At 59.6% G+C, this 57,671-nt stretch carries 48 protein-coding genes and 1 tRNA gene (1 of these 49 running past the window's edge); 22 read left to right on the forward strand and 27 right to left on the reverse strand.

Annotated features, from left to right (window positions below):
* Positions 1 to 564 precede the first annotated feature (564 nt).
* The 3 genes from BLT26_RS13535 to BLT26_RS13545 all read right to left on the reverse strand — a co-directional run bounded on the left by BLT26_RS13535 (position 565) and on the right by BLT26_RS13545 (position 4,850).
* Positions 565 to 2,724, reverse strand: a complete 2,160-nt coding sequence (locus tag BLT26_RS13535) for a PKD domain-containing protein (protein ID WP_091515465.1) — start codon at positions 2,722 to 2,724, stop codon at positions 565 to 567.
* Between the two features lie 345 nt (positions 2,725 to 3,069).
* A complete protein-coding gene (locus BLT26_RS13540) occupies positions 3,070 to 3,705 on the reverse strand; it encodes a hypothetical protein (RefSeq protein WP_139169560.1) in 636 nt (211 codons plus the stop codon).
* A 710-nt stretch (positions 3,706 to 4,415) separates the two neighbouring features.
* Positions 4,416 to 4,850, reverse strand: a complete 435-nt coding sequence (locus tag BLT26_RS13545; protein ID WP_091515473.1) for a VOC family protein — start codon at positions 4,848 to 4,850, stop codon at positions 4,416 to 4,418.
* A gap of 220 nt (positions 4,851 to 5,070) precedes the next feature.
* On the opposite strand from BLT26_RS13545, the gene BLT26_RS13550 reads away from it, so the two are divergent.
* Positions 5,071 to 6,327 carry a PDDEXK-like family protein gene (locus BLT26_RS13550; protein ID WP_139169562.1) on the forward strand — a complete coding sequence of 419 codons (1,257 nt, stop codon included), beginning with the start codon at positions 5,071 to 5,073 and terminating at the stop codon, positions 6,325 to 6,327.
* A gap of 144 nt (positions 6,328 to 6,471) precedes the next feature.
* Here BLT26_RS13550 and BLT26_RS13555 read toward each other — a convergent pair whose 3' ends face one another.
* Positions 6,472 to 6,948: a hypothetical protein gene (locus BLT26_RS13555; protein ID WP_091515478.1), complete on the reverse strand. Its 477-nt coding sequence runs from the start codon at positions 6,946 to 6,948 to the stop codon at positions 6,472 to 6,474.
* Positions 6,949 to 7,479: 531 nt separating this feature from the next.
* Between BLT26_RS13555 and BLT26_RS13560 the strand changes: the two genes are divergently transcribed.
* The 6 genes from BLT26_RS13560 to BLT26_RS13585 all read left to right on the forward strand — a co-directional run bounded on the left by BLT26_RS13560 (position 7,480) and on the right by BLT26_RS13585 (position 24,465).
* Positions 7,480 to 10,815 (forward strand): STY4851/ECs_5259 family protein, encoded by a 3,336-nt coding sequence (locus BLT26_RS13560; RefSeq protein ID WP_139169564.1) that lies wholly within the window; start codon positions 7,480 to 7,482, stop codon positions 10,813 to 10,815.
* A 19-nt stretch (positions 10,816 to 10,834) separates the two neighbouring features.
* A complete protein-coding gene (locus tag BLT26_RS13565; protein ID WP_091515485.1) occupies positions 10,835 to 17,074 on the forward strand; it encodes a DEAD/DEAH box helicase in 6,240 nt (2,079 codons plus the stop codon).
* A gap of 188 nt (positions 17,075 to 17,262) precedes the next feature.
* Complete coding sequence (locus BLT26_RS13570; RefSeq protein WP_091515489.1) at positions 17,263 to 17,517, forward strand: helix-turn-helix domain-containing protein; 255 nt, start codon at positions 17,263 to 17,265, stop codon at positions 17,515 to 17,517.
* Positions 17,518 to 17,660: 143 nt separating this feature from the next.
* Entirely contained in the window at positions 17,661 to 20,048 is a 2,388-nt protein-coding gene (locus tag BLT26_RS13575; RefSeq protein ID WP_091515492.1) for a type I restriction-modification system subunit M, read from the forward strand.
* Positions 20,041 to 21,348: a restriction endonuclease subunit S gene (locus BLT26_RS13580; protein ID WP_091515495.1), complete on the forward strand. Its 1,308-nt coding sequence runs from the start codon at positions 20,041 to 20,043 to the stop codon at positions 21,346 to 21,348. The genes BLT26_RS13575 and BLT26_RS13580 overlap by 8 nt, the downstream gene beginning before the upstream one ends.
* An 84-nt stretch (positions 21,349 to 21,432) precedes the next feature.
* Positions 21,433 to 24,465, forward strand: coding sequence for a type I restriction endonuclease subunit R (locus BLT26_RS13585; protein WP_091515499.1), 3,033 nt, complete (start codon positions 21,433 to 21,435; stop codon positions 24,463 to 24,465).
* Between the two features lie 500 nt (positions 24,466 to 24,965).
* Here BLT26_RS13585 and BLT26_RS16700 read toward each other — a convergent pair whose 3' ends face one another.
* On the reverse strand, positions 24,966 to 25,088 hold the full coding sequence (locus tag BLT26_RS16700; protein WP_281245479.1) for a hypothetical protein: 123 nt from the start codon (positions 25,086 to 25,088) through the stop codon (positions 24,966 to 24,968).
* 16 nt (positions 25,089 to 25,104) lie between these two features.
* A complete protein-coding gene (locus tag BLT26_RS16525; protein ID WP_175453124.1) occupies positions 25,105 to 25,266 on the reverse strand; it encodes a hypothetical protein in 162 nt (53 codons plus the stop codon).
* A 105-nt stretch (positions 25,267 to 25,371) separates the two neighbouring features.
* Between BLT26_RS16525 and BLT26_RS13595 the strand changes: the two genes are divergently transcribed.
* Positions 25,372 to 25,722 (forward strand): hypothetical protein, encoded by a 351-nt coding sequence (locus BLT26_RS13595; RefSeq protein ID WP_091515507.1) that lies wholly within the window; start codon positions 25,372 to 25,374, stop codon positions 25,720 to 25,722.
* Positions 25,723 to 26,297: 575 nt separating this feature from the next.
* Here the strand turns inward: BLT26_RS13595 and BLT26_RS13600 are convergent.
* The 6 genes from BLT26_RS13600 to BLT26_RS13625 all read right to left on the reverse strand — a co-directional run bounded on the left by BLT26_RS13600 (position 26,298) and on the right by BLT26_RS13625 (position 33,410).
* Positions 26,298 to 26,373 (reverse strand) — tRNA-Phe (locus tag BLT26_RS13600).
* A 188-nt stretch (positions 26,374 to 26,561) separates the two neighbouring features.
* Positions 26,562 to 26,837, reverse strand: coding sequence for an oxidative damage protection protein (locus BLT26_RS13605; RefSeq protein ID WP_091515510.1), 276 nt, complete (start codon positions 26,835 to 26,837; stop codon positions 26,562 to 26,564).
* Between the two features lie 122 nt (positions 26,838 to 26,959).
* Positions 26,960 to 28,084, reverse strand: a complete 1,125-nt coding sequence (gene mutY / locus BLT26_RS13610; RefSeq protein WP_091515514.1) for an A/G-specific adenine glycosylase — start codon at positions 28,082 to 28,084, stop codon at positions 26,960 to 26,962.
* Between the two features lie 439 nt (positions 28,085 to 28,523).
* Positions 28,524 to 30,572, reverse strand: coding sequence for an AsmA family protein (locus BLT26_RS13615; RefSeq protein WP_091515517.1), 2,049 nt, complete (start codon positions 30,570 to 30,572; stop codon positions 28,524 to 28,526).
* A gap of 245 nt (positions 30,573 to 30,817) precedes the next feature.
* A complete protein-coding gene (locus tag BLT26_RS13620; protein WP_091515519.1) occupies positions 30,818 to 32,965 on the reverse strand; it encodes a TonB-dependent receptor in 2,148 nt (715 codons plus the stop codon).
* 157 nt (positions 32,966 to 33,122) lie between these two features.
* Positions 33,123 to 33,410, reverse strand: coding sequence for a hypothetical protein (locus tag BLT26_RS13625; RefSeq protein WP_091515522.1), 288 nt, complete (start codon positions 33,408 to 33,410; stop codon positions 33,123 to 33,125).
* A 152-nt stretch (positions 33,411 to 33,562) separates the two neighbouring features.
* Between BLT26_RS13625 and hisB the strand changes: the two genes are divergently transcribed.
* The 6 genes from hisB (at position 33,563) to BLT26_RS13655 (ending at position 38,356) form a co-directional block, all read left to right on the forward strand.
* Positions 33,563 to 34,150, forward strand: coding sequence for an imidazoleglycerol-phosphate dehydratase HisB (hisB, locus tag BLT26_RS13630; RefSeq protein WP_091515526.1), 588 nt, complete (start codon positions 33,563 to 33,565; stop codon positions 34,148 to 34,150).
* 51 nt (positions 34,151 to 34,201) lie between these two features.
* Positions 34,202 to 34,864 (forward strand): imidazole glycerol phosphate synthase subunit HisH, encoded by a 663-nt coding sequence (gene hisH / locus BLT26_RS13635; RefSeq protein WP_091515529.1) that lies wholly within the window; start codon positions 34,202 to 34,204, stop codon positions 34,862 to 34,864.
* Positions 34,865 to 34,987: 123 nt separating this feature from the next.
* Entirely contained in the window at positions 34,988 to 35,719 is a 732-nt protein-coding gene (gene hisA / locus BLT26_RS13640; protein WP_091515533.1) for a 1-(5-phosphoribosyl)-5-[(5-phosphoribosylamino)methylideneamino]imidazole-4-carboxamide isomerase, read from the forward strand.
* A gap of 19 nt (positions 35,720 to 35,738) precedes the next feature.
* Positions 35,739 to 36,497, forward strand: coding sequence for an imidazole glycerol phosphate synthase subunit HisF (hisF, locus tag BLT26_RS13645; protein ID WP_091515536.1), 759 nt, complete (start codon positions 35,739 to 35,741; stop codon positions 36,495 to 36,497).
* A gap of 200 nt (positions 36,498 to 36,697) precedes the next feature.
* Positions 36,698 to 37,672, forward strand: a complete 975-nt coding sequence (locus BLT26_RS13650) for an alpha/beta hydrolase (RefSeq protein ID WP_091515540.1) — start codon at positions 36,698 to 36,700, stop codon at positions 37,670 to 37,672.
* A gap of 54 nt (positions 37,673 to 37,726) precedes the next feature.
* Positions 37,727 to 38,356 carry a hypothetical protein gene (locus BLT26_RS13655; RefSeq protein ID WP_091515543.1) on the forward strand — a complete coding sequence of 210 codons (630 nt, stop codon included), beginning with the start codon at positions 37,727 to 37,729 and terminating at the stop codon, positions 38,354 to 38,356.
* A gap of 29 nt (positions 38,357 to 38,385) precedes the next feature.
* On the opposite strand, the gene rarD is transcribed toward BLT26_RS13655, so the two are convergent.
* Together rarD and serA are read right to left on the reverse strand one after the other, a co-directional pair.
* Entirely contained in the window at positions 38,386 to 39,294 is a 909-nt protein-coding gene (rarD, locus tag BLT26_RS13660; RefSeq protein ID WP_091515547.1) for an EamA family transporter RarD, read from the reverse strand.
* A 272-nt stretch (positions 39,295 to 39,566) separates the two neighbouring features.
* Entirely contained in the window at positions 39,567 to 40,799 is a 1,233-nt protein-coding gene (serA, locus tag BLT26_RS13665; protein ID WP_091515551.1) for a phosphoglycerate dehydrogenase, read from the reverse strand.
* Positions 40,800 to 40,948: 149 nt separating this feature from the next.
* Here serA and BLT26_RS13670 point away from each other — a divergent pair, with 149 nt between their 5' ends.
* The 8 genes from BLT26_RS13670 (at position 40,949) to BLT26_RS13705 (ending at position 47,129) form a co-directional block, all read left to right on the forward strand.
* The gene (locus BLT26_RS13670; protein ID WP_091515555.1) at positions 40,949 to 41,611 is read left to right on the forward strand and encodes a fumarylacetoacetate hydrolase family protein; all 663 of its coding nucleotides are present in this window, start codon (positions 40,949 to 40,951) and stop codon (positions 41,609 to 41,611) included.
* A 327-nt stretch (positions 41,612 to 41,938) separates the two neighbouring features.
* A complete protein-coding gene (locus BLT26_RS13675; RefSeq protein WP_091515558.1) occupies positions 41,939 to 42,466 on the forward strand; it encodes an asparaginase in 528 nt (175 codons plus the stop codon).
* A 335-nt stretch (positions 42,467 to 42,801) separates the two neighbouring features.
* Positions 42,802 to 44,310 carry an aldehyde dehydrogenase gene (locus tag BLT26_RS13680; RefSeq protein WP_091515562.1) on the forward strand — a complete coding sequence of 503 codons (1,509 nt, stop codon included), beginning with the start codon at positions 42,802 to 42,804 and terminating at the stop codon, positions 44,308 to 44,310.
* A 66-nt stretch (positions 44,311 to 44,376) separates the two neighbouring features.
* Positions 44,377 to 44,679, forward strand: a complete 303-nt coding sequence (locus BLT26_RS13685) for a putative signal transducing protein (protein ID WP_091515565.1) — start codon at positions 44,377 to 44,379, stop codon at positions 44,677 to 44,679.
* Between the two features lie 44 nt (positions 44,680 to 44,723).
* Positions 44,724 to 45,122, forward strand: coding sequence for a VOC family protein (locus tag BLT26_RS13690; RefSeq protein ID WP_091515928.1), 399 nt, complete (start codon positions 44,724 to 44,726; stop codon positions 45,120 to 45,122).
* Between the two features lie 262 nt (positions 45,123 to 45,384).
* Positions 45,385 to 45,690: a hypothetical protein gene (locus BLT26_RS13695; RefSeq protein WP_091515569.1), complete on the forward strand. Its 306-nt coding sequence runs from the start codon at positions 45,385 to 45,387 to the stop codon at positions 45,688 to 45,690.
* A 168-nt stretch (positions 45,691 to 45,858) separates the two neighbouring features.
* Positions 45,859 to 46,248 (forward strand): SpoIIAA family protein, encoded by a 390-nt coding sequence (locus tag BLT26_RS13700; RefSeq protein ID WP_091515572.1) that lies wholly within the window; start codon positions 45,859 to 45,861, stop codon positions 46,246 to 46,248.
* Between the two features lie 104 nt (positions 46,249 to 46,352).
* Entirely contained in the window at positions 46,353 to 47,129 is a 777-nt protein-coding gene (locus BLT26_RS13705; protein WP_091515575.1) for a TerC family protein, read from the forward strand.
* Between the two features lie 64 nt (positions 47,130 to 47,193).
* Here the strand turns inward: BLT26_RS13705 and BLT26_RS13710 are convergent, their stop codons facing one another.
* The 13 genes from BLT26_RS13710 to BLT26_RS13770 form a co-directional block, all read right to left on the reverse strand.
* Positions 47,194 to 47,676, reverse strand: coding sequence for a hypothetical protein (locus tag BLT26_RS13710; RefSeq protein WP_091515577.1), 483 nt, complete (start codon positions 47,674 to 47,676; stop codon positions 47,194 to 47,196).
* Positions 47,673 to 48,131, reverse strand: coding sequence for a hypothetical protein (locus tag BLT26_RS13715; protein WP_091515578.1), 459 nt, complete (start codon positions 48,129 to 48,131; stop codon positions 47,673 to 47,675). Before BLT26_RS13715 ends, BLT26_RS13710 begins: the two co-directional genes overlap by 4 nt.
* A gap of 76 nt (positions 48,132 to 48,207) precedes the next feature.
* The gene (locus tag BLT26_RS13720; protein ID WP_091515579.1) at positions 48,208 to 49,038 is read right to left on the reverse strand and encodes an ATP-grasp domain-containing protein; all 831 of its coding nucleotides are present in this window, start codon (positions 49,036 to 49,038) and stop codon (positions 48,208 to 48,210) included.
* A 276-nt stretch (positions 49,039 to 49,314) separates the two neighbouring features.
* Positions 49,315 to 49,932 (reverse strand): esterase/lipase family protein, encoded by a 618-nt coding sequence (locus tag BLT26_RS13725; protein ID WP_091515587.1) that lies wholly within the window; start codon positions 49,930 to 49,932, stop codon positions 49,315 to 49,317.
* 197 nt (positions 49,933 to 50,129) lie between these two features.
* Positions 50,130 to 50,336 carry a YgaP family membrane protein gene (locus BLT26_RS13730; RefSeq protein ID WP_217631447.1) on the reverse strand — a complete coding sequence of 69 codons (207 nt, stop codon included), beginning with the start codon at positions 50,334 to 50,336 and terminating at the stop codon, positions 50,130 to 50,132.
* Positions 50,337 to 50,492: 156 nt separating this feature from the next.
* A complete protein-coding gene (locus BLT26_RS13735; protein ID WP_091515588.1) occupies positions 50,493 to 52,040 on the reverse strand; it encodes a protein kinase domain-containing protein in 1,548 nt (515 codons plus the stop codon).
* A gap of 168 nt (positions 52,041 to 52,208) precedes the next feature.
* Complete coding sequence (locus BLT26_RS13740; RefSeq protein WP_091515591.1) at positions 52,209 to 52,544, reverse strand: hypothetical protein; 336 nt, start codon at positions 52,542 to 52,544, stop codon at positions 52,209 to 52,211.
* Between the two features lie 24 nt (positions 52,545 to 52,568).
* Positions 52,569 to 53,393, reverse strand: coding sequence for a DUF5694 domain-containing protein (locus BLT26_RS13745; RefSeq protein ID WP_175453125.1), 825 nt, complete (start codon positions 53,391 to 53,393; stop codon positions 52,569 to 52,571).
* A gap of 98 nt (positions 53,394 to 53,491) precedes the next feature.
* The gene (locus BLT26_RS13750) at positions 53,492 to 53,818 is read right to left on the reverse strand and encodes a hypothetical protein (RefSeq protein WP_091515596.1); all 327 of its coding nucleotides are present in this window, start codon (positions 53,816 to 53,818) and stop codon (positions 53,492 to 53,494) included.
* Positions 53,819 to 54,087: 269 nt separating this feature from the next.
* Positions 54,088 to 54,798, reverse strand: coding sequence for a hypothetical protein (locus tag BLT26_RS13755; RefSeq protein ID WP_091515600.1), 711 nt, complete (start codon positions 54,796 to 54,798; stop codon positions 54,088 to 54,090).
* A gap of 120 nt (positions 54,799 to 54,918) precedes the next feature.
* Positions 54,919 to 56,382, reverse strand: coding sequence for a PhnE/PtxC family ABC transporter permease (locus BLT26_RS13760; RefSeq protein WP_091515604.1), 1,464 nt, complete (start codon positions 56,380 to 56,382; stop codon positions 54,919 to 54,921).
* Entirely contained in the window at positions 56,379 to 57,056 is a 678-nt protein-coding gene (locus BLT26_RS13765; protein WP_091515606.1) for an ATP-binding cassette domain-containing protein, read from the reverse strand. Before BLT26_RS13765 ends, BLT26_RS13760 begins: the two co-directional genes overlap by 4 nt.
* Positions 57,056 to 57,671 carry the 3' portion of a putative selenate ABC transporter substrate-binding protein gene (locus BLT26_RS13770; RefSeq protein ID WP_091515607.1) on the reverse strand. The gene runs 254 nt beyond the window's last position, so only the last 616 of its 870 coding nucleotides appear in the window; its start codon lies off the right edge, out of view; its stop codon occupies positions 57,056 to 57,058. The genes BLT26_RS13765 and BLT26_RS13770 overlap by 1 nt, the downstream gene beginning before the upstream one ends.

The following is a 57,671-nucleotide window of genomic DNA, read 5'->3' on the forward strand; positions in this document are numbered from 1 at the left end:
TAAAGTTTCATTAAAAGAATAATCGCTGGGAAATTATCGCACCGACAACAGGCTTACCGACGCCCCCCTGTAGGAGCGGCCCATGGCCGCGAACACCCGGGGGTGAACGACGCCGCGAAGCCCCAGCCGCCAACCATACGCCGACACGAGGATATGCAGGAGCCTGCCTGCAGGCGACAACCACGGAGGCAAATTCCCCCACCATCGTCACCCCGCTGGGCCGGCACACCGGCGCAGGCCGGGGCCCAGCAACCCTGGGTGAGCGAAACCCCGAAGTTCTATTCGCCTACCAGGCGCCGGTACGGAGAGAGCGCCCCGCGTAGGAGCCTGCTTGCAGGCGAACAACCGCAGCGTCACAGTGCGTCCATGTAGGAGCGGCCCATGGCCGCGACCGCTGTGGGTGGACCCGCGATGGCACCACCAATAATTCCTCTTTCCCCCCCAAATAAAAAAAAGCCCTGCCCCGGCAACACCGGAGGCAGGGCCTGCACAGTACATCCTGTGGTACTGGAAACTATTGTTTTAAAGCAGGCGGGCACAGGGCCTGCCCACATCGGTCAGCCGTTACTGGCACAGCCCCGCACTGGCACCGGTGTCGTGGCTCAGGTTGCCACCGGCCAGGTCGGAGACACAGAAGCCCACCTGCACATTGCCACTGGCGGTACCGGAGCTCACCACCGTCGCAATGCCACTGGCATCGGTCACTGCGGTGGCGCCGGTCTCGGTGATGGTGCCGCTGAAATTACCGGTTACCGTCACGCCGCCCACACCGCGGCCCAGGTCATCCAGCACCGTCACGGTGGCGGTGGCGTACTTCTGGCCACGACCGGCAGACTGGGTGCCGGTCACCACGCTGGATACATACATGGTGGTGGCCGCCGCGCCGTCGCTGGCGGTGACATCGAAGCTGTCCTGGGCGGTAGCGCCCTGGTCGTCGGTCACGGTCAGGGTGACGGTATAGGTGCCGCCCGCCGCATAGGTATGCGAGGGCGCTACACCGGTACCGCTGCTGCCGTCACCGAAGTCCCAGGCATAGCTGGCGATGGAACCGTCGGCATCCGAACTGGCGCTGCCATCGAAGCTGCAGGCCAGCCCGTCACAGCTGCCGGTGCCGCTGGCGATGGGCGCCTGATTGGTGCTGCCGTCCAGGCCATAGATATCGAAGTTGTCCCAGTAATAGGTGTCACCGTTGAAGGTGTTCGGGTCGAACAGGATCACCAGGCTGTCCACCGCGTTTGCCGGTGTACCGCCGTCGATGCGATCGTCCAGCTCGAACTTCAGCCGCTGCCAGCCGCTGCCCTCGCCCACATAGGCGGCATACTTGGAGTGCCGGCCAGTGGGGTAGTTGGTGGCGGTGGCCGTGGAGCTGTCCTCCAGCTGTACCAGGATCTGCGTGCCCGCGGCGGCGGAGGTGTACACGTCCATATAGAACGCCTTGTTGCCGGCCAGGAACGGGTCCGCATCCGGGATGGCGTTGGTGTCGGCGATGATCACGTCGTACTGCGCCGAGGCGTTGCGGGTGTACATGGCCACGGTGCTGGAGCCGTTGGTGGCATCCGGGGCCGGGTTGGCCGCGTCCTGCACGAAGGTACCGTCGATGGTGGTGTAGGCCAGCTGGCGGTTCGCCTCGAAGTCATCCAGCACCTGCTCCTGTACCAGCTTCGGTGCCACGTACACGGGCAGGGTCAGGTCGGCGTTGCCGCAGCTGTCGCTCACGCTGACGGACACATTGCCGCCGCTGCTGCCCCACTGCACGGTGATGGTGTCCTTGCCCGCGCCGGATACCAGGGTGGCACCGGCGGGCAGGCTCCAGCTGAAACCGGGGTTGCCGCCTACGGTGCCGGCCACGGAATAGGTGGTGGTGGAGCCGTTCTCCACAATGCGGTCGCCGGTGATGGCCGCTTGGCCGTAATCGTACACGCGCACGTAATCCACCTGCATGGTCTGCGGCAGCGCCTGGTCATCCACCGGGCCGCCCAGGTTGCCGCCCACCGCCATGTTCAGCAGGAAGTGGTAGCGGTAGTCCTCGAAGGTCCAGTAAGAAGAGTTGGTCAGGTCCTGGGGCGTGAGCGTGGCATAAAGCTGGTCGTCCACATACCAGCGCATCTCGTTCGGCTCCCACTCCAGCGCATAGGTGTGGAAGTCGGCCGACCAGGGCTCGGGCTGGGTCAGCAGCCGGTTGCCGGTCCAGGAGTTGTCCGGGTAGGGCTCGCCGTAGTGCAGGGTGCCGGATACATACTCGTCCGCCTGGCCGGTGGACTCCATGATGTCGATCTCGCCACTGGTGGGCCAGCCCACGTCCGGATCGGTGGGCAGCATCCAGAAGGCCGGCCACATGCCGGCGCCGTCCGGCAGTTTGATGCGCGCCTCGAAGCGGCCGTTGGTCCACTCGCCGCCGTTGGGCATGTTCGCGGTGCGCAGGCGTGCGGAGGTATAGCCCTTGCTCTTCACGCGTTCCTTGCGCGCGGTAATGGTGAGAATGCCATTTTCCACCACGGCATTCTCGGCCTGGTAATACTGCAACTCGTTGTTGCCCCAGCCGCAGATCCCGTAAGTGCAGCCGTCGCCGATCATCGGCTCCCACTTGGTGGTGTCCAGGGCGGTACCGTCGAAATTGTCTTCCCATACGGGAGTGGGACTCTGGCATTGCTGCCCGAAAGCCAGGGACGATGCCAGCATCGCCGCGCCGAACAGCACGCATTTATCTCTCTTATCGCTGTGCATACTCGATTTCCTCGATTTTGTTATAAAGGCTCCGCCTCCATTTGGTGCGGTGCGAGCACCAAGTTAGCAACCGGGAAAGCGTGTAACTGTTGAAGCACTGTGCAATTCGCTGGGGCGGATCAAAAGCGCGGCGACAGGGAAGGCAAAAAGATAGACAAATTAACGAAAGTGGATATGTGTGCCAGGGAGTGTGAAATAGTTAAAGTTTTTTGCGGGCACCAGAAAAGGGCGGTGAAAGTGGGCGATTAAATAAAGTGCCGAATTCGAACGGCAACCGGTATAGACCCAAAAGAAAATAAAAAAGCCCCACCCTTACAGGTGGGGCTCTTTATCCTCAGAGGCGAGTTACTCTGAGTCGTGCAGAGAGGCGCTGTTGTGAATCCGTACGCCGGCAACATACTGGGTGAAGAAATATCCTGCATCGGCATTGTCATCCAGTACGCCTGACATAAGCACCGTGCCGTTATGGGACACCTGGTACCAGAAGCGCTGGTCCTCGCCCGGAGTATACATTCCGTCGTCACCGTGGAAATTCAGCGCGAGGGAGGAGCTACTCTCATCTACCACCCACTCGCCCTGAACCGACAGGTCCCAGGCGCTGAAGGAGCGTACTTCGCTCAGGTCCGTGCCATTGTTCTGCATGGCCTTCAAAAACCGCGGATAGGCAAAGGTGCCATCGGAGTTCAAGACGATATACCCGGTCCCCATGCCAACGGTAGTCCAGCCCGCGCCGACCTCACTGTCTCGCCAGTACATGCGGAAGGTGCTGCCGGACATCATATCGTTGAGCGACTCGCTGGTGCCGCTCTCGGCCTCAAGCTTCGCCACGCGCGTGGAAAGCGCGTCGATGGTCGCATACAGTTCTGCCATGCGGCCATTGCCGTCGGCACCCCGGTTAGCCGCGTCGGGAAGTGCAGACGCCGCCCCGCTGAAAAGAATTGCCGCTGACAATAGTGCAGTATTGATACCTTTCAAAAGCATATTCGATTCCCCAGATTATTATCGTAGTGAGATTGCAGATCCGCGCCGATCGCACACGCCAGCCAAAAGGGTGGGGCGCGGGCTACAGGAAAGAGCGCGGCGGTTTAACGGAAAGGGGGCCGGTCAGAAAGGGAATGGATCGAATAAGAGAAAGCCTGCAGAGTCGTATATAACCCTACAGGCTCGCCGCGTTACGCCACGGGGAAGATAATCCATTACCTCAAAAAAGCCCGGAACCTCCGTGTCCCGAAAAACCAATGTCCGTTCACGGTTACGGTGAACGAATAAGAAACTGACGGGTGGTGGTAAAAGCGTAAATAGCCCCAAAGGGCTATTTGGGGGTGTTTGGCGGCAGGTTTGCCCTATAGGCGTACCAACTAGCGGGTAAAAGAAGTAAACCGGTGTCACGATCGTGACTTGATGCACGGGGATTTATTGAACTTGAACAAATATCTAGGAGGCCAAGCTTCGGATCGGGCAGAACGGCCCTAATGCGGAAAGGAAGGGGCGGCAGGAGATTGGCAGCGAGCTGCTACGAAAGATACGGAGCTATCCAGCAACAGCGACCAGGGCAAGCTCCTCCTCTGTCGTCATCCCGCTGGGCCGGCACACCGGCGAAGGCCGGGATCCAGCAACCACAGAGCTAGCAGTGAACACGAGAGCGAATGGGAGGCCAGTGTGCGACCAGCGAAACCCCTCATCCGATCAAATCAAGTCGCAAACAACTCCCCCTCAATATCCCGAAACCCCTTAAACTCCAGCGCATTCCCACTGGGGTCCATAAAGAACATTGTCCCCTGCTCCCCCGGTTGCCCCGCAAAGCGGATATAGGGCTCGATCACAAACTCCTCTACAAACCCCCGCGCCCGCTCGGCAAACGCCTGCCACTCGTCAAACGGCAACACCACGCCGAAGTGCGGCACCGGCACCCCGTGCCCGTCCACCCGGTTGGCAATGGCCGGCACCTGGCCGTCGCGGCCGATGGCCGGGTTAAGGTGGGTCACGAGCTGGTGACCAAAGAAGTTCCAGTCCACCCACTGGTCGGAACTGCGGCCCTCGGCAAAGCCCATCTTGCGGCCGTAGAAATCCCGGGCCTCGGCAATATCGCGGACCTGGATGGCTAGGTGAAAGGGAGTCAGTTGCATAGCTTATCCTTGTAGATAATCGCTAAAACCTTGCCAGTCGCTCGGTTTCACGCATCACTCAAAAGAGCTGACCTCGTTGTGAATGGCGAGGTGGCCAATACACAGTAGGCTTAGCTGGAACGTGGAAAATTGTAAAGGATAACCAGCTAGATTAACTTATATCCAAAAGTCGCATGAGCCTCGATTTAAACACAACATGCTCATCTAAATTGAACAAATAATGCGCAATATATTTGACCAATACAGTCAGCCGGAAAACCGGCTTACCCACGCGGTATTAACCGCGTTGGATCAGGACCATATTCTGCTGAAGTCCTTTTTCTCCCTGATAGGAATAAACCCGCCCTGCCGTGTATCTCAGCTCGAAATTGAAGAGCAAACGATCGTTGGGCAACCTGAGGAAGCAGAATCAGAGTCCGACCGCAAGGGCATCCCTGATGGCTGGATACATAACGGAGAAGACTGGTGTTTGCTGATTGAGAGCAAGATCACCAGCAGGCTGGCCAGTGATCAGTTAAAAAGACACCGAAGAACGGCGGAGCGTTGCGGGTTTGAAAAGATATACGTGCTTGCAATCGAATCTGTCCCGGTAGAAACATTTAGTTCCGAAAATATATATCGTTTACGCTGGAGCGATATTTACCAGCTATTGATTCGCCGCAACGACTCGCCTTGGGCGAGCATGGCTGCGGAGTATTTCGTGATTGCAGAGCAGAAGTTTTCGGAGATGGGCTATTTGAAAGAGGGGAACCTTACCGTGTTTACCGGCATTCCATTTGATGAAGACCGGCCCTTTAACTACCTTGAGGCTAAGCGAATTCTTAAACTCATTATGGATGAGCTGCGTGAAGACCTCGCGTTTTGCCGGGATGCCCGAATTAACCCCGACCTGCCAGGGAGAGGAGCGATTACTGGCTCTAAGGGAAGTGCAGTATGGGACTTCCTGGCGCACGAAGATGCAGTTGAAGGCGAAAATTTCACCAAAACTCCGCATTTCACCGTTGGAATCAACCACCAGCGCTTGAATGTGAGTATTACTATCCCCCACAGGATAAAAGCCCAATACAAGAGTGCTTTAAAGAGTCTTACTTACGATGAGTTCTACGACATTGTCGCTGAGGTCGCTGGCAATATGGTGCCACTTGCCACTGGCGATCCCGGCTTTAGCCCCTGGTGCATTGCTGTACAGCGGCGCTACCCGAGCCAGAGATCGGTACCGATACATGATGCCGTTCTGGAATTCGACCTTAGGACGGCAATACCCAACAAATCCGCCAAAGTTAAGCCCCAGGAGCAATGGTTAAATGCCGTTTACGAGGCATATATCAATAAACGCTCAAACTATCAGATTCAGATTGGCGCGGGGATATACTTCAGCCGTTCCAATAAGGTAAAAAGCAAAGCCGTACTCGCGACAATTAAAGAGACCTTTGTCGCATGCAGACCATTCCTCGACGCGCTCGAAGACTGGATTTAAGACCGGGAGCTTGAATTATTCGGCTGTATAATCGCGCTTACGCCAGGTGATCAAAGGCGAAGGGATATCTGGCAGGTTAGAGCGATGAAGGATGTGCTAACGATAGAGGGCCGCCAGTACGGCGGCCCCGGGGTTAGGTGGCGCTTACTTCCAGAACTGCCACCACTTCTTGCTGTTCTCCTCTCGGGCCGCCTGGCCCTGCTCGGAGCCCTTGCTCAGCTCCTTGCGCTCCTGCTCGGCCTTCTTCTCGGCCTGCTTGGTCATGCCCTTGTTGTCCTTGGCCTCCTCCATGTGTTCCTCGTGCATCATTTCGGCCTTCTTACCGGCCATCATGTGCTTGTCTTCCGCCATGGCGCGTTTCTCCTCCGCCATAGCGCGTTTCTCTTCCGAGATCTCGCCTTTCCCCATGGCGTCCATGCGCTTCTGTTCGGCTTTGAGGCGCTTCTGCTCCGCCATCAACCGCTTCTGTTCGGCCATGGTGCGCTTCTCGTCCATGCGGGCCTGGGCTTCTGTCGGGATCTTGGTTTCCTTCATCTCTCTGCCGGCAGCTTCGGGCTGCTGGGCCAGGGCCGGGGCGGAGAGAACCAGGCTTGTTACCAGATACGGGAGTGCCTTCTTCATAGTCAGGCTCCTTATGGTTGAGTGAACAATGAATTTGGTGTGGCTATTTCCTATACAGTCTAAAAGCTGCTTGTGCAGCTGCCGTGAGAAAGACTGTTGTGGTGGAGGATGCAGAATTCAAGCTTAATCGAGGCTGAATAGCGATGGGTTATGTATTTTTTGCCCTTGGCACGTATCGCTTTTGTGGGGTCATGCGGCAGCAAATAAATGGGGGCCAGAGTCCCGATCAGCTACGACTAATAATTTGACCAGTGGTGTGACTTTTGTCACAGCTTGCATGACTGGAGCGCCAGTATTAACCTCGATCGACTGTTTTGCGGCTCAGTATAAGGGGCCGAACATTGGCAATCGGTGTGTAAAAAATAGACACATTGTGCGCACTGTGATCGGGCTGAGTTGCTGATAACAATAATAACGATTATAGGGCAGGTATAGCTGGCAGATATGAGCCGGGCTTACCGACCGGCCCAGGTCTATAAGCGTGACGAACACGCCTTATGGGCAGAAAAAAGAATGGGGAATTCGAGCACAATGACCGTAATTACCACGGTTACGGCCCGCGAGTGGCTAGCTAAGTTTCGCCTTGAGCGGGTAGTGACGCGTCAAGTGGAAGGTTCCAAGATTCCTGATGGGCGCCCGTTATTTGGATATCACGTTTCCAGCGGTGAATACGCGGAACTTGAGGAGGTGCTGAAGTCGGGAGCCGCGGATCGGGACAATCCTACCCGCAGGTCCTACTGGGCGGCCTGTTATTGCCTGTATATTGCCGAGTCTTTCCGCCGAAACTACGACGCCAGCGAGGGTGGCTGGTCATGGAAAGGTTTTGATAGTGCTCTGGGGATACATCTCAACCCCATTCAGCGTTCTGAAATTGTGGATATGGGCTTAGCCAAATATTGGAATCGCCCTATCCGGATGCGGACTAATGGTCGGGATATCCTCGGTTCTCTAGCTGCTGAGGGTGGGTTGCCATGGAAGATGGTCCAGCATGAGAGCCATGGCTTCGGTCGAGCGGTCCGCGCTGGCCTGAACAAATTTTACGAAAACCGCGATGCCGGACGGAGCACCGCCGAATTCCTTGAAGACTACCTCTCATACTTACCTCAAACCTTTCGCAATGTAGAAACCCGGCAATTGCTCGCAGGCATCGTCGAGCAGCTCGTATTCTTAGTAGAGCAATACCCCATCACTAAGCAGGAGGACCCTGCCAGTTACCTCGATCAGCATCTCGAGGGCTGGCGCCAGGGATTCCCAATACCTCTGGGGGAAGAAAACGGTAGAGCATTAGTTAACGAGTGGCTACGTAGGGCAGATCGCAGTCGCGGTGAGCGCGCGAGAAAAGTGGAAGAGCTGGCCATCAATCGATGTACACATTGGCTGGACAGCGAACGTTTTCAAGAGCGTGCACTGATCACAGAAGTAACCTTGCCAAAGGAGATTCGGTTCGTTGTTGACCCGCTTCTTTTGCGCAGCACACGACTTGAGCTCGGCTTCTATGAGGGCAGTAGCTTGCTCGCAAAAGCTGGAGCGGTTTACGGCCAACTCGGTGGGGACGAAGGAGCGGGAGTAGAGATGGTGGTCCGCCTGCCCCGTCAGCACTTCCGTCTCGAGCGACGGCAAAAAGAACAGCCCCTAAAGGTTACTTTCCTTGCCAGCGGCCAGGAAGTCTATGCCGAATCCCTGGATGATAGCAGTGTAACCTTTGCTGAAGCCCCCTTGTTATTTGAGCAGGGCGACCAGGGATGGATTCTAGCAGGCGATGGCTCACGGAAATTCAGTACAAGCGAAGCTCTGCTCTGGGCACCCAAAGAGGCCATAGTCGAGAGTGAAGAGATTGTTTGCTGTCACGAAGATATTGATGGCCGATGGCTGGGGGTGGCGACCGATGTCACGCTTCGCCTCGGTGAAGAAACATATCGATTTACTCCCGGAGCTCCAGAGACTGCCGGCCCAAAATTGCTGATGAAAGGGCGGGCTATGCTCGAGAACTCGCTTCCGGGAACAGTTTACCGCGGCTGGCCTCAATTGACGACAGAGGCGGGAGGCTTAGGAGGCGAACAGTATGTGAGCTATATCAATGGCAAGCCAGGCCCGTCTGATGCCGGCCCGGACCGCTACGGCGCCTTTCGGTATAAGGTTGCTAACCGGCAGGGTGAGACACTGCTGCTACGCAAGATTGGTGTATTGCCCGATGATCTGATGCTCAGCATATTGCCGGCCTCCGCTCGAGCGGAGGCCCGGGTACGGGTGACAACGACGAGTGCGCTCATTGCTCGCGTGGAAGGCGAAACCATTGAGCCCTGCGCCGGTCAGCTGGCCGATGGAGTGATTACGGTCCCGCTGAAATATAACGGGGGAAGGCCTCCAGCTGCTTTCCGTCTACTCTTATCCTCCCCAGGCGAGCAGCCGGTAGAGTTACGATTGGACTTTCCCTTTGACGGGATCCGATACCTGGATGCGACGGGTGAAGAAGTTATTCCTGAAGACATCTTGGCAGATCAGCTACTAGGCAGCCAATTGGTGCTGAGCAGTGGTGTCCCCGGCCGCCAAGTATTCAATATCCAAATGCTTCTCATGGGCGGTACAGCAGCGCAGATTCGCCGCCATTACTCAGTGGTCGTTAGCGACAGACCGGTTTCACTGTCGCTCTTTGCTTTCAGTGACGACATCCGACAGATGTTGAGTGCCACAGATGATCAGGACAATTTTATTCGTTTTAGTGTCGATTCGCTGCGGCCCCTCATGCGGTTTAATATCCGGCGCTATAACACCAATCTAAAGCGTGAGAATGCAACAACCTTCCGATTACTGGGCGCGCGCGCAACTAGCCTTGGTGAGATACGAAAAGTAGAGGTTATGCTGCTGTCTGACCCCGCCATGAAACCGCGTGAATTGGATGAGGTGTCAACAGCCGGTGTGGGCATGGGAGCCTTCGAGCTCCCGCTATCAATGATGGCTAGTGGCCCTTGGTTGCTGTATCCGAAGCCTGGTGCTGAAGACCAGTTCCGCCCGGAGCTGGTGCCTACTGGTCGTATCGAAGGTGGAGAGCAGGAGATTCAGTCCCTGCATGCGGCAACCCGGGCTTACCATCCGACTCAAAACCCTACGGTTATCGACGCCCAGATCTCACGGATGGCGGATGATCTATCACATAGTGGATGGGGTTATCTGCAGGAACTTTGGGACAATTTTAGGCATCTGCCGCTGTCCACATTCGAGGCCTGGAAGGCCCTAGCGCGAAATCCTCGAGCGTTGTCTCTGGCAGTTTTCCGTCTGGAATTCGATGAACATAAAGCATTGCGGTTCCAGGAAGAGTTGTCAGTCATTTGGGAGTTTATAACGCTGACTGGCTGGCATGAAGCTTACGCGGGGTATGCGGCCTGGCTGGAAAAAAGTGGTGTTCCACAGATCCTTGTAGGCAATATTTTGACGCAGCGGAGCTATATTCTTGAGCGGCTGATATCTGGCTTTGCAGATATGGAGTCGTTCGTCAAAGCTGGCGACTGCGCTGACCTTAAACAGATCCCTCCTGGAGGAATTCTGGCGTTCTTTTTTCAGGAGCTGCGCCGGAATTACCCTGATTTCGATAGCTGGCCCAGCTATCTTGGCTCAACCCTGCGGCAGTGGACGATGGAGCAGGGAGTCGAGCGAGAACTGGCTAGCCACTCGAATACGCATGAAACCAACGCAGTGGCCTATCTCCCAGTATTCCTGGGTTATGTGACAGCCGGAAAGGCCAAGCCAGAGGATCTCGGTGTTAACTCCGACTTCTTAAAATTCGCAATTCGTGTCGTAGCTGACTTCGATCGGCAAGGCTGGTTTGTGCCCGCTCACGCCGTCGTGACGAACTACCTAATGACAAAATAATAATTGAGATTGTATTGAGATGAAGTATTTCCAGGGCCTAGTCGAACAATCCATAAGTCGCGCAAAACAGTCCACACTGAGCATACTCGGCATTAGTGATCCACACCTTCGGGCGCACCTAGCGCAGCAGATGTCGGAAGAGCTTGGAGCAGAAGGCTGTTTTCTCGCCCCGCCGGTATTCGAGCACACATTCGGCTGGCAGCCGAGTCAATCCAGCCTTGCAAGCCTCGCCGGCGCTTTGCTGGAACCTGAGCTGGTTAAAACACTGGGCGATGCTTCTGGAGGCTATGCTTTGCCTGGTCATATTCATCCCTACACCCACCAGCTCAACGCATGGCGCACACTGCTGGACGAGGAGCCGAAGTCAGCCGTAGTCACTAGTGGTACCGGCTCAGGTAAGACCGAATGCTTTATGATCCCGATACTTAATGACCTAATTCGGGAGAGCAAGCAAGCTACGGGCCCCTTGGTTGGAGTGCGGGCACTATTTCTCTACCCGCTGAACGCGTTAATCAACTCGCAGCAAGAGCGCCTCGACGCCTGGACCCGTGACTACGGCGAACAAATACGGTTTTGTCTGTATAACGGCAATACGGAGCAATCGGAATCGAAAGTGCGCAGGGAGCAGCGTGAGCACCCCAACCAGGTCTTGTCCCGTGAGCGGCTGCGTAAAGAACCCTCACCAATCTTGTTGACCAACTCTACCATGTTGGAATACATGCTGGTGCGACAGGACGATGCGCCAATTCTCGAGAAGTCCCGTGAAGCAGGTTCCTTACGTTGGATTGTACTGGACGAAGCGCATACCTATATCGGGTCGCAGGCGGCAGAGCTTTCGCTGTTGTTGCGCCGTGTGTTGCATGCCTTTGGCCGTCAGGCGAAGGATGTACGCTTTGTTGCTACTTCCGCGACAATCGCCGACCAGGATGCCGAAGCCAAGCTCAAGACTTACCTCGCCAGCTTGGCTGGGGTGAACGAGACACAAGTGGTCGTAATCGGGGGTTCCCGTAGCATCCCAGAGCTGGAACAAAGGGATGCCGTCAGCCCGGTGTCGCGGGATAAAATCCTGGCGATTGAGCCTGGAGAAGAGGTTTCTCCAGCACGATATGACGCGCTGGCGCATTCGGACGTCGCCAGTCGATTACGTAATGCGATTGTCGACAATGGCGAACCGCAAACCCTCGATGAGCTGCTCACCCACGCCAAGGAACTTTTGCCCCAGGTGAGCAAGCAGGAGCAGCAGGGGGAACTGCTCGCTTGGATAGACCTAATGACGGGCACTAAGAAGGAGGCGGGTGGCGAGCCATTCCTAAAGCTGCGAGCGCACTTCCTCCAGCGAATGCTTCACGGTCTTTGGTCCTGCATAGATCCCCAGTGCCCGGAAAAAACAGCGCATCTAGAACACTGGCCATTCGGCAATCTTTATGTGACGGAGCGCAGTCGCTGTACTTGTTCAGCTCCCGTCTACGAGGTCGCATTCTGCCATGATTGTGCAACACCCCACTTGCTGGCTGAGGACTGCAGTGGCTACTTGCATCAGCGAAGCGCTTTCGTACGAGATGAGTTCGCGCTGACCTATGAGCAAGCAGAGGGAGATGAAGATCCACACCATAACCTCGAAGATACAATCACCTCTGATTCGCAATGGATAATTGCGTCTCCGCTACTCTCCAGCAAAGAAGCGGAAAGTGAAGAGCAGAATAATTACATAGATGCCCGTGTTGACGCGGAGAGCCTTGAAATTAATAAAATCCAGGCGGAACGAAATGTCGGATTCCGGCACGCGGGTGAAGACGAAGCTGTGTGCCACCACTGTGGGAACAGCGGGTTCAATGGTCGTAAATTTTACCGTCAATGCTATCTCGGTGCACCCTTCTATATAACTAATGCGGTTCCCACAGTGCTGGAATACTGTCCCGATCCTGATAGAGAGGACCTCGGCAAGTACTCGCCAGAAGAACTGCCCGGCCGTGGGCGCAGACTCATTACATTTACTGACAGTCGACAAGGTACCGCACGATTAGCTGTTAAAATGCAGCAGGAAGCAGAGCGTTCCAGCCTGCGAGGGCTCGTATTTCAGGTCTTGCGTAATCGAATGGCTGATGCGCAAATTGCTGGAGGTGAGGGGTCGGCAGGTACTGCTGAGGAGCTAGAAGCCGCTGCTAAAACGGTGCCAGACCCTGCGATCAAACAACTTCTACTGCAGCAAGCCGAAGCGGCAAGGCAGCAGGCGGCTGCCCCGAAAGGCATTGTTAGCTTCGATGACCTGACCCGCGAGTTGGCCGCGAGCCCAACGGTTAGTAACGGAATCGTACGCTATAACCGCTACACGAGCCCGGAGCTATTTATCACAGGCGACGAAGCCGGAACCATGGCGCGGCTGCTGTTAGCGCGGGAGTTTGCTCGTCGACCCAAAAACCAGAACAGCACAGAAACCTTGGGTCTTATACGGGTGGGTTATCAGGGGCTCGACAGTATCAAGCAGGCCCCGCCGTTCTGGAAAGAAACTCGAGTAAGTGTATCGGGTGGCGAGAACCGTGCGCTTACACTGGATGACTGGCGAGACTTCCTGAAAGTAGCGTTAGATTTCCATGTGCGGGAGCACACTTATCTCGAACTGGAGGATGTACTTCGTAATTGGATGGGTGCGCGCTTTACACCGAAAGTATTGATGTCACCTAAATCAGAGATCGTGGAAAGCCCCCGTGTACGTAAATGGCCAACTGCCGCTGCGGGCCCGCACCGCTCACGCCTCATTAAACTGCTGGAGTTGGCAACAGATAAAGATGTCGCTCAGCAGGCCGATTTGGATGTGATCAATGCCTGGCTAGAGAAAGCTTGGCAGGACTTAATAAACGCACGCATATTAGAGTCCCACGCAAACGGTTACGCACTGAAATTTCGTAAGCTGCTGTTTTCCCTGCCCGAAAGGGCCTGGGAGTGCCCTGTAACTGGCAGGCTTTTAGATACCACTTTTGTTGGATTAACTCCCTACCTACCACGCAAGTACCGAGAAGGTCATTTTCGTTGTTCTGAAGTAGAGTTGCCGTCGTGGACTGCGTTGGAGGCTGCGGCTACCGGTACAAGCAAGTTACATAGCATTCGAAGTGCTGTAGAAAGAGACGAGATAATTGCGGATCTCCGCTCTCGGAATCTGTGGACTGACGTCTCTGACCGAGTCGTCGAGGGTGGATACTACTATCGCACAGCCGAGCATTCCGCCCAGCAGTCCTCCGAGGCCCTAAAGCGGTACGAGGATTTGTTCAAGCGGGGTCACGTGAACGTTTTGAACTGTTCCACCACCATGGAGATGGGTGTGGATATCGGTGGTATCTCAGCGGTGGTCATGAACAATGTACCGCCACACCCGGCCAACTATCTGCAGCGAGCAGGTCGTGCCGGGCGCCGTAGTGAGGCACGTGCCATCGCCTATACCCTGTGTAAAAAAGATCCTCACAACCAGCGTGCGTTCAATAATCCTAAATGGCCATTTGTGACAGCCATTCCAGCACCATCGATTACGCTCAGTTCCGATCGAATTGTCCAGCGACATGTGCATTCGTTGCTTCTCGGCATGTTCCTGCGCAAGAACCAGCTTTGTTTCACGGATAACACAAAGCTCAATGTGAAGTGGTTCTTTAGTGGTGAAAAAGATTCCCCCTGCCATAAATTTATCGCTTGGACGGAGTCCTTACCCAAGGAATTGCAGGATGCGATGACTGAGCTCCTGAGAGGCACATCACTGGCCAGCGTCGCGCCACAGAAGGTGGTTGCCAAGTCCACTACTCGGCTGCGCAAACTGCAGCAGCGTTGGGTCAACGAATACCAGAGTCTTGTGGCTAAGCAAGAGTCAGCCACCGATGAGGCCTATAAGCGGGCACTATCTCTGGAGCTCAAACGTCACGAGGAGGAGTACCTCCTTCGAGACCTGGCCGCGCGGGCCTATTTACCCGGCTATGGGTTTCCCACAGATGTTGTCAATATCAACACCTACAATATCGAGGAATTTCGAAACCGCAGCGCAAGTAAGGCTAAGGCCTCTCGGGAAGACAATATCTACAGCTACAAAGAAAAGCCCAGCCGTGGGCTTGATGTGGCCATACGTGAATATGCCCCCGGTTCAGATATCGTAATCGACGGTCGCGTGTACCGCAGTGCGGGTGTCAGCTTGCACTGGCACTCTGGAGGCGCAATCAACGAGGCGCAAAAATTTGATATCGCATGGCAATGTAAGAATTGTGGTGCATCCGGTGTTCAGGAGAATGCTTTCAGCAATAGTGATGAAATTCACTGCGTAAGCTGTAACCAAGCAGTGGCCCATTCACATAAAAAGACAGTCTTGCGTCCGGCGGGCTTCTTGACGGATTTCTATCAGGAGAGCACCAACGATATATCCTCGCAAAAGTTTATTCGCGTAGAGAGACCACGTATTACTGTACATGGGCCACGCGTGGCACTGCCTGATGAACGGCTCGGATATATCGAATATGGTAGCGAGGGTACTGTTTTTCACCACTCCTCTGGAGAGCATGAAAAGGGGTATGCCATCTGCATGGCCTGTGGTCGGGCAGAGTCTATGTTGGCCTCAGGGGAGATCCCAAAGTCCCTCCAGCCTTCTGTAATGCATCGCCCGCTCGGTGGTGGCAAGGGAGCTGACCGCACAGAGACCTGTAGTGGTGAGAAAGTCATGCCGAATGTCTATCTGGGCTACCAGACGTCCACTGACGTACTTGAGGTCTATCTCAAGAATCCTCAGACGGGCGAGTGGTTGCCCAATACCCAAGAGGGCCAGACCATCGCGGCGACTCTGGCGGTGGCTCTTCGCGATGAGATCGCCTCGCGACTGGGTATCGCCAGCACAGAGATGGGCTTTAGTTTCCGCAAGGACCGCGACCTTGAACAAGGGGCGGAACGCTTCGTGGTCCAGGTGTACGACAAGGTCAGTGGTGGCGGGGGATTCTGCACCGCCGAAGTAAGCGATATAGGCCAGCTACTAAAAGGTGTCTACCAGCGCCTGCACTGCCCCGCAGAGTGTGACAATGTCTGCTCAGCGTGTCTCACCGGTCAAGATAGTCGCGTGGAGCAGGAATCCCTCGATAGGCCCCGCGCTCTCGCCTGGTTGAAAGATATTGGCCTGATCGAGCATTTAGCTCTGCCCTCTTGTTTTGCCACTATGCCGGGTGCGAAGCATTGTGCAATCAGCCCAATAGAATGGATTCGCTCTAAGCTCCAGAGCTCTGCCGATAGGATCACTATCCGGGTGCCGGACTCCAACGTGGATGTCTCGCACAGCGACTTCCGTGACATGGTATTGGGATGGAAGGTAATAGACCAGGTGGCGGTCAATCTCCTGCTTGAGCCTGGCATGGATGTCTCTGATGAATTCAAGCATAGCCTCAACCTCCTACATCGATTGGGTGTAGAAGTGGCCTACATAGATGAGGCGGTGCCTGAACAAGAGTTCTACATGGGCATCCAGGTCGGGGGTAGCGACGGTGTCTTCACCTTGGTGAGCCAAGAACGTCAGGCGCTAGTTCCTGGTGAGGGATGGCTTAGAGACAATATAGGCGGTGCCTTAGCGGCCACCGACCAGCTGCCTAGCTTCATGCGGAAGCCGTTACCGAGCGATTTTTGGGAGACAAACCTTTCGGGCGCCCGGGTAATCGAATTTAGCGACGAGCTGAACGGAAGGGTCATAAACTTCCCCACCCGGTTTGCGCAGTTTTTACAGCAGCAGGTGCCGACTCTGAAGCAGCAATTTGCTAATGAGCAGGTGGTCAAGATTTCCTACTACGATCGCTACCTTAAATCTCCATGGATGGTGTTGCTACTGGAGAAGCTCCTAGCCAGCTTTCCATCAAAAGAGTGCACGGTGGAAATACAGACACTAGCGGCAAACTCCGACTACTCGAAGTCCTTTATCGATGCAAACTGGTGCGATCCAGAGGACCAGCGCGAAGCGATCGCTGAATGGATCGGTGTCAACTTGAAAGCGAGTGTGGATGTCCACATCGAAGATCGTCCAAAGGCCATGTCTCACGGACGAATCCTGATCCTGGAATGGTCGTCCGGGAAAACGACAAAAATACTATTGGATCAGGGTGTGGGCTACTGGGATAAGAAGAAAACCAAGGATGATCGATTTAATTTCCGCGGTCATGTTGCCCAGCAGCTTGAGCAGATCCAGGCTTATCAAAACCATGCGAGCATGATCAATAGTGCTCCTTGGCCAACGTATATCACAGTGATTACGGAGTGACCGACCGAGGCTTTCCGGCTGTCGGCTGTTTCGCGGGCTCTAAGCAGCCTGCGGAAGGCCCGGCAATGGTAGGCTCGGTCGCCCCAGCCGCCAAAGACCAAGAGTCAGACACGAGCCTGTTGATAGTATTGCGCCTCTTTTGATGCGTTGATGTATCATGGCGGCCTAATCACCTAAAGAAGCCAACAATGCTGAGATTTAAGATCAAAGAACGTATTGCGGACAAGGAGTTCATCGAGGGACGCCGGGTCACGATTGGGGAAGTCGCGGAAGCGACAGGAATCCATCGAATGACCATCTCAAAAATGATCAATCAGCGCAGCTACAACACGGGCACAGAAAATCTGGATCGCCTCTGCGCCTACTTTGGCTGCCCCATCGAGGGCTTACTCGAGTACGTGAAGACTGATCTCGCAGCCAGTGATAAACCTTGCCGAGGTTAGGCAAACCAATAACAACTTAATTTGATCAATAAGTGCACAGCCCGGTGATGTATAGACACTCAAGTCATATTTCACCTAGCACAGTCACTTTGCTAACAATGGGAGCGTGCGACTTGCCCGCTCCGCAGTAGTACGGAACCTTTATGAATCAAGCAGTCCACAACAAACTCATTTCCTTTATCTGGTCTATCGCCGACGACTGTCTGCGCGATGTCTACGTGCGCGGCAAGTACCGGGATGTGATCCTGCCGATGGTGGTGTTGCGCCGCCTGGATACCCTGCTGGAGCCCACTAAAGACAAGGTACTGGAAGAGGTGGCCTTTCAGCGCAGCGAGATGAATCTTACCGAGCTGGACGAGAGCGGCCTGACCGAGGCCTCTGGCTTTGTCTTCTACAACACCAGTAAGTGGACCCTGAAAAAGCTCTACAAAACCGCCACAAACAACCAGCAGATATTGCTGGCCAATGTTGAGGAGTATTTGAAGGGCTTCAGCCCTAATGTCCAGGAGATCGTCGATCGATTTAACCTCAAGGCGCAAGTTCGCCATATGGCCAATAAGGACGTGCTGCTGGATGTGCTGGAGAAGTTTACTTCCCCCTACATCAATCTCACCCCCCACGATGTGGAAGACCCGGACGGCAACCGGCTGCCCGCGTTAACCAACCTGGGCATGGGTTACGTGTTCGAGGAACTTATCCGCAAGTTCAACGAGGAGAACAACGAGGAGGCCGGTGAGCACTTTACGCCGCGCGAAGTAATCCAGCTGATGACTCACCTGGTGTTTGACCCTATTAAGGACCAACTGCCACCGGTGATGACCATCTACGATCCGGCATGCGGTTCCGGCGGTATGCTCACCGAGTCCCAGGACTATATCAAGGACGAGGCCGGCAGCATCCGCGCCCAGGGGGATGTGTACCTGTTCGGCAAGGAGATAAACGACGAGACGTATGCCATCTGCAAGTCGGATATGATGATCAAGGGCAACGACCCGGCCAATATCCGCGTCGGCTCTACCCTGTCCACCGACGAATTCGCCGGCAAACGCTTCGACTTTATGCTCTCGAATCCGCCCTACGGCAAGAGCTGGGCCAGCGAGCAGAAACATATTAGGGACGGCGGCGATATTATCGATCCACGCTTCCAGGTGGACCTGGCCGACTACTGGGGTGTCATCCAGGCCGCGGATGCGGCGCCACGCTCCAGCGACGGCCAACTGTTGTTCCTGATGGAAATGGTCAACAAGATGAAGGCCCCGGCCGATGGAAATATGGGCTCCCGCATCGCCTCGGTACACAATGGTTCCAGCCTGTTCACCGGCGACGCCGGTTCCGGCGAGAGCAATATCCGCCGGCACATTATCGAGAACGACTGGCTGGAAGCCATAATCCAGCTGCCCAACAACCTCTTCTATAACACCGGCATTACCACCTATATCTGGCTGCTATCCAACAACAAGCCGACAAGCCGCAAGGGCAAGGTGCAACTGATCGACGCCAGTCAGCTGTATCGCAAGCTGCGCAAGAACCTGGGCAACAAGAACTGCGAATTCTCCCCGGAACATATCCGCGAGATCGCCGACACCTACCTGCAGATGGCAGCAGTGGAGCGCGACGCAGAGAAAGCCGGTATCGCCGCGCAGGTATTCGACAATCGCGATTTCGGTTACCACAAGGTCACTATCGAACGGCCGGACAGGCGCAGGGCACAGTTCACCGCCGAGCGCATAGAGACGTTGCGCTTCGACAAAAGCCTGCGCGAGCCGATGGAATGGGCCTACGGCGAGTACGGCGAAAGCATTTATCAGCTCGGTGCCTTGGAGAAGCACAAGAAGCCGATACTGGACTGGTGCGAGGAGAACGGCCTGGCGTTGAACACCAAGGCCCGCAACAAGCTATTGGATGAGAAGCTCTGGGCCAAGCACAAGGCGCTGGTGGAAACCGCCACACTGCTGATGGATGCCATAGGCACCGACGAATATTCGGACTTCAACTTGTTCAAGGCCAGCGTGGATGCAGAGCTGAGGGTGCGCAAGATTAAGCTCTCCGCCACCGAGAAGAACGCCATCTTGAACGCGGTCAGCTGGTACGACGAATCCGCCGAGAAGGTGATCCGCAAGCGCGAAAAGCTGAGTGGTGCCAAGCTGCAACAGCTGCTAAATCACCTCGGCTGCTGTGCGGAGAATTTGGACGATTTTGGTTACTATTCGACGGAAAAAGCCAGTGAGTACCTGACCTATGAACCCTGCAGCGACCTGCGCGACAGCGAATCGGTGCCTCTGGCCGAGGAGCTTCACGACTACTTTCTGCGCGAAGTGAAGCCTCACGTGGAGGAGGCCTGGATCAATTTGGACTCGGTCAAGATCGGCTACGAGATCAGTTTCAACAAATACTTCTACCGGCACAAACCGCTGCGTAGTATGAAAGAAGTTGCGCGCGATATCGTCGAGCTGGAACAGCAGGCCGAGGGCTTGATTGCCGACATTCTGGGCCTGGAAATTGCCGAGATTTCAGGAGTGGAAAATGACTAGAGAGCTAACTTCACTACGAAAGTACGAAGCCTATAAGGATTCCGGTGTGGAGTGGATCGGTCAAATTCCTGTTGACTGGAGTGTATGTCCGGGAAAGCGATTCCATCGTGTTGTTAAAGAATTGAATCTGGATGGCAAGTGTAAAAGTATTCTTTCTCTAACTTTACGTGGAGTAGTTGATAATGATCCAGATAACCCAGAAGGCCTAATACCTAGGGATTATGGAACCTATCAAATCTTCGAAAAAGACGACTTAGTGTTTAAACTAATTGATCTAGAGAATATAAGAACGAGCCGGGTTGGGTTGGTTAATAAGCGTGGCATCATGAGCCCCGCCTATATCAGGTTGAGAGTTGGAAAGGATTGCCATCCAAAATTCGCTTACTATTTCTATTACAACCTTTATGTTAATGCTGTCTTTAATAATCTTGGGGCGGGTGTAAGGTCCACTATCGGACCTTCTGATCTTGTTGAGTTTCCAGTACTTAACCCAAGTTATGTAGAGCAAGTGGCTATTTGTAATTTCCTTGATGTGAAAATTGACAAAATTGCTCGCGCTATAGCTTTAAAGCAGCGGCAAATAGAACTTCTTAAAGAGCACAAGCAGATACTGACTAAAAATGCAGTAATTAGTGGCCTAAACCCTCATGTGCCGATGCGTGATTCTGGTGTGGATTGGATCGATAAAATTCCAAAGCATTGGAAAACCCTTCGATTTAAGAACCTGTTCACCCAAAGTCGACTACCAGTTAGACCAGATGATGGTGTGGTTACATCATACCGTGATGGTCAGGTAACTCTTCGTTCAAAAAGGCGGCTTTCGGGGTATACAGAAGCACTTCTCGAACAAGGTTATCAAGGCGTCCGAAGGGGGCAGTTGGTGCTCAACTCGATGGATGCTTTCGAGGGTGCAATTGGTATATCCGACTCCGATGGCAAGTGCACCCCTGAATATGTCGTATGCGATCCTATTTCTGACCAGTGCGTGCCGGAGTACTTTGCATTATTGCTTCGAGAGATGGCGCTAGCGAAGTATATCCAGGTAATATGCAACGCTGTCCGACAGAGAGCTGTACGTATTCGATTTAATAATTTGGCTGCAAGATATTTGGTCGTCCCTCCGCAATCTGAACAATTACATATAGTTCAATATATAAAGCGAGAGTCCAAGAAAATCAGCAACAGTGTTGCACTGTTTGAAAAGCAGATATCTAAGTTGGAAGAATACAGGCGAACGCTGATCGACAGCGCAGTAACCGGCAAGATCAAGGTGTCACAGCTGGCCGGGATGGGGTATTGAAAGCTGCCAACTCGGCACCCTCCGCTAGACAATACGGAGACCAACTTCGACGTTGCAGGGATAAGAAAGAAAGGATAAGAAAGAATGACCAGTCGCACCGATGAGCAGGCATTGGAAGCCGCAATCGAGCAGTGCCTGACCGGCACCACCCTGGAAGAGCAGAAGGGGGGCACCACTGAGCGGCCACCCTTCGGGCGACACCACGGCTACAAGCTCAGCCTGCCGCAGGACTTTGATGCGCACTACGCCATCGACAAGCGCTTCTTCTGGGCCTTCCTGCGCCAGACACAGGCGAAGGAGCTGGAAAAGCTGGCCCGCAACAGTCCCAACGAGGAAGAGTGGCAGCGCAAGGTGCTGGAGCGCTTCGACCGGCTAATCAAGAAACACGGCCTGCTGCACCTGCTGAAGAGAGGCCTGGCGGTGGAGGATGCCCACCTGCACCTGATGTACCCAGCGCCGCTGGCCAGCAGTTCAGAGCAGGTCAAACAGAACTTCGCCGCCAATATCTTCAGCAGCACCCGCCAGTTGCGCTACTCCCAGGCCAACCCGCTGGAGGAGATAGACCTGGTGCTGTTTATTAACGGCATCCCCTTCGCCACTCTGGAGCTGAAGAACCCCTGGACCGGGCAGACGGCCCGCTACCACGGCCAGAAGCAGTATCGCCAGGATCGTGATATCACTCAACCGCTGCTCAACTTCGGCCGCTGCCTGGTGCATATGACGGTGGATACGGACGAGGTCTATATGACCACCAAGTTGGCCAGCGCGGGCACCTTCTTCCTGCCGTTCAACAAGGGCCATAACTACGGTGCCGGCAATCCACCCAATTCAAGGGGCCACAAGAGCGCCTACCTGTGGGAAGAGGTGTTCAGCCGTGAGAGCATCGCCAACATCATCCAGCACTTCGTGCGCCTGGATGGCAGTAGCAAAGACCCGCTGCACAAGCGCACCCTATTCTTCCCGCGCTACCACCAGATGGATGTGGTGCGAAAGCTGATTCGGCACGCCAGCGAGCAGGGAGTGGGGCAGACCTATCTCATTCAGCACTCCGCCGGCTCAGGGAAGTCCAACTCCATTACCTGGGCGGCCTACCAGTTGATCGAGGCGTACCCGGCCATAGAGGGCGTTCCAGGAGCCAAAGGTATAGACCAGCCGCTGTTCGACTCGGTGATTGTGGTCACCGACAGGCGCCTGCTCGACAAGCAGTTGCGGGAAAATATCAAGGACTTCTCCGAGGTCAAGAATATCGTCGCCCCGGCCTATCGGTCTGCCGAGCTCAAAACTGCCCTGGAACAGGGCAAGAAGATCATAATTACCACGATCCAGAAGTTCCCTTTTATCATCGATGGAATCGCCGATTTGAGCGACAAACGCTTTGCGGTAATTATCGACGAGGCCCACAGCTCCCAGAGCGGCTCCGCGCACGACAATATGAACCGGGCGATGGGCAAGGACGTCGACGCTGAAGGCCTGGATACTCAGGAAAGGGTGCTGGAAGCCATGCGCTCACGCAAAATGCGCGGGAATGCTTCCTATCTGGCTTTTACCGCCACGCCTAAGAACAGCACCCTGGAGAAATTTGGTTCGAAGCAGGCAGATGGCAGTTTCTTGCCGTTTCACCTTTATTCGATGAAGCAGGCCATCGAGGAGGGTTTTATTCTCGACGTGCTGGCCAACTATACGACCTATAAAAGCTATTACGAGATCCAGAAGTCCATCGAGGAGAACCCGCTATTCGATAGCAAGAAGGCGCAAAAGAAGCTCCGCGCCTATGTTGAGCGCAATCAGCAGACCATCAACACCAAGGCCGAGATTATGCTAGAGCACTTCACTACGCAGGTGGTGAACAGCAAGAAGCTTAAGGGCAAGGCCAAGGGTATGGTGATCACCCAGAATATCGAGGCCGCCATCCGCTACTTTAAGGCGATTTCCCGGTTACTGGAGGAGAGGGGTAATCCGTTCAAAGCCTTGATCGCATTTTCGGGCAGTAAGGAGGTCGACGGTGTTGAGTATAGCGAGGCTGAGATGAACGGCTTCGCGGAGAGCGAGACCCGGGACAAATTTGACAAAGACGAGTATCGCTTACTGGTTGTTGCTAATAAATACCTGACCGGCTTCGATCAGCCCAAGCTGGCCACCATGTACGTGGATAAGAAGCTGCAAGGCGTGCTGGCCGTCCAGGCGCTGTCACGCCTAAATAGGGCCGCCCCAAAGCTGGGAAAGAAAACCGAAGACTTGTTCATTCTTGACTTCTTCAATTCCACCGAGGATATCAAGACGGCCTTTGATCCGTTCTACACGGCAACCAGCCTGTCGGAGGCCACTGACATCAATGTGCTGCATGATTTGAAATACGCCCTTGATGAGGTTGCAGTCTACGAATGGCACGAGGTGGAAGACTTTGTCGATCGCTATTTCTCTGGTGCCGACGCACAGCTACTTAGTCCTATTATTGATACCGCCGCAGATCGCTTCAATATTGAGCTTGAGCTGGAAGATGACGCCAAGGCAGATTTCAAGATCAAAGCCAAGCAGTTTGTCAAAATTTACGGACAGATGGCATCGATCATGCCTGGTGAAGTCATGGCCTGGGAGAAACTATTCTGGTTTTTGAAGTTCCTGATTCCCAAGCTCAAAGTCAAGGACCCAGATGCCGACCAGATTGATAAGTTGTTGGAGTCGGTGGACTTGTCGTCCTATGGCCTGGAACGGGTAAAGCTAGGTCACAGTATCTTTCTCGATGCCGAGGAAACAGAACTACCGCCGCAGAACCCCAACCTGAGGGGCGCGCATGGAGGCGAGGAGGAGCGAGATCCGCTGGATGAGATTATCCGTAATTTCAACGAGCGCTGGTTTCAGGGCTGGAGCGCCACGCCGGAAGAGCAGCGAGTAAAGTTCATTAATATCGCCGATAGAATCAAGGCGCACCCCGACTTTGAGGCAAAGTACAAAAACAATCAGGACGTGCATAACCGAGATCTGGCATTCCAGAAGATATTTGAAGAAGTGATGTTAAAGCAGCGGCGGAACGAATTGGAGCTTTACAGTCTGTTGGCGAAGGATTCTGCGTTCAAAGCTGCTATGCAGCAGAGCTTAAGGGGAATTTTGGATAGGTAGCCTATTAGCCTGAGCAGTGGGTTGGGAGAGCAGCGATAGATTCGGTAACGTATTGAATGAAAAAAATAAAGTTAGAGTGCCCTAAGTGCTTTAAGGATAGCGAACTTTCAGTTTCCGCTGGCGTTACATGCGGCCACTGTAAAGAGGATATTTCTGAATATCACTATAAAAGGCCGCTTATATCCGGGGCGACGGCCCTGATTTTAGGAGCGGGCGGGTTCTTTGCGGTCGACAAGTACATCATTGACGAAACTCGTTATCCCCTGGAGATTGAATACGCGATAATTGATTCCTGCATTAGTGGTTCTGATCTGCCACTGAGACGCAGCTCGTACGAGAGAAAGCAGGAGATCTGTTTGTGCTCAATGAGAGAGACCATGAGCGATATCTCATACGATGACTACAAAAGCAAGCCCATGCAATTTTTTATTCAGTTTAAACAGAATTCGGCTTCATGTTGAAGAGCCCCACTAAGGGTTTAGAGGGGCTCTCGTTTGAGTTTAGGTCTCCTGGCCTAAGTAGGACTCGTTATTTGGATTATGGGCATCTGCCCAATCATCCATGTCCGCCTCGTTGTTGGGGTTGTTGATGTCGGACCAGAGATCCAGTTCAGCGTCAGACATAGCTGAGGTGTCCATTTCAGCTCTCCCGCTTGTCTTTGCTTTGGTTTCGCTTTGCTACGGTGCTCTCTGCCCGCGCGGGAAAACTGTCTTTGGGCACTGTTCCACCCGTTTTTTTCGCGGTGGCTGACTTGATGCGACGAACCGCCTTATCGGTCATCGGCTTTTTAGCTTTAGCCATAAGCTATCTCCTTTTGTGTTTCAAAAAGTGCCCCGGCTGGGACGTTTTTTATTGTTGGCATGCTGTTGGGGAAATCTGGGGAAATTTGAAGGGTATTGTCGGAAAATGAGCAATCGAGAGGAGCTTCGGGCTGAGCTTGAGCGCTTGATGGTCAAAGTCGGCTGGTCCTATCGCCAACTGGCGGCAGAAGTTGGCGCCTTTCGGGCAGAAGAAGAAGGGCGGGAGGAAAAGTCTGCTTCTGAGACTATTAGAAAGAAATTAGGCCAGCAGCGCGAAACGCAGGCTGAGCTGGAGTTGTGTATAAAAATTATCAGAGAGAGCCCCGTCTTCCGAAGGCTGGATGAGGTTAAGCCGGTACCGGTGCGCCATCGGGGCTTGGATGGACGGTTTAGGGAGGAAATGAGGCGCCTTTCCGAGGGCATTTCCCGGAAGTTAGTAGAAGCCGAAAATGACTAGGGTAGAGGTTGAGTGGTGGCTGCGGGGGAAGTGGCCAGGCGGAATAATCACAACAGCCTAAGGGCTGTTGTGACCCGGCGGGCTTCGCGCTGTCGCGCTCGTTTCAAATTGCTGGTGCAATTTGTCGAACCACATCGGTGGTACTGTCTCAAATGCGTCCATGCATTTGAGCTTTCGGGTGCCTTCGGCAGACCAAAACGCTCTTGGTGTTTTGTCACCCGGCCCTATCAGAGCGTCGCCGAGGGACATTCGCGGCATTGAGTGCGGTGGTATGGCGGAATAATCACAGCAGCCTAGGGGCTGCTGTGACCCTGCGGGCTTCGCGCTGCGCGCTCGTTGCTAGACGCTGTCGCGTCTGATCGAACCACATCGGTGGTTGGCTTCGTGGAGACATCTAGTTCGGTGGTGGGCGGAATAATCGGAATAGCCTAAGGGCTATTCCGACCCTGCGGGCTTCGCGCTGGCGCGCTCGTTTCAAATTGCTCTCGCAATTTGTCGAACCGCGGTGGTTCTCATCCGGCCACCATGCACAGGCATAAAAAAAGCCCCGTCCGTGAGGACGGGGCTTTGTTTTATGGTGCCCGGAGGCGGAATCGAACCACCGACACGGGGATTTTCAATCCCCTGCTCTACCGACTGAGCTATCCGGGCTTCGCTGTTTGCGGGGCTTCCCCTGCGTCGCGAGGCGCGTATTAAACCCGCTCTGGCGGGGCGAGTCAACCCCTTGATTGCACAATAGTTTTTCCGGTTAGCGAGTGCTCACTATTTGGTCGCCGGTGGGGTTTGCCGGCGGGTGTGAGCGCCCGCTTTCCAGTCTAGCCGCTCCCCGCTTGTTCGGCTTACTGCTCTTCCGGGGGGACGTAGCCTTCGGCGGCGTCGTAGCTCTCGCCGCTCAGGAACTTGTCGCGCTGCTCCGCCAGGTAGGTGCGGGTGGAGGGTTCCATCATGTTGAGGCGCTTTTCGTTGATGAGCATGGTCTGGTGGGCCATCCACTCCTGCCAGGCCTTCTTGGAGACGTTCTCGTAGATGTCCTGGCCCTTGGGGCCGGGCATGGGGGGCGCGTCCAGGCCTTCGAGTTCCTGTTGGTATTTGCGACAGAATACGGTTCTGGACATGTTGGTCTCCGGGTTGGGTTGTTTGGTTTCGCCGTGGCCGTGGCGGCCGTGGTTTTTCGCGGCCAGCGGCCGCTCCTACGGAGGAGTGCCTCCACCTGGGGGGGCGCGGCCGTGGGCCGCTGCTACAGGACGGTGGCGTCCTCCTGGGCCAGCAGCGGGGCGCGGAAGGCGTCCAGCTGTTTCGCTAGCTTGGCGATCGGGGCCGGCAGGCCCAGGTCCTGTGCCGCCCGGGGGCGGTTGAGCTGGCGCAGTTTATACCAGTCGCCGCCGGGCTCTGCCACCCGCCCACCTTCGAGGCTGGCTCGGTTGGCCAGCTGGATCCACACCGGGCTGATGTCCAGGTGGAAGTGGGTGAAGGTGTGGCGCATGGGTGGCAGGGGCTGGACCTGGCCCGCCTGGATATCTTGCGCGGCCAGCCATTCCTGGGCGCTGGCTTCCCCGCCATCGTCGCCTTCCAGCTGCGGCGGTACCCACAGGCCGCCCCAGATGCCGCTGGGCGGGCGCTGTTCCAGGTAGAGGTCGCCGTCGCATTCGATCAGCAGCATGGTGGCCAGGCGCACCGGTTTCTCTTTCTTGGGCTTCTTGCCCGGGTAGTCCTGGGGGTTGCCCCGGGCGTGGGCGACGCAGTGTTCCGCCAGGGGGCATGCCTCGCAGCGGGGTTTGCTGTGGGTGCAGACGGTGGCGCCCAGATCCATCATGGCCTGGGTGTAGTCGTTGCAGCGCTTGCTGGGTGTGTAGCCCTCGGCCAGGGCCCAGAGCTCGTTGGCCACCCTTGTCTGGCCGGGCCAGCCGTCCACGGCGTGGAAGCGGGCCAGTACCCGTTTCACGTTGCCGTCCAGGATGGGGGCGTTGATGCCCATGCTGATGCTGGCGATGGCGCCGGCGGTGGAGCGGCCGATGCCGGGCAGGCTGGCCAGTGCCTCCACGTCCCGGGGGAATTCCCCTCCGTGTACTTCCATCACCGTCTGGGCGCACTTGTGCAGGTTGCGGGCGCGGGCGTAGTAGCCCAGGCCGCTCCAGTGGGCCAGGACCCGGTCCTGGGAGGCGCTGGCCAGGTCGGCCAGGGTGGGGAAGCTGGCCATAAAGCGCTGGAAGTAGGGGATGACGGCGGTGACCTGGGTCTGCTGCAGCATGATTTCCGATACCCACACCCGGTAGGGGTTGATGTCCTGCTGCCAGGGGAGGTCCTTGCGGCCGTGCTGGTCGAACCATTTGAGGACGGATTGGTGGAATTGGGTTGGGGGCATCGCGGGTGGTGGTTTGGGGTTGCTGCGGGTTTGGGGGAGTTTATCAGAGTGTGGTGGGGTTGGTGGGGTGGGGCCGTGGGGGGCAGGGGTTTGGGTTTTGTGGGGCGGGTGGTTCGGGGGTTTTCTGGATGCCGGCCTGCGCCGGGATGACGACGGGGGAAGAGATGGCAGTGGGTTTCTGGATGCCGGCCTTCGCCGGTGGGCCAGCCCAGCGGGATGACGACAGGACGCAGAAGGGATGGCGGTGGTGGGTCGCGGCCAGCGGCCGCTCCTACGGGGAGGGATAAAGGATCGTGGCGGAGGGTGCGGAGAGGTTGGTGGGGATCGCGGCCATGGGCCGCTCCTACAGGGGAGAGGGTGGCTACATCGGAGGGGTGATGCGGGAATGAAAAAGGCCCCCGGGTGGGGGCCTTTGGCGGGGTGGTTTTGGGGAGAGGGGTCAGTCGCGTTTGAAGAGGCCTTTGAACTTCTCTTTCAGTTCGTCGACTTTCTTCTCCACCTTTTCGCCGTACTTCTTCTCGGCCTTGTATTTCAGTTCCTCGCGCAGCAGGTCGTCGGTGCGGCGGGTGTCGGGTTTGCAGCTGCCGATGCCGGCGGTCTCGAACTCGCCCTTGCAGCGCAGCGGCAGCGGGCGGTTGCGCCAGCGGTCGTTCTGCACGCTGCAGCCGCTGTCGGAGGTGCGCTCGCCGGTGAGCGACAGGCCCAGGGCGAAGTCGAAGTCGGCCTTCTCCATGTTGACCTCGCCGTCGCCGGTCAGGGCGATGTTCTCTACCCCGGCCAGGATCTCCTGCACCTTCACCTGGTCGCCCTCAACCTTGATGTTCACGCGCAGGTCCTGCAGGCGGGTCTGGGCGGGCCAGTCCTGGTCGGGCAGCGGGGTCTTCTCGACGAAGCTCACCAGCTGGCACATGCCTTTCTCCAGGTTGAACGGCGCCAGCGCCAGCTGCTGGCTGGATACCTGTACCGCGGCGCGCAGGTTCTTCTGCAGGGCCTGGTCGGTCTTGCCCTTGGTCTGGGCGGCCCAGTTGACGGTGGACTTGCCGGATACCTGCACCCGGTCGCTGGGGAACAGCACCTGCTGCACCTTGGAGATCTCCACCCCGACGAGGCCGCCGGTCATGTTGGCGGTGGCGACCTGGCCGCGGGCGTTGAACTGGCCGTTGGAGCTGAACTCGCCGTCGTAGATGTCGGCGCTCAGTTCCTGCAGCTGGTACAGGCCGTTGTCGATGTTCAGGCGCAGCAGCGGTGCGTCCAGCTGCAGCTCCAGCGCATTCAGGCGCTCCAGTGCCAGCTCGATATTGGCGTTGAAGCCGCGCATGGCGGTGAGCGGCAGTTCCACCGGCTCGGCGGGGGGCGCCTCCTGCTCGGGCTGTTGCTCTTCTTCCTGCGGTGCGGGCGGCGGCAGGTAGTCGTCCAGCACCAGGGCGCCGCCGCGCAGGGTCAGGTCGATACCGGGGATGTCCTCGTTGCGGAACTGGGCGCTGCCGGCGAAGGCGGTGTCGTCCAGCTGCAGCTGCAGCGGGGTGAGGCTGATCTTCTTCTCGGTGCCCTCGATATTGGTTTCCATGCTGAACTTGCGCAGCGCCGAGCCGCTCTGGGTGACCAGCTCGGTACCGGTCACGTCCAGCCACGGGCGCAGCGGGTTGGCCTCGGCGTTCATGCTCAGCTGCAGCTGCCAGGGCTGGTCCGGGGCGGTGCGGCGCACGTGGCCGCGCAGGTAGAGCCGGGCCGCGGCCTCGCCACTCTTGGCGCGCAGCTCGAACGGCTGCAGGCGCAGGCCGTTCAGGCCCTCGTCCAGCGCCAGGCTGCTGTCCATCTTCAGCTCCACCGGTTGCTTCAGGGAGCTGCCGGCAACCTCGGCGCTGGCTTCCAGCTGGCCGACGTCACCACCGGGCACCAGGTTGTCGGCGGAGACGTGCAGTTTCTCCAGAGTGTACTGGGTGCCGGCCTTGGCGTCGCTGTAGTTCACTACGCCGTCCTCGATGCGCAGCTTCTCCAGCGCGATTTTCAGCTCTTCGGCGCCGGGCTCTTTCTCTTCCTCAACTTTCAGTTGCGGCGGCTCCTTGGCGTCGGCCTTGCGCTGCGCCTCCATGGCATCGGTCAGCAGTTCCCAGTTGCCCTTGCCCGACTCGTCCACGGTCAGGTCGATGCGCGGGCCCAGCAGCACTATCTCTTCCGCCTCGACGCGCTTTTTCAGCAGCGGCATCACCGCCACACCCACGGCGATCTTGTCGGCCTGTACCAGCGGCTGGTCGGGCGCCGGCAGAGGTGCCAGCTGCACGCCTTCCAGTTCCAGCGCCAGGCTGGGCCACAGCTGCCAGCCGATATCGCCGTCGAGCTTGAGGGCGATGCCCTGCTTCGCCGCCGCCTGTTCCAGCTGCGGCTTGTAGCGATTGATATCGATCCCGGTCAGCAGCCAGGCGGCAGCGCCGGCCAGCAGCAGGATGATAATGAGCAGGGCAATCAGTGTGTTCTTGATCCAGGCCATGGAGTGGGTGATCCCTGTGGTTGTCTGTGTGCGTGAAAGTTATTTTCGCGTTGGGCAGGTGGCGTCACACCTGCGCGTGGTTCTTCGTTAGTTGGGCAATTGTAGGAAAAAACGGTTCCGCGGGATACGAAACGGCTCTCAGGCGGGCAGATTGCGGGGATTGGTGAGGTTGGGGCGGGAAAAGATTCCGCCCGGCCGCGATGGCGGCGACCGGGCGGGGTGCTGTCAGTGCTGGAGCGGCGGGCTCAGAACAGGAAGCGCACGCCGGCCTCGACGCTGCGGCCGGGTTCGGGGGCGAAGTCCCGCAGCAGCGAGGTAGAGTTGCGGATCTCCTCGTCCAGCAGGTTGCGGGCGCTGGCGAACAGCACCGCGTCGCTGCCGCCGACCTCAACGTTGTAGCGCGCACTCAGGTCCATGCGGGTGTAGCCCGCGGTCTCCTCCTCGAAGGCGCCCGGGTGGTCCTGGTCGAAGGCGTGGGTGGTGCGCCACTCCCAGTTCCACTGGCCGTAGTCACCGCCCAGGGCCAGGCCGGTGCGCAGCGGCGGCATGCGCGGCACGTCACGGCTCTCGCCATCGATTACTGCCTCGTCGAACTGGGCGCGCACGCTGTCGCCAAACAGGCTCAGGTAGTGGCCGCCGGCCAGCGGGAATTTCACCGAGGCCTCGGCGCCGTAGAAGGTGGCGTCGCGGTTGCCGTAGGCGTAGATGGGGAACTCGCTCTCCAGGTCTTCCAGGCCGGTGTTCTGGGCGTAGATGTAGTCGGCCACGCGGTTGTAGAACACGCTGGCCTCCAGCCGCGCGGCGTGCCAGCCGCTGGCCTCCTCGTTGTGGTGGTGGTAGCCCAGCTCCCAGTTCACCGAGTTCTCGGTATCAAGTTCCGGGTTGCCGAGGATATAGCGCGACTCCGCCAGGTGGGCGCCGTCGGCGTAGAGCTCCTCGGCCACCGGGGCGCGCTCGGCGCTGGTGAGGCCCAGGCTCACGTGCTGGTGTTCGGCCAGGAAGTACTGCAGCGCGGCGCTGGCGCCCAGCAGGTTGAAGTCGCGGTCTTCGCTCACTTCAGGGCTCACTTCCACCCGCTCCAGGCGCGCGCCCAGGTCCAGGTGCCAGTCGCCCCAGCTGCGCTCCTTCATGGTGAAGGCGCCGGCGCTGCGGGTGACCGAGGGCTCGATAAAGGCCTCATCGCCGATGGCGGCGTAGTCCTTCTCCGACAGCTGCAGGCCGTAGGCGCCGCGCCAGGGGCCGCCGTCGTCGTGGGTGAGCTCCAGGCGGCTCTCCCAGGCGTCGTTGGTGAAGCGGGTGCCCGGCTCGCCGGCCTCGATCTCGGTGTGCTCGTAGTCGTTGTGGCCCAGGCGGAAGCTGAGCTTGTCCCAGTAGGTGTGGTCGAAGCGGTGCTCGCCCTTCAGGTCGTAGCGGGTCTGGGCCATATCGATGCGCACGGCCTCCGGGGTCTCTTCCCCCGCGTGGGCCGCGTGCTCCTCGGCGGTCTCGCCCGCGTGCACTTCCTCCTCGTGGGCGTGGGTGCCGAAGGGAATGCCGTAGTTCTTGCCGGTCCTGTTCACCGACAGGCCCACAAAACCGCTGTCGGTTATCCAGGAGGCGCCGCCGCTGTAGCTGTGGCCGCGGCCGCTGGTGTTGCCCACGTAACCGTCGGTGTTGAATTCCTCTTCCTCGGCATGCACCTCGCCGGCGACCGGCTCTTCACCGGCGTGCGCCTCTTCCCCGTGCTCTTCATGGTGGAGGATGGCCAGGCCGGGGATCTGGGTGTCGCCGTTCTCACGGTAGGTGCCATCCAGGTACCAGGCCAGCTGGCCGGTGCCGCCTTTCATGCGGAAGACGCCGGCGTCCTGGCGGTTGCCGGTGTCGTGGCGCATCTCCAGCGCCCCCTCCACCTTCTCGGGCACCCGGGTGGGGATGCGGCCGTCGATCACGTTCACCACGCCGCCGATGGCGCCGCTGCCGTAGCGCAGGGCGGCCGGGCCGCGCAGTATCTCGATGCGTTTCGCCAGCAGGGCCTCCACGCTGCTGGCGTGGTCGGCGCTGGTGTTGGAGGCGTCGGCCACGTCCAGGTTGTCGTTCAGTACCTTCACCCGGTTGGCGGACTGGCCACGGATCACCGGCAGCCCCACGCCGCCGCCGAAGGAGGCGTTGGCCACGCCCGGTTGGCCGCGCAGGGTATCGCCCAGGGTGGCGGCGGCCTTGTCGCGCAGCTCGTCGCCGGCCAGCACCGACACGGGCGCGGCCACGGCGTCGGCGGGCTTGTCCAGCGGCGATACGGTGACGTTCACTTCCTCCAGCGAGGAAGCGGTGCTGCCCTGCTGTTGGGCCTGGGCACTGATGGCGGATACGGTCAGCGCGCCGGCCACGGCCAGCGCCAGTTTGTTGGTCTTGTACATGCGTTGTTATTCCTGTCGCACCGGGTGTGTGCGCCGCCCCTCTCTGTGCCTGGGTGGCGGACGCGCATCGCCGGGATTCTCAATTTCCTGGATCGGCATCGGGCCGCACGCGCAGGCGCGCCGGGCGGATTACCGGATCAATGGCTGCTTCGAGTTATCAGTGGGACAGAAGGGCGGGGGGACCGCGGGCGGTCTGGCGCTCGGGCTGGCTGTCGCCGGGCACCGGGGCGCTCTGGCGCAGGTAGCCGGTCACGGCCAGGGGCAGGGCAACGCGGTACTCGTTGCCAGCGGCGGTGGACAGCTGGTGGAAGGACAGGTCGCACAGCTCGTGCGAGGGATCCACGAAATGGACATGCTCCGCCAAAATCGGCTGCGCTGACAGCAGGGCCATCAGGAGCAGCAGCGCGGTCCACAGGTTGGACTTATGGCGGGGGTGTCTGTTCATGGCTGGTATCATATCCGGCAAATGCCGCAAATCAAGTTACACATGACACTATCCGGTCACAGCGGCGGCATTTATCTCTATAATTCGCGCCTCTATTTCGAAGCATTTGCTTAAATATTCCCGCAACGGACCATATAAGGACCGCACCGCCTATGCGCAAGGCCAGCGTCAACCGCGATACCCTCGAAACCAAGATCAAGGTCAGCCTGGATGTGGACGGCCAGGGCAGTGGCACCTTCGATACCGGCGTGCCGTTTCTCGAGCATATGCTCGACCAGATCGCCCGCCACGGCATGATCGACCTGGACATCACCTGCGACGGCGACACCCATATCGACGACCACCACACGGTGGAGGACATCGGCATCACCCTGGGCAAGGCCATCGCCCAGGCGATCGGCGACAAGAAGGGCATGACCCGCTACGGCCACGCCTATGTGCCGCTGGACGAGGCCCTGTCCCGGGTGGTGATCGACTTCTCCGGCCGCCCCGGCCTGGTGATGAACGTGCCGTTTACGCAGAAGCGCGTCGGCAATTTCGATACCGAGCTGGTCTACGAGTTCTTCCAGGGCTTCGTGAACCACGCGCTGGTGACCGTGCATATCGACTGCCTGCGCGGCCACAACGTCCACCACCAGGTGGAGACCGTATTCAAGGCCTTCGGCCGCGCCCTGCGTATGGCGCTGGCGGAAGATCCGCGCATGGCCGGCACCATGCCGTCCACCAAGGGCGTGCTGTAAAGAGCGCGCGCGACCGGAGAGGGACCAGGAGAGGCAGCAGGGGATAGATAGGTGCAGAAAATCGCAGTACTCGACTACGGCATGGGCAACCTGCACTCGGTGGCCAGCGCGCTGCAGAAGGTGGCGTCGGGCGACGAGGTGGTGCTGGCCAGCGAGCCTGCCCAGGCCGAGGGAGCCGACCGGCTGCTGGTACCCGGCGTGGGCGCCATCCGCGACTGCATGGCCGGCTTCACCGACGCCGGCTTCGCGCCGCTGTTGAAAGACGCCATCGACTCCGGCCTGCCGGTGCTGGGAATCTGTGTGGGCATGCAGATCATGATGCGCCACAGCGAGGAGAACAACGGCGTCGACTGCCTGGGCATCTTCCCGGAGCCGGTAAAATTTTTCGGCAATGACCTGATGGAGAAAGAACCGGTTGGCGCCCGCGGCTCAAGGTTAAAAGTCCCGCATATGGGCTGGAACCAGGTGTGGCAGAAGCAGGACCATCCGCTGTGGAATGGCATCGGGGACGGCAGCCGTTTCTATTTCGTCCACAGTTTCTATGTACCAGCGGAAAATAATCCGGACCTGGCCGGGCAGTCCGAATACGGCGTATCCCTGGCCGCCGCTGTGGCGCGGAGCAATATCTTCGCCACCCAGTTCCACCCGGAGAAGAGCGCCGATAACGGCCTGCAGCTGCTGAAGAATTTCACCGGCTGGGACGGTAAAGCTTAATTACCCGTAGGAGCGGCCGCTGGCCGCGACCACCCCGGTGGTTTCTGTGAACCGCTATCGCGGCCAGCGGCCGCTCCTACAACGAACGCATATTTTGATTCACCGCCGACAGAAAGACCGAACATGATTGTAATTCCCGCGATCGACTTGAAAGACGGCCAGTGCGTGCGCCTGCGCCAGGGCGAGATGGAAGACGCCACGGTATTCTCCGACGACCCGCTGGCCACCGCGCAGCACTGGGTGGACCAGGGCGCGCGCCGCCTGCACCTGGTGGACCTGAACGGTGCCTTTGCCGGCAACCCGGTCAACGGCGAGGCGGTGAATGCCATCGCGAAGGCCTTCCCCGACCTGCCGGTGCAAATCGGCGGCGGTATCCGCGACCTCAAGACCATCGAGCGCTACCTGGATGCGGGCGTTACCTGGGCCATTATCGGCACCGCCGCGGTGAAGAACCCGGAACTGGTGCGCGAGGCCTGCCGCGAGTTCGAGGGCCACATCATCGTGGGCCTGGACGCGAAGGACGGCCTGGTGGCCACCGAGGGCTGGGCCGAGGTGTCCGACCAGCAGGCCACCGAGATGGCCAAGCGCTTCGAGGACTGCGGTGTGAGCGCCATCGTCTACACCGACATCGCCCGCGACGGCATGATGCAGGGCGTCAACGTGCCCGCTACCGTGGAGCTGGCGCGCGCGGTGCGGGTGCCCATCATCGCCTCGGGCGGGGTCAGCTCCATCGACGATATCCGCGAGCTGCTGGAGGCCGGCGATATCTACGGGGCCATCACCGGCCGCGCCATCTACGAAGACAAGCTGGACCTGGGCGAGGCGCAGAAACTCTGCGACGAGTGGGGCAAGTAAGGGGCGAAGGTAAAAAGATATGCTGGCCAAACGCATCATCCCCTGCCTGGACGTGGACGCCGGGCGCGTGGTCAAGGGCGTGAACTTTGTCGATATCCGCGATGCCGGCGACCCGGTGGAGATCGCCCGGCGCTACAACGAGGCGGGCGCGGACGAGATCACCTTCCTCGACATCACCGCCACCCACGAGGAGCGCGACACCACCCTGCACACCGTGGAGCAGATGGCCGCGCAGGTATTTATCCCGCTGACCGTCGGTGGGGGTGTGCGCACCCTGCAGGATATCCGCAACCTGCTGAATGCCGGCGCCGACAAGACGGCCATCAATTCCGCCGCGGTGAAAAACCCCGAGTTCGTGCGCGAGGCGGCCGAGCGCTTCGGCCGCCAGTGCATCGTGGTGGCCATCGATGCCAAGCAGGTAGGTGACGGCAAGTGGGAGATCTTCACCCACGGCGGCCGCAAGCCCACCGGCATCGACGCGGTGGAGTGGGCGAAGAAAATGGCCGACATGGGCGCCGGGGAAATCCTGCTCACCAGCATGGATCGCGACGGCACCAAGAACGGTTTCGACCTGGCGCTCACCCGCGCGGTGTCCGACGCGGTGCCGGTACCGGTGATCGCGTCCGGCGGCGTGGGAAATTTACAGCACCTGGCCGACGGCGTACTCGAGGGCGGCGCTGACGCGGTACTGGCGGCCAGCATCTTCCATTTCGGCGAGTACACCATCGCCGAGGCGAAGCAGTATATGCAGGACGCGGGGATTGAGATGCGGTTGTAGTCCGCATTATCTGGTACCGCAGTATCGCGGCCATGGGCCGCTCCTACAATTTCGCTAGAACTAATTGCGTCGCGGCCAGCGGCCGCTCCTGGGTTTTCGACGGCTTGCGCCGGGTCGCGGCCAACGGCCGCTCCTACGGGAGGGGCGGAAACGGCGGGTACCAGGATTCCCAAGCCGCCAAAATGCAGTAACATGGACTCATGGATCTACTGCAGGAATTCTCCGCCGTTGAGCACAGTCCGGTCTTCACTCGCCCGGACTTCTCGGCATTGCGCAACAAGCTGGCGCCGCTGGACTTCAGTGGCTGCGAGCTGCTGCCCGCCCTGCAGGAATACCGCAATTTCTACCAGCTGAATTTTCCCCAGGCGAGCAAGACCGGTGTCGGCACTTTCGATGTGGCCGGGTTCCAGCTGGTGGCCCAGTACTGGCTGCTGGAAAAGCCGAAAGGCACGCTGTTTATCTGTCACGGCTATTTTGACCACACGGGAATTTACGGCGCGGCCATCCGCTTCGGGCTGGAGCGCGGCTTTAACGTGGTGATCTTCGATTTCCCCGGCCATGGCCTGTCGAGCGGGGAGCGCGTGGCGATCGACTCCTTCCTGCAGTACCGCCAGGTGCTGGGCGCGCTGCTGCATATTGCCCGCGACCGCCTGCCGGGGCCCTGGCATGCCATGGGCCAGAGTACCGGCGGTGCGGCACTGCTGGCCTATATGCAGTACAGCCGCTGGCAGCCGTTCGATAAGGTGATGCTGCTGGCCCCACTGGTGCGCCCGGCGCGCTGGCATGTGCGCAAGTGGATGTTCTACCTGGGGCGCTTCTTCATGGTGGCTCCCAACCGCGGCTTCAATATCAATACCCACGACGCCGAGTTCGCGCGCCGCCAGGCCCACCGCGACCCGCTGCAGTCGCCGGTGATGTCCATGCGCTGGCTGGCGGCCATGGTGGACTGGCTGAAGACCTTCCCCAGGACCGCGGTCAACCACAAGCGGATCCTGGTGATCCAGGGCACCGGCGACGAGACGGTGTCCTGGCGCTACAACATGCGCGCCATCCGCGACCGCTTCCCCAACAGCAAGCGGGTCATTATCCGCGGCGCCCGCCACCAGATGATCAACGAGACCCAGCCCTACCGGCACCAGATCCTGTCGGCGCTGGATGACTGGTTGATGCGCTGATCGCCGGGCCCGGGCCAGGCAAAAGATTCAAGAAGTGAGGGAAAAGGAGTTCCCATGTTGCACACCCTGCACCGCAGTTCTGCGGTCATCATCGCCCTGTTCGCGCTTTTCCATATCGCCAACCACGGAGCTGCCGTGGCCGGTGTCGAAGCCCATATCCAGTTGATGGAAAACCTGCGGCGGGTGTACCGGTTACCGCTGGTGGAGGCACTGCTGGTCGGCTGTGTGCTTTTCCAGGTGTGCTCGGGGCTCTACTTCGTGATCCGCCGCTTCGGCGAGCGCCACGATTTCTTCGACCGGCTGCAGGCCATCTCGGGCTGCTACCTGGCGTTCTTCCTGCTGGTGCACGTGAGCGCGGTGTTGTTCGGGCGGGGGCTGCTGGGGCTGGATACCAACTTCTTCTACGCCGCCGCGGGCATGCACGTGTTTCCCTACTCGCTGTTCTTCCTGCCCTATTACTTCCTGGCGGTGGCCGCCATCTTCGCCCACCTGGCCTGCGCCGCCCACTGGCTGTTGCGCAACCGCCTTGATACGGCAGTGCGGGACCGGGTGGGTTACGGGATGTGCGTGGCCGGCCTGGTGCTGTCGGCGGTGATCATCACGGCCTTTGCCGGCGGCTTTGCGGAAGTGAAAATCCCCGGCGAATACCTGGCCACTTACGGCCAGGCCGAGGGCACCCTGTAGGAGCGGCCCATGGCCGCGACAACTCCCTATTAGATCGCCGCGCGCCGCAGCGCCCGCTCCTTGTGGCGCTGTGCCAGGGCGTCGGTGGAGTAGAGCATAAGGCCGCACCACACGAAGGCGAAGGTCACCAGCTTGGTCTCGTCGAAGGGTTCACCGAACAGCTGCGTGGCGATCACCAGCATCAGCGTCGGTGCCAGGTACTGCAGGAAGCCGACCGTGGACAGGTTCAGGCGGCGCGCGGCGATGTTGAACAGCAGCAGCGGCATCAGGGTCACCGGGCCGGCCAGCAGCAACAGGCCGTTCAGCTCCCAGCTGTTGGTGAGCAGGTTGCTGGTGGGGCTGGTGGTCCAGGCGAGGAAAGCCAGGGCGATGGGGAGCATGAACAGGGTCTCCACGGCCAGCCCGGTGAGGCTCTCCACCGGCGCGCGCTTGCGCACCAGGCCATAGAAGCCGAATGACAGCGCCAGGAACAGCGCCACTACCGGCAGCTCCCCGAACTGCCACAGCTCGTGGCCGATGCCGATTACCGCCAGCGACACCGCCAGCCACTGCAGCGGCCGCAGCCGCTCGCCCATGAACAGCACGCCCAGCAGCACATTCACCAGCGGGTTGATGTAGTAGCCCAGGCTGGCGGACAGCAGGTGGTTGCTGGTTACCGCCCAGATGAATACCAGCCAGTTGCTGCCGATCAGCAGGGTGGACAGCGCCAGCGTGCGCATGCGCTTGCGGTCGCGCAGGGTGGCGCGGAAATCGGGCAGCTTGCCGATCAGTGCCAGGATCACCAGCGCCAGCGCCAGGGCCCAGATGCTGCGGTGGGCGAGGATCTCCGCGGCGGAAATCCCGTCCAGCAGCTTGAAGTACAGCGGGGCTATCCCCCAGAGGAGGAAGGCGGAAACACCGGCGAGCAGGCCGGCTGCGGCGGAATCTCTATCGGGCACTGGGTGGCTCTCTCAAATGGGCTCAGGGCTGCTCAGTTGGCTCAGGGCTGCGCCTGGTGTGGGACAGCCCGGCACGGGGTGGCGGAGCCGGCTTGTGGCCGGGTCACGCGAGAGTCGGGTCGGGTGGGGGTGAGATGGCTGCGTAAGGCAGGGCGCCCCGCCCGGGTGCCGCGGATTCTAACCGGACTGTGCCGCCGAAGTCATCCGGGGCATTTTTCACCCGGGGAAAGGCCGGCCGGCGGGGGACGGGGGCCCCAGGCCCCCGGATCACTTCAGAAGAGTACGCGGCAGCGCAGGGTGGCGGGGATGTCCTTGATCTTCTCCAGCGCCAGGTCGGAGTACTCGGCATCCACGTCGATTACCACATAGCCCAGGGTCTCGTTAGTCTGCAGGAACTGCGCCGAGATGTTGATGGCATTGTCCGAGAACACCTGGTTGATGGCACCCAGTACGCCCGGCACGTTCTTGTGGATATGCAGCAGGCGGTGCACGCCGGGATGCCCGGGCAGGGCCACCTCGGGGAAGTTGACCGAGCTGGTGGTGGTGCCGTTGTCGGAGTAGATCGCCAGCTTTTCCGCCACCTCGATGCCGATATTCTCCTGCGCCTCCATGGTGGAGCCGCCGATATGCGGCGTGAGCAGGGCGTTGTCGATACCGCGCAGGGGCGACTGGAACTCGTCCTCGTTGCCGCGCGGCTCCACCGGGAATACATCGATGGCGGCGCCGGCCAGGTGGCCGCTCTTCAGGACCTCGGCCAGGGCATCGATATCCACCACCGTGCCGCGGGAGGCATTCAGCAGGATGGCGCCGGGCTTCATGCGCTCAAGCTGTTCGGCGCCGATCATCATCCTGGTGGACGGCAGCTCCGGCACGTGCAGGGTCACCACGTCGGCCTGGGCCAGCAGCTCGTCCAGGGAGTTCACCTGCATCGCGTTGCCCAGCGGCAGCTTGGTGATCACGTCGAAGAAAATCACGCGCATGCCCAGTGCCTCGGCCATCACCGACAGCTGTGAGCCGATGGCGCCGTAGCCGACGATACCCAGGGTCTTGCCGCGGGCCTCGAAGGAGCCCTTGGCCGACTTGAGCCAGCCGCCGCGGTGGCAGACGGCGTTCTTCTCCGGGATGCCGCGCAGGGTCAGGATGGTCTCGGCGATGATCAGCTCTGCCACGCTGCGGGTGTTGGAGTAGGGTGCGTTGAACACCGCGATGCCCAGCTCGGTGGCGGCCTGCAGGTCCACCTGGTTGGTGCCGATGCAGAAACAGCCGATGGCGATCAGTTTTGGAGCCTGCTCCAGCACCTTGCGGGTCAGCTGCGTGCGCGAGCGAATACCGATAAAGTGGGCATCGGCGATCTTCTCGATCAGCTCGTCTTCCGGCAGCGAAGTCTTGAGATACTCCACGTTGGTGTAGCCGCGCGAGGCCAGCACGTCGACGGCCGACTGGTGCACGCCTTCAAGCAACAGAATACGAATCTTGTCCTTTTGCAAAGATGTTTGCGGAGCCATATACACTCTCTTGACTATGGGCAACGGGTTAGGAGATGGAATCTGCGAAACCGGGAGTCCGGCGAGGGCGCGATCATACCACAAGCGGCCCGGAAAGCTTTATACGAAATACTCATCCTAACTATAGATAAGAGCGATAGAGGGTAGTTATGTATCAACACCGGTTTACCTGCGGTACCGGAACCGACCTCAGCCCCGGCAAGATAGTGTGTGTCGGGCGCAACTACGCCGCTCACGCCGCCGAGCTGGACAATGCCGTGCCCGAGGAGCCGTTGCTGTTTATCAAGCCGGCCACGGCGGCGGTGCCCTTCGAGGCGCCCATCCACCTGCCGCCGGGGCGCGGCAGCTGCCACTTCGAGGGCGAGCTGGCGCTGCTGGTGGGCGACACGCTGACCAACGCCAACCCCGCTGACGTGCCGCCCGCTATCGCCGGCCTGGGCCTGGCGCTGGACCTGACCCTGCGCGACCTGCAGGCAGAACTGAAGAAGGCCGGCCACCCGTGGGAGAAGGCCAAGGCCTTCGACGGTGCCTGTCCCCTGTCGCCGTTCGTGAAGCTGGACTGGCTGCCGGACTGGGACGGGCTGACTTACTCCCTGTGGCTGAACGGCGAGCTGCGCCAGCGTGGCAAGACCAGCCATATGCTGACCCCGGTCCTGGACCTGGTGGCCTATATCAGCAGCCATTTCACCCTGCAGCCGGGCGACGTGGTGCTCACCGGCACCCCGGCCGGGGTGGGCGCGCTGATCAGCGGCGACCGGCTGGAGATGCAGCTGGAGGAAGACTGGCTGCGGGTGGAGACCTCCGTCGCCTGATCCACGGCCGCCGCGGATCACCGAGGCTACCTCCTTTCGTAGGAGCCTGCTTGCAGGCGACTCCGGAGGGTTGGGGGAGGCCGGTGGTTGTTCGCCTGCAAGCAGGCTCCTACGGGGGGCTGTGCCCTCGCCCTGGCGCCGGGCAGGGGCGATCGCGGCCATGGGCCGCTCCTACGGGCACTCCGTCGATGCGGGGGATATTGTCCCGGCGCACCCGCGGCACTATGATGCCGCCGGCCGGGGAAACCTCCCGGTCACCTACTCTTACCGCATTGCCCACAAGGCACCTGTGGACCAGCAGATAGCACCAGCAGAGAGAAAGGCGCGATGACCGACCTCAACCCCATCACCACCGTCCGCATCCTCACCACCGGCGGCACCATCGAGAAGAGTTACAGCGAGGAGGAGGGCACCCTCAAGAACCGCGCCTCCATCATTCGCGAGGGCCTGATCTCCAGCCTGCGCCTGCCCTACACCCACCTGGAACTTGAGAGTGTGGTGAACAAGGACTCGCTGGACATGGATGACAAGGACCGGGCGCTGATCGCCGAGGCGGTGGAGCGCACCTCGCAGCAGGGCGACCCTATCGTGATCCTGCACGGCACCGACACCATGGCGGACACCGCCGAATTCTGCTTTAAGAAAATGGGCACGCCGCCGGTACCGGTGGTATTCACCGGCGCCATGAAGCCGATGGGCTTTATCGACTCCGACGCGCGCCAGAATGTCACCGAGGCCCTGCTGGCCGCCCGCCTGCTGCAGCCCGGGTTCTACATCGCCTTCCACAACCGGGTATTTGCCGTTCCCGGCGTGCGCAAGAACCGCGATGAGGGCACCTTCGAGGCGGTGGGCTGAGATCTACCATCTCCCCAGTCTTCCTTCCGCGTAGGAGCCTGCCCTGCAGGCGAATAGGAGTGGTGCGAGGCCCGTGGTTGTTCGCCTGCAAGGCAGGCTCCTACGGGCTGTGCCTTTTCCCAGCTCGCATTGTGCGGCCCGGCTGATCGCGGCCATGGGCCGCTCCTACAGCGTGCGCCCTTCTACACTCAACCTGTTCTCGCCACCGGCTTCGCACCGGGGGCATCTGCGCGTTACAATACAGACCCTTTGATTTGTGATCACATTTTCAGTATAAACTGAATAATCATTCAAATATTGCGCTTCAACCAGTGCCAACCAATGAGAGGTGCGCCATGGCAGAACAGAATAAGACTCCGCAAACCCGGGAAGAGTGGCTGGCCTATGCCGACAGCCTCACCATCGAGGGCCGCGCCTTTATCAACGGCGAGTATGTGGACGCCCTCTCCGGCGAGACCCGCCCCACCGTGAGCCCGGCGGACGGCCGCGAGCTGGTGCAGGTGGCCAGCTGTGGGCCGGACGATGCCGACCTGGCCGTTAAGGTGGCGCGCAAGACCTTCGAATCCGGGATCTGGTCGCAGATGCCGCCGATGGAGCGCAAGAAAATCATGGTGCGCTTCGCCGAGCTGATCGAGGCGAACCTGAACGAGATCGCGCTGCTGGAGAGCCTGGACGCCGGCAAGCCCATCAGCGACACCATCAACGTGGACGTGCCCGGCGCGGTGACCACCATCCGCTGGAGCGGCGAGGCGGTGGACAAGATCTACGACGAGGTGGCGCCGACCGGCCCGAATGACCTGGCGCTGATCCAGCGCATGCCCCTGGGGGTGGTGGCCGCCATCGTGCCGTGGAACTTCCCCCTGTCCACCACCTGCTGGAAACTGGGCCCGGCGCTCGCCACCGGCAACAGCGTGATCCTCAAGCCCGCCTCCAACACCCCGCTGACCGCTATCAAACTGGCCGGCCTGGCGAAAGAGGCCGGCCTGCCGGACGGCGTGCTGAACGTGCTGCCGGGGCCGGGCAGCAGCCTGGGCAAGGCGCTGGGCCTGCACATGGATATCGATTGCCTGACCTTTACCGGTTCCACCGAGGTGGGCAAGACCCTGACCGAGTACTCCGGCCAGTCGAACCTGAAACGCACTTTCCTCGAGCTGGGTGGCAAGAGCCCCAACATCGTGTTCGCCGATGCGGACCTGGACAAGGCTGCCGAGGCCGCGGCTCTCGCCGTCTTCTACAACCAGGGTGAGACCTGCACCGCCGGCACCCGCCTGCTGGTGGAGAAGTCCATCGCCGGTGAATTTATCGAGAAGGTGAAGAAGGCCAGTGCCCGCTTCAAGCCGGGCCACCCGCAGGATCCGGCCACCGTCATGGGTGCGCTGATCGACAGAAACCAGTTCGACACCGTCGAGCACTACGTCTCGAAAGGTAAAGAGGAAGGCGCCCAGGTGGTCTGTGGCGGCGCCGCCGCGGACGCGGTCGAGGGCGGCCACTATTACCAGCCCACCGTATTCCGCAATGTCACCAACGACATGACCGTAGCCCGTGAGGAGATCTTCGGCCCGGTGCTGGTGGCGATCGAGTTCGAGAGCGAGGAGGAAGCGGTGCAGATCGCCAACGACTCCATCTACGGCTTGGCCGCGGCGGTCTGGACCCAGAATATCAGCCGCGCACACCGCGTGGCCCGCGACATGCGCGCCGGCTCCGTGTGGATCAACAACTACTTCGGCGGCGACATCACCGTGCCCTTCGGCGGCTTCAAGCAGTCCGGCAACGGCCGCGACAAGTCGCTGCACGCGCTCGATAAATACTGTGAACTGAAGTCCACATGGATCGACATTTCCTGATTTTCCGCTTTTAAAATATCCTGTTTGTCCATATCTTGGGGCCGCAATAGCGGCCCTTTTTTATTTATGAAACTTGTCTACACCCACGAAAACCGCCTGCTGGTGGAGCTGGCAAAAAGCAAGCTGGAGACAGCCGGCTTAGCCGTGTTCCTGAAAAACGAGTTTGCCCAGGGCGCCACCGGCGAGCTGGCGCCGCACCAGGCGTGGCCGGAGCTGTGGGTCGAGCGGGACCGGGATTACGAGCGGGCCCTCCAGTTACTGCAGGAGGATGACGCGGACGGCGTCGAGTGGCCCTGCCCCGCCTGCGGCGAGCGCAACGGCGCCGCGTTCGATTACTGCTGGCACTGTGGGCAGGCGCGGCCGGCCTAGGCGCGGCCGGCGCAGTGAGTGAACAGGCTGAGCGAGGATTGATTTTGCAGTTTCTGGTCAATATCGACGTGGACGATCTTGAGCGCGCGATTGCCTTCTACCGGGAGGGTCTGGGGCTTACCGTCGGCCGCCGGCTGGGCGACGACGGTGTGGAAATGCTGGGTGGCAGTTCCCCCCTCTACCTGCTGGAGAAGTCGCCGGGTTCGCGGACTGCGGGTGACCAGGCACGCAGCTACGAGCGCCACTGGACGCCGGTGCACCTGGATATGGTGGTGGATGACGTGGAGGCTGCGGTGGAACGGGCGGTCGCCGCCGGGGCGAAACTCGAGTCCCCGGTCCGGGTCAATAACTGGGGCGCAATCGCGGGCCTGGCGGACCCCTTCGGCCATGGCTTCTGCCTGCTGGAGTTCCGTGGGCGCGGTTACGACGAGATCGGCGCCTGATTCAGGCCGCATTCAGCCCGCGCGCGCGAACCTTGTACCTGAGCCACCGCCCAGTGTCGGCAAATGATCGAACAGGCCACGGCGAGGGCGCGACGTGTGGCACAGAAGTTCGCCGGGCAGTTCGTTAGCTTGGGTGTCCGGATGAAAGGCTTATGGAAAGGATGATCGCGACAGGGACCGGCTCGCTGGCACGGAGACCCGCTGGCAGTGTGCGGGTCGTGCCAGCAAGCGAGCGCAATATTTCCACAGAGAGGAAAGCAGTATGTACAAGACCATGATTGCAGCGGTGCTCGGCATCGCGGTTGCCGCCGGTGCTTCCGGCGCCCTCGCCAAGCCGAATGGCGACCTCCCGCCAGGCCTCCAGAAAAAAGTCGAGAACGGCGGTGAGCTTCCCCCTGGCTGGAAGAAAAAGCTGCAGGTGGGCCACGTGCTCGAGCACGACATCTACGAGCACGGTGTAATTGTGAAGCCGGTGGATCGCCACGGCATCGTCACCATCAGCATCGAGGGCGAGCTGGTGCGCCTGATGCACCACAGCCGTGAGATTGTCGAAATCCTCAGCCACTGAGATCCCGTAACGCGGGCCCTGCCGGGCCCGCTATGTCGGCCCCCTTTTTCTCCCCCTCCCGTTACCTGTGTTCAACTTCTCTTTCCCTGTCTGTTAGCCTCCCGATGCGTTCCCTGGTCTATAAAGGGGGACCTGAAATAAATATCAATACGGCTGACGGAGGTACTTATGACGATTCAGCGACACGGCCTCTCGGTGGGTCTCGAGCGTACCGACGACGAGCTCTTCCTGTCCTTGCACGTGCGCGGCAAGCTGACCCACAAGGATTACGAGACCATGGTGCCGATCCTCGAGTCGGCGCTCGCCGGTATCAGGAACCCCAAGATCAATGTGTTCTTCGACGCCAGGGAGCTGGAGGGCTGGGAGGCCCGGGCGGCCTGGGACGACCTCAAGCTGGGGCTGAAGCACGGCCGCCAGTTCAATCGCATTGCCATGGTGGGGCACGAGCGCTGGCAGGAGCTGGCCACACGGGTCGGTGGCTGGTTTATCGGCGGTGAGGCGCGCTTTTTCGAGGATGAGCACGCCGCCATGGCCTGGCTCACCGGCGAAGCCGAGTAACGGCCAATCAATGACAGGCAGCTCGCGCTGCAGATTTCATCCCTGCCGGGCCTGCCGTAGAATGTCCCGCTCAGAACAAAAACTGCGGCAAAAGGAAGCTTTGCATGTTTGAGTGGGTGGCAAGCCCCGAGGCCTGGGTGGCGCTGGCAACGTTGGCGGCACTGGAGATCGTCCTCGGGATCGACAACATTATCTTTATCTCCATCCTCGTGGGGCGCCTGCCGGAAGACCGGCGCGAGTCGGCGCGCTTTATCGGCCTGGCCCTGGCGATGATCACGCGGCTGGCGCTGTTGTTTTCCATCGTCTGGATCATGGGACTGGTGGAGCCCTGGTTCAGCGTATTTGGGCACGAGATTTCCGGGCGGGATGTCATCCTTGTGGGCGGCGGCCTGTTCCTGCTGTTCAAGGCCACCCATGAGATTCACCAGAGCCTGGAGGGCCTCGAGGGCAGCGGCAATACGCATGTGGTGTCGAGCTTCGGCATGGTGCTGGTGCAGATCGCCATCCTGGATATCGTCTTCTCACTCGACTCGGTGATCACCGCCGTGGGCCTGGTGGACCAGATTTCCATTATGGCGGTGGCGATTATCCTGGCAGTGATCGTGATGCTGGTGGCGGCCAGGCCGATCGGGGACTTTGTCGATCGGCACCCGACCGTGAAGATGCTGGCCCTGTCCTTCCTCATCCTGGTGGGCTTTACCCTGATCCTGGAAGGCTTCGAGGTGCATGTGCCCAAGGGTTATATCTACTTTGCCATGGCCTTCTCGGTGGCGGTGGAGATGCTCAACCTGCGCCTGCGCAAGAAGCGGGCCGAGCCGGTGGAGTTGCACAAGCCCTACACGGAAGAAGCTGTGGAGGGGGCGCCCCCCGGCGACCGATAGTGACAGCGAAAGGCGGCCCGCGGGCCGCCTTTTCTTTTAGCGGCCGGCTTTTTCCGGCTGTTTTTTATAAAAAGTACAGTGCGGTGTACACCAGCAGTGAGATGGCGATATAGGCGTGTTCCACGCGCCTGCGCCGGGCTTCATCGTTGCGCGCGCCGCAGAGGTCTATCACCGCCTGGCGCAAAAGAAATGTATACAGCACGTAATAGGTGAACGGGACCAGGTGGTGAACCACGCTGTAGTCGGCCAGTGAGCGGCCGGTAAATCCCAGCAGCAGGCCGAGTTCGTTGTAAATGCCCCAGATGCCAAGGGCCGCGTTGATAAACATCCAGCGCACAGCATCGCGGCCGAAGATCAACTTGTAAAACAAGAGGTAACAATAAATCCCGAAGCCGCCAAAAACATAGATTACGCTGAAAGATGGTTCATTGCTGAAGTAGGCCTGGTAAAAAGCGATTCCACCGAAGACGCCCATGTGGAACAGGAAGAATGGATACAGGAAATCCTTCTGCGCTCCGCGACTCTCGATATAGGGTTGCTCGCTCATTGGTCTTCTCCCTTGCCACGAGCCTGTTTCGCCAGCGCGGCCTCTACCAACCTGCGCTCGCTATCAGTGAGTGGCTGGTAGCCACGCAGGTAGGGCCAGCCGTAGCCCCAGCGGAATGACGTAGGCAGGAAGGCGGAGCCGCCTACGCGCACGCCGGCCAGCATCATAAGCGCGATATCGGGTTCGCCGGCATCGGTGACGCAGGCTTCAAGTGCCCGGTCTGCCTGCAGCCGCTCAGCGTAGGTGCCACCGTGCCAATAGGCCAGGTCGTGGGTGCGACAGCACTCCAGCCAGAGTTCCGGTTTCTCCACAGTACCGTCCGGGAACAGGCTGCAGCCGTCAGAGGTGAAGGGATCGATCGAAGCTGGCTTCGCGGTAGCCGGTGCTACCGCGAGCAGAAGCGCGTAGGCCAGTAAGCCCGATCCTGATTTTGTATCAGTAAGCGCTGCTGGCATGACTCCCTCCGTCCTTGCGAAAGTGCCCTTTATAGCAGTATGCGCCGCTGCCGAAAAATTTTTCCGGGAGATCGCTTCAGGCCACGCGCCGCAGCCTGCCGCCGGTCGGCGCCGGGCGGTTGGGGAAATTCGGCCCGGTGGGGGTGGAGTGCTTCAGCAGGTAATCCACAATCGCGCCCCGCAGCGCGGCATCGCCGCCCTCGATACCCTGGTTGCCGAACAGCCGGTTGAACTCGATTACGTAAGGGTGCCCGCCCACCATGGCGATATCAAAACCCGCATGGTTGATGCCGAGCGTCCGTGCCAGGTGTAGCGCCAGGTCGATGGCTGCCTGGGGCACCGGGCTGCGGTCCACGAAGCCCCCCTTGGCCACATTGTTGTAGAAGCCCTGTGCCGCCTGTAACCGCCAGTAGGCGGCCAGCACCTGGTCGCCCACAATCACGATGCGGATATCCCTGTCGATGGGCAGGTGTTCCTGCACGTAGAGCACATCGGTGCGGCTGACGTACTCGCGCCAGTCCTCGCGGGAGTCGATCAGCCAGACGCCGTTGCCCTGGGACGCCTTGGGCAGCTTCGCCACGAAGGGGTGATCCATCTCCTCCCACAACCGGGCGGCATTTTCGGGTGTGTTGGCCAGGATGCGCGTGCAGGGTGCGTTGGCCGGCGCCACCACTTCGAAGGCGCGGGTCATCTCGATCTTGTTATGGCCCAGTCGGTAGCTGGCCTCGCTCGGGAAAACCCGCGCACCCAGCCCATAGGTCAGGGCGTTCAGTTGCCAGTACTCGGGAAACAGCACCCAGTCGGCAGCGGCAATGGCATCGCGCTGCCGGAACACCTCGTCCGGTTTCAGCTGCAGCGTGTCGGCAAAGCCCAGGGTGCGGAAAACGTTAAAAGAGACCCACGACATCTTGTTTCGACTACAGGAAGCCCGGCGGGAGCCTGGGCGGGGGTAAAAACGAGGCGCGTTTTTAATCCAGCTCGGGAGGGCCGTCAAGCAGATTAAAAAGCCCGCCGGAGTTGCCGTACAAGGCCCAAAAAATATCGGCAGTGGTCAAAATATTTGAACTGGAACGGGTATTGGCCGGCAGCGGAATGTTTTTCGCCAAGCGAGGCACGGCGGAGAGGGCAGAGCGGCTAAAAGTCTGCCTGTTGCGAACTACTGTCCCACTGTGGTGCGGAAAAACTATTGCGAACTGGAAATTTCCCGCTGGCGGAAGGGACTGAGTTCTTCGGTGACAATGGATATCACGCGCCGGTCCAGCGGCACCCAGCGGTGCAGGGCGACCGGTACCTCGTAGCTGGTCCCGAGCGGCAGGAGGGCGCTGCTGTGGGGCACTATGGTGATGTCGTAGCGGGTCCAGATGGAGACCGGCTCGACAGCGGCGAGGCTGTGCACATCCTCGTTCATCCTGGCCAGGAAACTGCTGCCCACGCCCAGCTGGCGGCCGCCGCGGTAGGGCAGGCAGTTGGCCCACAGGCTACCAAAGTGCGGGCTGGCCATGGAGATGAACTTGTGTACGTGCTCCAGCCCGCCCAGGTGCTGCAGGTAGTGGCGCGCCACGATGCCGCCCATGCTGAAACCGACCAGGGCGAAACTCTGCTCCGGCTCCACCAGCGCCTCGGCCTGGCTTTTCAGCTGGTGCGACAGGAACTCCATGCCATACCAGCCCGAGTTGTACTCCAGGTGAATGTAGTGGGCCGAAAAACCGGCCGCATCCAGGGACGCCTTCATGCGCTTCATGGAGTAGCCGAGATCGAAGATGCCGGGTACCAGCAGCACCAGGTTGCTCATCCCCTTCATGCCTGCCCCCTCGCCTTGCGGGGGTGAGAACAGGAAATATCCGGGATGAACGAGGGAATGGAATAGGGACCGGGCCCCACGGCGACCTCCGCAAGCGGGTGGCTGAGTCCCAAGCTTAGCGCGGCCGGGCCGGGGCCGAAACCTGCGGGGAGCGGTCGATTACCTTTGTTGCCGCCACTCCCAGCCGGAAGGAAAAATCACCTCCCGCAGGTGCGCAGGCCGAACAGGCGGTATAGCGGGCACCAGCGCAGGGCACCGGTCAGGATAAAGATGACCGCGACCAGGCCCAGTACGGCGGCAGTCATACCGCTGATGGTGCCGGTGAAGTAGAGCGCCGCAATTACCGCGGCCAGCGCTAGCCGTACCAGGCGGTCAAGTGTGCCCACGTTTTTCTGGATTTCCATGAGATACCCCCAAAAAGGTCCGTTGCGGATTTGTTGGTGGGCGGCCTGGTGAGCGGCCCACACCGGGTGTATCTATAGCCTGCGACGGCTTTCGGGAAATTGATCCAGGTCAGGAGGAAGCAAAGTCGTTGCCTGCGCGGTGGCGTCCCCACCCTGTCATCGATCCCCGGTAAGCGTGGTGCGCACCTTGTCCAGCACGTTGCGGATATATGTCCTCACGGTTGGGGGATTCTCCTTTGGCTTGCGCGGTGTTTCTCGTCGCACTTCCCGCATGCGGGCCAGCTGCTCGGCTCGTGCCTTCTCCTCTTCCAATCGGGTGCTGAGCGACAGCAACGCTTCGTTGTCCGGTGCAATGCCCAGGCCGCTGTGCACATAGCGGTGGGCGTCCTCATAGTCACTCTCATCCATCTCGGCGCGCGCCAGGCGGATATATTCAGCGATGATTTGCGAGATACCGGTACGGGCGCGCGTATTATCGGCATCCAGAGCAAGGGCCTGGCGGAAATAGTGCAAGGCATTGTCCTCCTCCGGCAGGCGCAGCCTGCCCTTCTGCAGCGCCCGTGTACCCTGCGCGAGATAGGCATCCAGTTGCTTCTGTTCTGCCGTTTTCAGGCCCAGCATGGCCTCCAGGTTGGTGCTGTCCAGCTGCAACACTTTGCGGTAGAAGTCGCGGGCGTTGTTGTCTTCCGGCGCCAGGTAGCGACCGGACTGCATGCTCGCCTGGGCCTGAGTCAGTAGTCTCTCAATTTCCCTTTCTGTCTCCGTTTTATAAAAGAAACCGAAATAGGCAGCTGCCAGTATCCCGCCGGTTGCCAGTGCGGTCGGTATAAGCTTTGCCCGCCGAGACGAGGTTTGTCTGCGGCGATCGGGCGGTGGGACCTCCGCGCACGAAATGTGAGCCTCGCTTGCCAGCAGCCGGTCGATTTCCTCGAGCAGCTCGCGACAAGACTGGTACCTCTCGCCGGGCAGTTTGGCCAGCATTCTATTGAGTAGTGGCGACAGGAAGTCGATTTCTGGTGGTAACCGGGGCGGCGGCAGCTGGATATGGTTCAGCGCCGTGCTGGTATGGCTGTCCCCACGGAAGGGGTTGTAGCCGAGCAGCAGTTCCAGGAGCACCACACCCAGGCTGTAGATGTCCGTGGTTCCATCGATGGGCAGGCATTGTGCCTGTTCCGGACTACTGTAAGAGGGGCTTCCCAGGCTCAGTCCGGACTGGGTCAGGTCAGAGTCTGCAGCGACATCCTTGGCGACTCCGAAGTCAGTCAGCACCGCGGTGCCGTCGTCGCGGAACAGGATATTGCTCGGCTTTACATCCCGGTGAATGATTTCGTTCTCGTGCACCACCGCCAGCCCCTCCGCTACCTGGCGCACCAGCCGGAGGATTGCAATGGAGTCTGAGGGCCGGGCAGCAGTTTCAGCCAGGTCCCCGCCTCCGGCAAATTCCATGGCGATGTAGCAGTCGCCATTCTCGAGCGTTGAAATATCGTAAATGGTAATGACGTGAGGGCTGTTCAGTCCGGCAATAAAGCGCGCCTCGTTGATGAAGCGTTCGGCTACCTCAGGCTCGCTGGTGTTGCGCAATACTTTGACCGCCACCTTGCGGTTCAGGGATTCCTGGGTGGCGAGGTACACAGACGCCATACCGCCATGGCCGATGGCGGTATGGATGGTGTAGCCCGGTATGTGAATGTCGGCAGAATTCATATACGCCTGATCTTTTCGAAAGTCGCGCCAGGAACTGGCCGGGAAAAGCAGGGCGGGGCGCGGTGTCGATACCCGCTAGATTAGATAGCCGAGTGTCGCCGGCTTTACAAACGTCCGCACGTGACTCGCGAACAAAGGCGCGTCGGCCATTTTGCATGATGGAGTGGGTTAATCTTTGTTCCGGGCGTCGGCGGCGAGCTTGTCGTACCAGTCGGCGTAGGGCGTATTTTTTACCAGGTGGCGGTTGTAGTCGGGCGCACCGTCCTTCCACCACACCGGGCCACGTTCGCCCAGGGCCACCTTGGCCCTGTGCACGCCCTGTCGGGCGTCTTTCTCGCCGGTCTTGTCACCGGCCCTGGTGGCACGACCCACCGCCGAGCGGTGGCGCATCAGCTCGCGGGTCAGTTCCTCGCGTTGCGTTTCCGGGAGTTGCGGGTTGCTCATGCGCCACAGCCGGCCCCGGACGACAAAATAGCGTCCGTCCGGTGTCACTGGGTGGCGCATGGCTTCCTCCGCGGCGGGAATCGATTACAGGTGTTCGGTGATGTCCCAGGCCTCGCGCGCACTGTCCGCCGCGATGAGGGTTTTCAGCAGGGCGGTGTGTCCCTGGCCGCCGATCGCGATGACCCGGGACCCCGGTTGCGCCACTGCCTGGATGTTGGCATACATTCGCAGGTTGCGGTGCCACCAGCTGGCGGCGGCATCAGCGCCCGCGAAACCGTCCCCGGCCCCGATGTCGTTGGTGGCCATGTAGAGATTAATATTAACCTGGTCTTCGGCGGGGTCGTTGGTCAGCTGCAACAGGCGCCGCAATGAGAGGGTGCTGTGGCGCTGCTCAATCAGCGCGGTAATGCGGCTGATCTCCTTCTCGACACGTTGCTTGCGGTCGGTGGCGTGCTGCTCCATATACTTGAACAGTGGCTGCGGTTGCCAGGAAACTTCCTGCTCGTCGTAGCAGGTTACCTGGTCCAGCCCGGCACTGGCCGCTATGCGGAAACCCAGCTGCTGGTTTTCGTTGGTGTTCAGCTGATGCTCTCCCGCCCGATAGTCGGCATACAGACGATCGTAGTGGGCCTGGTCCGCCGGCTCGCATTCGAGCAGGACGTGGGTGGGCGACAGGGCTCCCAGGCGTCCGGTAAGCTTTTCGAGGTAGGCCTGGCTTTCCTCGGTAAGGACATTGATCTTGTCGGCCTTGATATGGTCCAGCCCGGGATTCTCGAAGTGAAATACGCCGAACAGCATTACTTTAGCGGGCTGCGGATCCATCGGCTCGGGAGCGGGATTGCTGGCGCGGGCTGTTAAACTGAATGAAACAAGAAGCGCAGTGGTGAGCAACAGGGTTTTTCTTTTCATCATTATCCTCGTCTGTGGTAGGTCATAAACTGGCGATACTCAGCGGGTCACTGAGTATTGGACGTGTCCAGTTGCATCAATGGATGCGCCCGGCTGGCTCACTGCTCCTGCCGTGTCTCGTTTTCCGCTTCCTCTACCATGCGATCCAGGCCTTCCAGTTTTTCCTGCAGGCCGGCGGTCCTGCGCAGCAATATCACATGCATCGCCAGCATGCTGACCAGGGAAAGCCCCGCTACTGCCGCGCCTGCCCACCACAGCCAGGTGGCTGACGGCCATTGCTGCACTGCGAGTGCGATCAAGCCGAAGCCGATCGCCCAGCGGATTGCCCACATGGCGACACGGCGCCTCAACGATACTGCGAATGGCGCGGTGAGAGCCTGCAACTCCGCGATCTGCTCCCTGCTGTTGGTTTCGTAACTTTCCATGGGAATCCTTTTTTGCCAAGTGAAGGACTGTGTTGCTTTGTGTTGCTTGCGGCAGTCCGAAAGACGGGGTTGATAGCCCGGCGCCCGGGGATGTTCTTGTCGGGCCCGGTAAATTTACCGGTGATAGTGTAACTAGTACAGGGAGTGTTATTGCACCCTGTCATGCATCCCGGCTTAAAGACAGATTGCCAACAGCGCGGAAAGCGGTAAGGCGACGGGGCGGTCGTCATTCGGCGGAGTCCCGCAGGCTGATTGTTGCGGGCCCCGGCTCAAAACTCTTCCCTGTCCACAAATGGAACCCCGGTGAGATCTGCGCACCGCTGCCCATAACGCCGTGCACGCTCGTAAAGGCCGGCACCGGTGAAGTTGGCCAGGTTCATATTCAGGTTAAAGCCTGTGGCGCCATCACGGGAGGTTTTCTCTGCCAGATTTACCGCAAAGGAGGGTATATTGCTGTTTCGGCCGCTGGAATAGCGCACGATAGTGATCCGCTCGAACCGGGCAAGAGCCACTTCCTCTTCCCAGCGAAACCAGAGCCACTGTCCGCGCTTTATCACGGTCTTGTTGTCCAGGTCGATAAACCGGCTGACCTTGCCAAACAGGGTCCAGATTCCCAGCAAAAGCAAAACAGTACCGAACACGGTCAGGATAGCCGAGCCGCCCTGGTAGCCGTGGATAGAGAAAACCAGCCCGAAGGCGATAGGAAAAATGGCTATGATCTTCGGTGCAAGGTTACGGCACGGCTGGTAGATTCTATTCTCTTCCAGGCCATTGATTGAGAAGGCTTCCGGATCCAGGGGCACCAGCGGGAAAATTCTCTTGACCGCACGGTTACCGATGATCAGGGGGATGCCTGCGAAAAGGAAAATGTCCTGCAGGAAATCCTCTGAGTTTCCGCTAAACGCGATATGGATGGCCAGGGGCACGACCAGCAAGGAAAGCAATAAATTCGCGAGCGAGCGCTTACTCTCGGTTGTCATCCCTTTAACTTCCTTATTATTGGTCGCTGTTACGGTACGCGGCTTGGGTACCTGCGTTGCAATATCTTGGTCATCGGCCGTACAGGCCTGTCACCCAAGCGCCAAATCACTGCCTATAAACTATTGCAGCAGGAACTGCCGCCGCAATCGCCGGGATAGATGATCCGCGGCCAGCGTCAGCGCGGCACTCACGGCGATCAACAATAGTGCCACGTCGAAGCGCAGGAACTCGAATGCCGAATCGATATAAAAGCCGAGCGTGGGAATGCCCAGTATACCGAGCATGGCGGTCTCGCGGATGATGATCTCCCAGCGGTAGAAGCAGTAGGCCAGGAAGCGCTGGTAGAGGGTGGGCACATAATAGTATGCAAATCGGCTCACCGGCCCGGATTCCATTACGGCCGGCGCCAGTTCGTCGCTGTGCTTGCCCAGCAGGTGGGCGATGATGGCGCCGTTGTGCAGGGTCATGGCGGTGATAGCCGGCAGCATGGAGGGACCAAGCACCAGCAGGAACAGGAAGTTCAGCAGGTATTCGGGCAGTGAGCGAATCACCAGCAGCAGGCTGTCGCCAAGCCGCCGTGGCCAGCCGGACACGAAGTGCGATGAGTTGAGCGTGGAGGCCAGCAGCGCGAGAGCCCCGGTGAGCACCAGTACGATCTGCGCAATCAATATCGTATTCCACACTCCGGTGGCTACCTGTTCGCCCAGCCAGGCCAGCCAGCGACCGGTCTTTTCCAGCGGCCAGTCCTGGCGCAGCGGCGCGGGGATGCAGTCGTAGAGGAACTGCCGCAGGTTTGGGCCGTACCACTGTCCCGTCAGCGGTCGGGCGATGAACGCCGCAGGCACCAGCAGCCAGAGCCAGCGCGCCCGGAACCAGAAGCGCAGGGACCAGACCATCGCCAGCAGCGTGTACAGCAGGGCGCTGGCCGCGGAATAGTCCCCGGTGCGAAGTGCCGTTTCCAGGTGGAAGCCGATGGTCGGCAGGCCGATAAAGCCGAGCACCACCGAGGAACGGATCGCGCACTCCATGCGGTAGGCGGTGTAGCTGCGCATGGCGTGCGCCGCCAGCGGCAGCCGGGTGTAGAGGAAGTGGCTCAGGCTGGGGCCGGCTGCAGGCTTCACCGAGTTGGCTGGCCCCGGATCCACTTCCTCCAGCTGTTCGCCAAAAACCTTGGCCATGGTGCCGCTGAATGGCAACAGGATCGCCAGGACGCCGGACAGGGTGGAGATGCCAAACAGCTGGATAAAGATCAGCGCCCAGAACACCTCGTGCACCGACCGCAGGCAGGCGGCAAGAACGCGCACCCAGGCGCGATGATAAAAGGCGGCAAACAGGAAGCCGAGCGCGGCGGCCAGGATTACGCCCTGCAGGGCAAAGGTCAGTGTGTAAATCACCCCGTCGAGCCACTGGCGCGGGTCAGGGATGCGTGGGGTAACGAGCCCGTGTGCCATGAGCCAGAGCTCATGGCCGGGACTGCGGGTCGTGATGTCGATATCCGCGAATACCAGGCAGGCCGCCGCGATTAGTGCGAAATAGAAGGTGAGCCTGCGCAGGCTGCGGGTCTGGCTGAGGAAGCCGGTCACCGGTACAGCCGCTCGATGGCTGCGCCGTCGGCCTCCGCTGCAGGGCAGTCGAGCACCACCCGTTGGTCCTTAAGGCCGATCACCCGGGTGCACAGTTGCAGCGCCAGCCCGGCGTTGTGCATGGCGACCACCGCCGTCGAGTGTTGCTCCAGCATCAGCCGCAGTACCGCCTCGCCCTGGCGGCGGTCCAGCGCCGCCACCGGCTCATCCGCCAGCAGGATGGGTTTCTGCTGGTAGAGCGCGCGCGCGATGGCGACCCGCTGCTGCTGGCCACCGGAGAGTTCTCCGGCCTTGGTCCACAATAGTCCGGCAATACCCAGCGGCTCGGCGACTTCAGTGATTTCAGTCCGGAAGCGCCGCAGCGGATACAGCAGGTTTGCAAGGTTGGTGAGGGCGGCGTGGCGCTCCAGTGAGCCGGCGTAGATGTTGTGAAAGGCCTTGAGCTGCGGCACCAGCGATGCCTGCTGCGGACACCAGCTGGCCCCGCCCGGCAGCAGCCGGCGGATATGTCGCAGCAGGGTACTCTTGCCCGCGCCGCTCTTGCCCAGCAGTGCGATGCGCTCCCCCTCCATAATGGTGAGGTGATCGACAGCGAGCGCCAGGCGCTCCGGGTCCTGCCGGCGCTCGCCGGGATAGGTCAGGCGGCTGCTATTGAGCTCGACCAGCACCGGCATCAGAAGTCGTCGAGCAGGCCGATCTCGGTGGCCGTTTCTTCGATGGCGCTGTAGACGCTGTTGTCCGCGGGCACGAAGCGGGACCGGGGGAAGCTGCCGAGGATCTCTTCGTTGTCGAGTTCCAGCAGCGCGCGGGTCAGGCGTGCCTTGAAGCCCGCGCCGAACTGCTGGTCGATATCCCCGCGCACGGTCCACTGGTAGTCGGCGTAGGCCGGCGTGGTCCAGATCACCGAAACCCGGTCGGTGTCCACCTCGCCTCTGGCCACGGCTTTGTCCCACACCGCGTAGTTCACCGCGCCCACCTCGTAAGCGCCGGACTGTACCAGGGCGATGGTGCGGCTGTGGTCGCCGCTGAAGCCCACCCGGTCAAACACCTCGCCCGGTGCCCTGCCGAAGGCTTCGCGGATATGGAACTCGGGCATCAGGCGCCCGGAAGTGGAACCCTTGGAGCCGAAGGTGAAGGTGCGTCCGGCGATCGCCTCCGGCAGTCCCTCGCCGGGCGCGATGCCGGTACTCTCGTGGGCGATGAAATAGGTCTTGAAGAATTGATCCTCGTAGCCCTGGGCAATGGCCTCCGACCCGGGCACCGCCCGGCGGGCCTGTACCCCGGACAGG

Source organism: Microbulbifer yueqingensis (genome assembly GCF_900100355.1).
Lineage (GTDB): Bacteria > Pseudomonadota > Gammaproteobacteria > Pseudomonadales > Cellvibrionaceae > Microbulbifer > Microbulbifer yueqingensis.

Bases quoted from the DNA above. Each gene is read 5' to 3' on its own strand.
- BLT26_RS13565 (WP_091515485.1), top strand. From the start codon at position 10,835: ATGAAGTATTTCCAGGGCCTAGTCGAACAATCCATAAGTCGCGCAAAA.
- BLT26_RS13740 (WP_091515591.1), bottom strand. From the start codon at position 52,544: ATGCGCCACCCAGTGACACCGGACGGACGCTATTTTGTCGTCCGGGGC.
- BLT26_RS13580 (WP_091515495.1), top strand. From the start codon at position 20,041: ATGACTAGAGAGCTAACTTCACTACGAAAGTACGAAGCCTATAAGGAT.
- BLT26_RS13545 (WP_091515473.1), bottom strand. From the start codon at position 4,850: ATGCAACTGACTCCCTTTCACCTAGCCATCCAGGTCCGCGATATTGCC.
- BLT26_RS13615 (WP_091515517.1), bottom strand. From the start codon at position 30,572: ATGGCCTGGATCAAGAACACACTGATTGCCCTGCTCATTATCATCCTG.
- BLT26_RS13755 (WP_091515600.1), bottom strand. From the start codon at position 54,798: ATGACAACCGAGAGTAAGCGCTCGCTCGCGAATTTATTGCTTTCCTTG.
- BLT26_RS13675 (WP_091515558.1), top strand. From the start codon at position 41,939: ATGACCGACCTCAACCCCATCACCACCGTCCGCATCCTCACCACCGGC.
- BLT26_RS13765 (WP_091515606.1), bottom strand. From the start codon at position 57,056: ATGCCGGTGCTGGTCGAGCTCAATAGCAGCCGCCTGACCTATCCCGGC.
- BLT26_RS13685 (WP_091515565.1), top strand. From the start codon at position 44,377: ATGAAACTTGTCTACACCCACGAAAACCGCCTGCTGGTGGAGCTGGCA.
- BLT26_RS13680 (WP_091515562.1), top strand. From the start codon at position 42,802: ATGGCAGAACAGAATAAGACTCCGCAAACCCGGGAAGAGTGGCTGGCC.
- serA (WP_091515551.1), bottom strand. From the start codon at position 40,799: ATGGCTCCGCAAACATCTTTGCAAAAGGACAAGATTCGTATTCTGTTG.
- BLT26_RS13750 (WP_091515596.1), bottom strand. From the start codon at position 53,818: ATGGAAAGTTACGAAACCAACAGCAGGGAGCAGATCGCGGAGTTGCAG.
- BLT26_RS13555 (WP_091515478.1), bottom strand. From the start codon at position 6,948: ATGAAGAAGGCACTCCCGTATCTGGTAACAAGCCTGGTTCTCTCCGCC.
- BLT26_RS13550 (WP_139169562.1), top strand. From the start codon at position 5,071: ATGCGCAATATATTTGACCAATACAGTCAGCCGGAAAACCGGCTTACC.
- BLT26_RS16700 (WP_281245479.1), bottom strand. From the start codon at position 25,088: ATGTCTGACGCTGAACTGGATCTCTGGTCCGACATCAACAACCCCAAC.
- BLT26_RS13715 (WP_091515578.1), bottom strand. From the start codon at position 48,131: ATGCCAGCAGCGCTTACTGATACAAAATCAGGATCGGGCTTACTGGCC.
- BLT26_RS13735 (WP_091515588.1), bottom strand. From the start codon at position 52,040: ATGAATTCTGCCGACATTCACATACCGGGCTACACCATCCATACCGCC.
- BLT26_RS13695 (WP_091515569.1), top strand. From the start codon at position 45,385: ATGTACAAGACCATGATTGCAGCGGTGCTCGGCATCGCGGTTGCCGCC.
- BLT26_RS13620 (WP_091515519.1), bottom strand. From the start codon at position 32,965: ATGTACAAGACCAACAAACTGGCGCTGGCCGTGGCCGGCGCGCTGACC.
- BLT26_RS13655 (WP_091515543.1), top strand. From the start codon at position 37,727: ATGTTGCACACCCTGCACCGCAGTTCTGCGGTCATCATCGCCCTGTTC.
- BLT26_RS13605 (WP_091515510.1), bottom strand. From the start codon at position 26,837: ATGTCCAGAACCGTATTCTGTCGCAAATACCAACAGGAACTCGAAGGC.
- BLT26_RS13585 (WP_091515499.1), top strand. From the start codon at position 21,433: ATGACCAGTCGCACCGATGAGCAGGCATTGGAAGCCGCAATCGAGCAG.
- BLT26_RS13705 (WP_091515575.1), top strand. From the start codon at position 46,353: ATGTTTGAGTGGGTGGCAAGCCCCGAGGCCTGGGTGGCGCTGGCAACG.
- BLT26_RS13575 (WP_091515492.1), top strand. From the start codon at position 17,661: ATGAATCAAGCAGTCCACAACAAACTCATTTCCTTTATCTGGTCTATC.
- mutY (WP_091515514.1), bottom strand. From the start codon at position 28,084: ATGCCCCCAACCCAATTCCACCAATCCGTCCTCAAATGGTTCGACCAG.
- BLT26_RS13535 (WP_091515465.1), bottom strand. From the start codon at position 2,724: ATGCACAGCGATAAGAGAGATAAATGCGTGCTGTTCGGCGCGGCGATG.
- BLT26_RS13720 (WP_091515579.1), bottom strand. From the start codon at position 49,038: ATGTCGTGGGTCTCTTTTAACGTTTTCCGCACCCTGGGCTTTGCCGAC.
- hisA (WP_091515533.1), top strand. From the start codon at position 34,988: ATGATTGTAATTCCCGCGATCGACTTGAAAGACGGCCAGTGCGTGCGC.
- BLT26_RS16525 (WP_175453124.1), bottom strand. From the start codon at position 25,266: ATGGCTAAAGCTAAAAAGCCGATGACCGATAAGGCGGTTCGTCGCATC.
- BLT26_RS13730 (WP_217631447.1), bottom strand. From the start codon at position 50,336: ATGGAAATCCAGAAAAACGTGGGCACACTTGACCGCCTGGTACGGCTA.
- hisF (WP_091515536.1), top strand. From the start codon at position 35,739: ATGCTGGCCAAACGCATCATCCCCTGCCTGGACGTGGACGCCGGGCGC.
- BLT26_RS13700 (WP_091515572.1), top strand. From the start codon at position 45,859: ATGACGATTCAGCGACACGGCCTCTCGGTGGGTCTCGAGCGTACCGAC.
- BLT26_RS13570 (WP_091515489.1), top strand. From the start codon at position 17,263: ATGCTGAGATTTAAGATCAAAGAACGTATTGCGGACAAGGAGTTCATC.
- BLT26_RS13670 (WP_091515555.1), top strand. From the start codon at position 40,949: ATGTATCAACACCGGTTTACCTGCGGTACCGGAACCGACCTCAGCCCC.
- BLT26_RS13725 (WP_091515587.1), bottom strand. From the start codon at position 49,932: ATGAAGGGGATGAGCAACCTGGTGCTGCTGGTACCCGGCATCTTCGAT.
- BLT26_RS13650 (WP_091515540.1), top strand. From the start codon at position 36,698: ATGGATCTACTGCAGGAATTCTCCGCCGTTGAGCACAGTCCGGTCTTC.
- BLT26_RS13710 (WP_091515577.1), bottom strand. From the start codon at position 47,676: ATGAGCGAGCAACCCTATATCGAGAGTCGCGGAGCGCAGAAGGATTTC.
- BLT26_RS13540 (WP_139169560.1), bottom strand. From the start codon at position 3,705: ATGCTTTTGAAAGGTATCAATACTGCACTATTGTCAGCGGCAATTCTT.
- BLT26_RS13625 (WP_091515522.1), bottom strand. From the start codon at position 33,410: ATGAACAGACACCCCCGCCATAAGTCCAACCTGTGGACCGCGCTGCTG.
- BLT26_RS13595 (WP_091515507.1), top strand. From the start codon at position 25,372: ATGAGCAATCGAGAGGAGCTTCGGGCTGAGCTTGAGCGCTTGATGGTC.
- BLT26_RS13745 (WP_175453125.1), bottom strand. From the start codon at position 53,393: ATGAAAAGAAAAACCCTGTTGCTCACCACTGCGCTTCTTGTTTCATTC.
- hisB (WP_091515526.1), top strand. From the start codon at position 33,563: ATGCGCAAGGCCAGCGTCAACCGCGATACCCTCGAAACCAAGATCAAG.
- BLT26_RS13560 (WP_139169564.1), top strand. From the start codon at position 7,480: ATGACCGTAATTACCACGGTTACGGCCCGCGAGTGGCTAGCTAAGTTT.